The following is a 56,950-nucleotide window of genomic DNA, read 5'->3' on the forward strand; positions in this document are numbered from 1 at the left end:
CACGCAAGCGCTCGAAGCACTCAAGGGGCCGGCATGGTTGATGATGGATCGCAGCGACTATCAAGCCCTGCAAGGCACGTCGCTCGGGGCGTTGCAGCCGATATTGAGCGGGCGTTTCGATAAAAACGATTATGTGTTGCTGTGGCTGGCGCCTTAACCTGCGCGACGTGATTTCCACAGGGACCGCTGACTGATGACCTTTACCGTGCGACAGGCCCTTACAGCCGATGCCATTGCCCTCCCCACCATCGAGCGTTCGGCCGCCGCGCTGTTTCGACTCGACCCATCACTGGCCTGGCTGGCAGATGCCGATGTGCCGAAGGCCTCGGCGCATTTACCGGCCATTGAACGGGGCGAACTGTGGGTCGCGCAAAACAACGACGGGCAACTTGCAGGTTTTTTAAGGGCGGTGACTGTCGACCAACAGTTGCACATTGAGGAACTGTCCGTCAGCCAACACTTTCAGGGCCGGGGCGTCGGTCGCAAGTTGCTGTTGGCGGCGATTGAACAGGCGCGTCTGTGGCAACTTCGGGCGGTGACGCTGACGACGTTTCGCGATCTGCCGTGGAATGCGCCGTTCTATCAACGCATGGGTTTTGCGCTATTGAACGCCGACGACAGCGACGCACGTCTGAACCATGTATTGCGCGATGAAATCGCTCACGGATTGCCCGGCGAGCGACGTTGCGCCATGCGCCTGGATCTCACGCCGTCGCCTTGAGATCAACCCCCAGCGCCTGGGCGAACGCCTTGACCAACGGACTGCGCACGGTGTTGTGCCGCAGGATCAGATTGAACGGCGTGTCGAAGTGGATCAGCTCCGGGCACACCGCACGAAACTGCCCGGCGGCCACCAGCGTGGCAGCGTAATGCTGCGGCAGAAAGCCCACGAAACGCCCGGTCTTGATCAACAATGCCACCGCTTCGACCTGGGTCGCCGAGGCGGAAAAACTGTCGTAGCGGGCGAAGTTGAGCTTGTCGCGATGGATCGCGTAGCGGTGGTTGATGCACTCGTAATCCTGCAGAACGTTACCGCCCATCTGCTCCGCCGGCATCTCGAACAACGGGTGGCCGACCGCGCAGTAAGCCTGCGAGCGTTCTTCATAGAGCGGGTAATAATCGAACTCTTCACGCTTTTGATAAACCGGGACTATTCCGGCAACTAAGCGACCCTCGACCACGCCTCTTTCCACTTCATCCAGCTGAGTCGCCTGAAGTTGAAACCTTACTTTCGGTGAATGCTCATTTATCTTTTTAAGCGCGGCAACTAACGGTGAATTATCGTCGCTAATTGTATTGTCGATCACCCCCACTCCGAGGTCGCCGATAAGTTCGTTCTGTGCCGAACTAAGCCGGTCACGAAAGTTGTCGACCGAAGCAAACAGATCAATCGACGCCTGATACACCAGACGCCCTTCTTCGGTCAGGTGAAACCCTTCTCGGCCCCGGGTGCACAGGCGCATGCCGATGCGGATTTCCAGGTCGGAGATCTGCTTGCTAATCGCGGCCAGGCCCACGTTCAGCTCGTTTTGCGCCGCGCTGAAGCCGCCGGCCTCGACCACCGCCTTGAACACCTTGAGCAGTTTGAAATCCAGTCCGCTGAGGGCCAAAGGTGCCCGGTGAGCGGTTTTGACCGGTGGGTTTCCGGAATTGGAAAGTGGGGTTTCCATAATGCTGATTTACCTCTGGTGCAATGTTCAACAATCTGTGTCCAACAACAAAAACATCGCCGGCTAATAATAATGATCACAGAAAACCAGCCTTGGCAACCGCCAGAAAATCCCGAACATCAGTGCCAACTCACTGATCGCCAAACATTAAAAGCTGACACTTCGATCAGCTCTTGTCTCTTTGCAACTGCCCTCTTGAATACTGCTTTGGCCTGATTCTGTCCGCTGCTGCTGTTCGCTAAATAGCCAGCGCGATTTCAGGGCCCGGCACATCGATTTCAGTTCGCGTTACCGACGAGGAAAACAACCAATGTCTCAAACCACCGACCGTCTCTGGGGTGCCCGTTTCAAAAGCGGCCCGTCCGCAGCCCTGGCGGCCCTGTCCCGTTGCCCCGAGCGCTATTTCCGCCTGACGCCGTACGATCTGGCCGGCTCCAAGGCCCACGCCGGGGAACTGCAACGTGCCGGCCTGCTCGACGAGCAGGAAACCCGCACGATGATCGAAGCCCTGGACGGCATCGGTGCCGATTTTTCTGCCGGGCGCATCGCCCCGACCCTGGACGACGAAGACGTTCACACCTTCATCGAGCGCCTGCTGACCGAACGCCTCGGCGCACTGGGCGGCAAGCTGCGCGCCGGCCGTTCGCGCAACGACCAGACCGCCAACGACCTGCGCCTGTTCCTGCGTGATCACGTCCGCACCCTGGCCGTGGAAGTGCTGGCCCTGCAAACGGCGCTGGTGGATCAGGCCGAGCAGCACGTCGAAAGCATCTGCCCGGGCTTCACCCACTTGCAGCAGGCGCAACCGATCGTGTTCGCCCATCACCTGCTGGCCCACGCGCAATCGATGCTGCGCGACGTGCAACGCCTGGTGGACTGGGACGCCCGCACTTCGCTGTCGCCCCTCGGTGCCGCGGCCATGGCCGGTTCCGCGATTGCTCGCCAGCCGCAACAATCGGCCAGGGAAATGGGCTACGCCGGGGTCTGCGAAAACTCCATCGACGCCGTGGCCAGCCGCGATCACGTCGCCGAGTTCCTGTTCATCGCCAGCATGCTCGGGATCAACATCTCGCGTCTGGCCGAAGAGTTCTGCCTGTGGTCGTCGCGCCAGTTCCGCTGGGTCGATCTGGACGACGCCTACGCCACCGGCAGCTCGATCATGCCGCAAAAGAAAAACCCCGACATCGCCGAACTGGCCCGGGGCAAGGCTGGGCGTCTGATCGGCAACCTGACCGGTCTGCTGTCGACGCTCAAATCCCTGCCGCTGTCGTACAACCGCGACCTGAGCGAAGACAAGAACGGCGTACTCGACAGCGTCGACACCTTGCTGCTGGTGCTGCCGGCCATGGCCGGAATGGTCGCGACCATGACCGTCAACGTCGAGGAACTGCGGCGTCAGGCGCCGCTGGGTTTCACCCTCGCCACTGAAGTCGCCGACTGGCTGGCGGTGCGCGGCGTGCCGTTCAAGGAGGCCCACGAAATCACCGGCGCGCTGGTGCAGGCCTGCGAAAAACACGACCTCGAATTGTGGGAAGCCTCGCCGGCGCTGCTGGCCGAGATCGACCCGCGCCTCACGGCAGACGTGCGAGACAGCCTGACCCTGGAAGCCGCCATCGCAGCACGCAGCGGCTGGGGCGGCACCGCACCGCAACAGGTGCGCGAGCAGATCGGCCGCCTGAAAACCGCCCTCGCCGCGCAGCAACAGTGGACCGAAAACTACCAGGGCTTCCGCCTCTAAGCCGGGTCCCCCTCCCATCGGGAGGGGGTTGATCGACAAGTACAGTGTACGGAGAAACACCATGAGCCAGACTCAGGCAGAACGACTCCAGGCGGAGCGCAAACTGGCGGAAAACCAGTTCGACATTACCCAGTACCAGCATGTGCCACGGCGTTATTACGGGCGGATCTTCTTCGCCACCGTGATCGTCATCGCCATCATCGGCCTGGTGCGGGCCTTCGCCGAAGGCAAGATCGAATGGTCGTACATCGGCCAGTTCCTCACCTCCGAAGCGATCATGTGGGGCCTGTTCAACACGATCATCATGGCCGTGCTGGCCATGGCGCTGGGCATCGTGTTCGGGGTGATCACCGCGATCATGCGCATGTCGGCCAACCCGATCCTGCGCTACGTGGCCGTGACCTACACCTGGCTGTTTCGCGGTACGCCGCTGATTCTGCAACTGCTGTTGTGGTTCAACCTGGCGCTGATCTTCCCCACCATCGGCATTCCCGGCCTGTTCGAACTCGACACCGTGAGCCTGATGACCCCGTTCGTGGCCGCCCTGCTCGGCTTGAGCATCAACCAGGGCGCCTACACCGCCGAAGTGGTGCGCGCCGGCCTGCTGTCGGTGGACACCGGCCAGTACGAAGCCGCCAAGTCCATCGGCATGCCGCGCTTGCAGGCGCTGCGCCGGATCATCCTGCCGCAGGCCATGCGGATCATCATTCCGCCGGTCGGTAACGAATTCATCGGCATGGTGAAAATGACCTCGCTGGCGAGCGTCATCCAGTACTCGGAACTGCTCTACAACGCCCAGAACATCTACTACGCCAACGCCCGGGTCATGGAGCTGCTGATCGTCGCCGGTATCTGGTACCTGGCCACCGTCACCGTCCTGTCCTTTGGTCAAAGCCGTCTGGAGCGTCGTTTCGCTCGCGGCGCCGGCAAGCGTTCTTGAGGAGTCGAACATGAGAAACATCGTCAAGGCCGTGAGCCTGAACAAATATTACGACCAGTACCACGCGCTCAAGGACATCAACATCGAGGTCGAGCAAGGCGAAGTGCTGTGCATCATCGGCCCGTCGGGCTCGGGCAAGAGCACCCTGCTGCGCTGCGTCAACCAGTTGGAAAAAATCGACAAGGGCGGCCTCTGGGTCGACGGCGAACTGGTCGGCTACCGCGTCGTCGGGCACAAGCTGCACGAACTCAACGAGTCGCAGATCGCCCGTCAGCGCCTGGCCACCGGCATGGTGTTCCAGCGCTTCAACCTGTTCCCGCACATGACCGTGCTGCAAAACATCATCGAAGGCCCGTGCCAGGTGCTCAAGCGTTCGCCCAAGGAGGCGCACGAAGAAGCCCTGGAGCTGCTGGCCCGGGTCGGCCTGGCCGACAAACGCAACAGCTACCCGATTGAACTGTCGGGCGGTCAGCAGCAACGGGTGGCGATTGCCCGCGCGCTGGCCATGCGACCCAAGCTGATGCTGTTCGATGAACCCACTTCGGCACTCGACCCGGAACTGGTCGGTGAGGTGCTGTCGGTGATGCGCGATCTGGCGCAGACCGGCATGACCATGATCGTCGTCACCCATGAACTGGGCTTCGCCCGGGAGGTTTCCAACCGCATGGTGTTCATGGACGGCGGGCAGATCGTGGAGGCTGGAAGCCCCGAAGAAATACTAATAAGTCCGCAAAACCCGCGCACCCAAAGCTTCATTTCTGCCGTTCGAACCTGAGGCCCCTTTGGCCTTCACAACACTCATAAGAGAACGTCCATGAAGAACTTCGTCATTCCAGCAGTACTCACCTCCCTCATGTCTTGCGGTGTCGCCGTGGCCGCCGAGTTGCCGGCCAGCATCAAGGAAAAAGGCGAGATCGTCGTCGCGATCATGCCCAACTATCCGCCGATGGATTTCAAGGACCCGGCCACCAACAAGCTCACCGGCCTTGACTACGACCTGGGCAACGCCCTGGCCGAACGCCTCGGGGTGAAGATCAAGTGGCAGGAAACCGGCTTCGAGCAAATGATCAACGCCCTGACCACCGACCGCGTGGACATGGTCCTGTCGGGCATGACCGACACCGCCGAGCGTCAGGCCAGCGTGACCTTCGTCGACTACTTCACCAGCGGCCCGCAGTTCTACACCTTGCAGAAGAACGCCGCGACCAACGAGATCATCGACCTGTGCGGCAAGAAAGTCGGCACCAGCCGCCGCACCACGTTCCCGGCGGAAATCGCCGAGTGGAGCAAGGCCAACTGTGAAGCCGCCGGCAAACCGGCGATCAACGTGATCGGCACCGAAGGCTCGGCCGACGCCCGTGCGCAACTGCGCCAGAGCCGCATTGATGCGGCGATGCAGGGCAGCGAAACCCTGTCGTACCTCAAGACTCAGGAAAAGGACATGTACAAAACGGTCGGCCAGCCGATCTCCGTGCAGTTCACCGGGTTGGGTGTGAGCAAGAAGAAGCCTGAGCTGAGTGAGGCGGTGAAAGTGGCGTTGCAGAGCATGGTGGATGACGGCAGCTATAACGCGATTCTGAAGAAGTGGGATCTGGAACTGGGTGCGATCAAGGATGTGACCATTAACGCGGGCAAGTAAACCTTCGCCACGGATGCCCGGCTGCGATCAATCAAAAGATCGCAGCCTTCGGCAGTTCCTACAGATGAGTATCGGAGCGCTGTGATGTCTTCATCACCCCAACCCACCTGGCCCGACCAGCACAAAGCCTGCCTCGCCCTGGCCTTCGACCTCGATGGCCCCACCGGCGATGCCATGCTTAACGGCTCGATCTGGCACAAACCCGAATACTTCGGCTTCGGCGGCTACGGCCCCTACCGCGCCCTGCCGCGCCTGCTGGATCTGCTCGACACCTTCAAGATCCCGACCACCTTCTTCGTCCCCGCCTGGGTCGTGGAAAACTGGCCGAAACAATGCCAGGCCATCGTCGAGCGCGGTCATGAAGTCGCCTACCACGGCTACAAACACGAATCCTTCTACGCCCTGACGCTGGACCAGCAGCAGGCCGTGATGAATAAATCCCGCGATGTGTTCTGGCAATACCTGCACATCCGCGCCGAGGGGTTTCGCACCCCGTCGGGTGACTGGCGCGCCGAAACCCCGGCGATGCTGGCCGACAACGGCGTCATCTATTCCAGCAGCATGCGCGGCGACGATCGCCCGTATCTGGTCAACGTCCCCGGCCACGACACGCCGCTGGTGGAGATCCCCGGCCGCTGGGAAATGGACGACTACGCCTCCCTCGCTTACACCCGCGCCCCGAACTTCCCGTCCGGGCTCGATCGCACCGCCAGCTACGAGCTGACCCTCGACAACTGGCAACGCGAATACGACGGCGCAATGGACGAAGGCCTGTGCCTGACCACCCTGTTCCACCCGAAAATCACCGGCAAACCGGGGCGCATCCTGTTGCTGGAGAAACTCTTCGAACACATGCGCCAACGCGATGACGTGTGGTTCGCCACCTGCCGCGACGTCGCCCGCTGGTGGCTGAAGGAGCATCACCATGGCTGACTCCAGCAAACTCTGGCCCGCCGGCAAACGCTGCGCGGTGGTGCTGACCGTCGATTACAACGACATCCACGGCATTCTCACCCAGGCCCCGGAAGTCGTCGGGCGCGACAAGACGCTGTCGGTGTGGCGCTACGGCACGCAACGCGGCGTCGAGCGTTTGCTCGGCCTGTTCAGGGAACTCGGGGTGCGCAGCAGCTGGTTCGTGCCCGGCATCGTCGCCGAGGAAAACCCGCAGCACATCGCCGCGATTCTGGCTGACGGCCATGAAATCGCCTGCGCCGGTTACCGCCATCAGGATTACGACACGCTGGATCTGGCGGCGCAGAGTGCGGAAGTCGCCAAGGGTTGTGCAGCGCTGCAAGCATTGACCGGCGCGCGTCCGACCGGTTTCCGGATTCCCGCCGGCAACGGCGCGCCGGGCTTCATTGAAGCCTTGAAAGATCACGGCATTCTCTGGTCGTCATCTTGGCGTGGCGATGACCTGCCGTTCTTGCACCCGACCGCGCCCGAAGTGGTCGAGTTGCCGCTGCATTACGAACTGGAAGACGAACCCTACTTCGCCTTCAACCTGAGCCCGGCCGTACCGCCGGCGCAATCGCGGATCGCCTCTTACAGCCACACCCTGGGCAACCTGCAAATGGACTTCGCCGGCTTCCACCGCTTCGGCCTGTGCTACGTGCTGCGCCTGCACCCGGAAATCATCGCCACGCCAGGACGCATCGGCGTGCTGCGCGAATTGCTGCAAGGCATTCAGCAGCATGACGACGTGTGGATCGCCACCGGCGCCGAAGTCGCGCAGTGGTGGGCGCAAACGGCGGCGCCGGTCGCGCAGGATCATCCGGCGTCGGTGTATGAGCGCCATTATCGGGACTACCTCGTATGACCGAACGCATGCAGCGGCTGGCGCGGTTTTGCGTCGAGACCCGCTTTGAAGACCTGCCGCCAGCGTTGGTGGAACAGGCCAAGCGACACATTCTCGACACCTTTGGCGCAGCACTGGCCGGGGCCGACAGTGCGGTGGCGTTTCAGGCACGGCAGGTGTTCGGCGCCGAACCCGGCACTGCGTTGGTCTGGGGTTCATCGTTGCGGGTCGGCGCGGGGCATGCGGCATTGCTCAACGGCATCGCCGCCCATGCGCTGGAGCTGGACGACACCGGCGGGTGCGATCACTCGGGCGCGGTGGTGCTTCCGGCGGTGATGGCGGCACTGTCGCTGGTGGATCGGCCGGTGGACGGTCGCGAGTTCATCACCGCCGTGGTGATCGGCTACGAAATCGGCCGGCGGGTGCTGGAGGCCTGCGGCAGTTATTCGGCGCACAACGGCGCCGGCTGGCATTCGACCGCCACTTGCGGCGTGTTCGGCGCGGCGGCGGCCTGTGCGCGGATCTTTGCGCTGGATGTCGGGCAAACCGTGTCGGCGCTGGGCATCGCCGGCAGTTTCAGCGGCGGGTTGTGGGCGTTCATCCATGACGGTTCGCAAAGCAAGAAACTGCACAGCGGCCGGGCGGCCGAGGGCGGTTTGCTCGCGGCGCGTTTTGCCCGTGAAGGCGTCAGCGGGCCGTCGGTATTGTTCGAGGATGTCTGGGGTGGTTTTCTCAAGACCCTGGCGCCAAGCAGCGCGCAACCGGATGCGCTGGATGCCGAATTGGGGCGTGTGTGGAAACTCGCGCGCTGTTCGATCAAACCCTACGCCGCGTGCCGTGGCACCCATTCGGCCATCGATGCGCTTGGGTTGTTGCTGGAGCAATTGCAGGTCGGCGCCGATCAGGTGGAAGACGTCCAGGTGAACCTGTGCGGGTTTCTGCTCGACATGTGCGGCGGTCGCGACATCCAAAGTCTGGCCGCCGCGCAAATGAGCCTGCCCTACGCCCTCGCCGCGCGACTGGTGCACGGCCATTGCCGGCTCGAGGCTTACGATGAGCAGCCGCGCAACGATCCGCAAATCACCCACTGGCTGACGCGCATTCGCCTTGAAGTGGATGAGCGACTGTCGGAGGATGGCGAGCCGCTGGTCATTCTTCGAACCCGCGACGGGCGTCAGGCGAGTCTGTGTGTCGAGGTGCCGCTGGGCGCGCCGGGCAATCCGCTGAGCGAGGCGGCGCTGGAGGAGAAGTTTTTCAGTCTGGCGCTGCGAGTCATTTCACCGGTCAAGGCCGAGCCGTTACTGGCGCAGCTGCGGCAACTGCAAACGCTGGATTCCGTGCGCGATCTCGAGCACCTGTTAACCGAATAAGGACATTTGATTTTCCGTGGCCACTTACTCGCTCGTTATCCGCCGCCTGATGATCGTCTCGCTGACCATCGTCGTCAGCCGCGCCATCACCAGTCCGTTGCTCACGCTGTTTCTGAGCAACAAGCTCGGCCTCAACCAACAGGATGTCGGGTTGTTGCTGGGCATCGCGGTGTTCATCGCCACCCTGCTCGCGCTGTACGGTGGCTACATCATCGACCGGCTGGAAAAGCGCCGGTTGCTGATTCTGGCGATGCTTTCCAGCGCCATCGGCTTCGTGCTGCTGACCTTCGCCAAAGACCTGTATCTGACGACCCTGACGCTGGTCATCACCGAAACCGCTTCGGCGCTGTTCCTGATCGGCTCCAAGGCGATCCTCAGTGAAAACCTGCCCATGGGCCAACGGGCCAAGGCGTTTTCCCTGCGCTACACCCTGACCAACATCGGCTACGCCACTGGCCCGATGCTCGGCGTGGTGATCGCCGGGGTCTACCCGATTGCGCCGTTCCTGATTGCCGCCGGCATCGCTTTCGGCAGCATCTTCCTGATGATCGGGATTCCCAAGGATGCCAGCCCGGTCGCCGCCATCGGCCAGCCGCAAAGTTTCCTGAAAACCCTCATCACCCTGAAAAACGACCGCACGTTGATCATGTTCACCTGCGGCTGTCTGCTCAGCACCGTGGTCCACGGCCGCTTCACCCTGTACCTGTCGCAATACCTGCTGGTGGTCGAGGATTCGCAACGGGCGTTACAAACCATGGCTGCCCTGCTCGCCTGCAACGCCATCGCGGTGATTCTGCTGCAGTACCAGATCGGCCGCTTCCTCAACCGGGAAAAACTGCGCTACTGGATCGCCGCCGGCACCAGCCTGTTCATCGTTGGATTGATCGGCTTCAGCCTGGCCGACAGCCTGGTGTCGTGGTGCATCGCGATGTTCATCTTCACCCTCGGCGAGATGATCATTTACCCGTCGGAATTTCTGTTCGTCGACACCCTGGCGCCCGAAGAACTGCGCGGCAGCTATTACGGCGCGCAGAACCTGGCGGCCCTCGGCGGCGCGCTGAGCCCGGTGATTTGCGGTTTCCTGCTGATGCACACGCCGGCGCCGACCATGTTCTACGCCCTCAGCGCACTGACGGCGATGGGCGGGTTCCTGTGTTTCATGAGCGGGCGACGCGTGGCTTTACTTCACAAATAATGCACTGAAACTGCATTTATATGAATTTGTCAGCATCGAGATTGCTTGGCACACTGTGCGCGTTCCTCCCCCAATAGTTGGAACACTTCGAAGGACTTTCCGCGTTTACGGACAAGTCCTTTTTTTTGCCCTGAATTTCGCAAAGGATCGATTCTGCATGCTCGCTCGCTGGTTGCCCGCCGCCATCAACACCCGCCCCACTGAATGGAGCCGCGCCGCCATCGGCATGGCCCTGGGCACGTTGTTCAGTGTTTGGGCGTGCAGTCAGGTGTTCGGCATTGAAGTGGCCTACCACCTGATCGGCCCTCTGGGCGCTTCGGCGGTGCTGTTGTTCGCCGTATCGTCCGGCGCCCTCGCCCAGCCGTGGTCGATCATCGGCGGTTACCTGTGCGCGGGCGTCGTCGCGTTGCTGGTGGCCCACGTCCTCGGCCGAACCCTCGGCAGTGCCTGCCTCGCCGCAGGCATGGCGCTGATCCTGATGTGCTGGCTGCGCTGCCTGCACCCGCCGGCCGGCGCCGTCGCGTTGACCATGGTGCTGGCCGACCCGATGACCATCGCCATGGACTGGAAAGCCCTGGAACCGGTGATGCTCAGCGCCGCGTGCCTGCTGCTCGCCGCACTGGCCTACAACAACCTCACCCGCATCCGCTACCCGAAACGCCCCGCAGGACCGGCGCCGGCCGTGGCGCCGGTGGATATTCAGTCCATTACGGCCGAGGATCTGAAACGGGCACTGGCCGATATGGAGGCGTTCATCGACGTCACGCCGGAGGATCTGGAACAGTTGATTCATGCCAGTGAACTGCACGCCAAACGGCGCAGCATTGGTCAGGTGTTCCGCTGAGTCCGGAGCCTGTACCTGTCAGCGTTGTCGATTGAAAAGAAGCCGCGATCCCGTGCATTTGGCCTAAGGTAAAAATGCAGACAGCCCGTGCACATATCCCCGTTGTACACGGCAAATTTGCACTGTTACGATCCGCTAACGCTCGCGCGCGAGCTTCTCGAATAAAGACAATAAAAGCAGGGAGTTAGTGATGACTGCTCAGGCTTCATCCCCGCGGACTTCGTCCATGGATGCCACGCCGCACGAAGTGCTGGCCGAGGTTCGCAATCACATCGGTCATCTGACCCTCAACCGCCCCGCCGGCCTCAATGCCCTGACCCTCGACATGGTGCGCCAGCTCCAGCAACACCTGGACGCCTGGGCCGCCGATGCCGATATCCACGCGGTGGTGCTGCGCGGTGCCGGCGAGAAAGCCTTTTGTGCCGGTGGCGACATTCGCTCGCTCTACGACAGTTTCAAAAGCGGCGACACGCTGCACGAAGATTTCTTCGTCGAGGAATACGCCCTCGACCTGACGATCCACCACTACCGCAAACCGGTGCTGGCGCTGATGGACGGTTTCGTCCTCGGCGGCGGCATGGGCCTGGTGCAAGGCGCCGATCTGCGGGTGGTCACCGAGAAGAGCCGTCTGGCGATGCCGGAAGTGGCGATCGGCTATTTCCCGGATGTCGGCGGCAGTTATTTCCTGCCACGCATTCCCGGTGAACTGGGGATTTATCTGGGCGTCAGCGGCGTGCAGATCCGTGCGGCGGATGCGCTGTATTGCGGCCTCGCCGACTGGTATCTGGACAGCAGCAAACTCGGCATCCTCGACGAACAGCTCGATCACCTGGAGTGGCACGACACGCCGCTCAAAGACCTGCAAAACCTGCTGGCTCGCCACGCCGTGCAAACCCTGCCCGATGCGCCGCTCGAAGCCTTGCGTCCGGCCATCGACCACTTCTTCGCTTTGCCTGACGTGCCGAGCATCGTCGAGCAACTGCGCGCCGTGACGGTCGCCGACAGCCACGAATGGGCGACCACCACCGCCGACCTGCTGGAAACCCGCTCGCCGCTGGCCATGGGTGTGACCCTGGAAATGCTCCGTCGCGGCCGCCATCTGAGCCTGGAACACTGCTTCGCCCTCGAACTGCATCTGGATCGCCAGTGGTTCGAACGCGGCGACCTGATCGAAGGCGTGCGCGCCCTGCTGATCGACAAAGACAAATCACCACGCTGGAATCCGCCGACCCTGGCCGCGCTGCACGCCGAACAGGTCGCGAGTTTCTTCCACGGTTTCGCAGAGAGCGGGAGCTGAGCCATGCACGATCTCGAATTGACTGAAGACCAGGTCATGATCCGCGACATGGCCCGGGACTTTGCCCGTGGCGAAATCGCGCCCAACGCACAAGCCTGGGAAAAGGCCGGCTGGATCGATGACGCCCTGGTGGCGAAGATGGGCGAACTCGGCCTGTTGGGCATGGTGGTGCCGGAGGAATGGGGCGGCACCTACGTCGACTACGTGGCTTATGCGCTGGCGGTGGAAGAGATTTCCGCCGGTGACGGCGCCACCGGCGCGTTCATGAGCATCCACAACTCGGTGGGCTGCGGGCCGGTGCTCAACTATGGCAGCGAAGAACAGAAACAGACCTGGCTGGCGGATCTGGCCAGCGGCGCGGTGATCGGCTGCTTCTGCCTGACTGAGCCCCAGGCCGGCTCCGAAGCCCACAACCTGCGCACCCGCGCCGAACTGCGCGACGGGCAATGGGTAATCAATGGCGCCAAGCAATTTGTCAGCAACGGCAAGCGGGCGAAACTGGCGATCGTGTTTGCGGTGACAGATCCGGATCTGGGCAAGCGTGGCATCTCGGCGTTTCTGGTGCCGACCGATACGCCGGGATTCATGGTTGACCGGACCGAACACAAGATGGGCATTCGCGCTTCCGACACCTGCGCAGTGACGCTGAACAATTGCAGCATTCCCGAAGCCAATCTGCTGGGTGAACGCGGCAAAGGTCTGGCGATTGCCCTTTCCAACCTGGAAGGCGGACGCATCGGTATTGCCGCGCAAGCATTGGGCATCGCCCGTGCGGCGTTCGAGGCGGCGCTGGGTTATGCCCGTGATCGGGTGCAGTTCGGCAAGGCGATTGTCGAGCACCAGAGCATCGCCAACCTGCTGGCGGACATGCAGATGCAGATCAACGCGGCCCGCTTGATGATCCTGCACGCGGCGCGGCTGCGCACGGCGGGCAAACCGTGCCTGTCGGAGGCTTCGCAGGCCAAGCTGTTTGCGTCGGAAATGGCCGAGAAGGTGTGTTCGTCAGCGATTCAGATTCATGGCGGGTATGGGTATCTGGAGGATTACCCGGTGGAGAAGTATTACCGGGATGCGCGGATTACCCAGATTTATGAGGGGTCGAGCGAGATACAGCGGATGGTGATTGCTCGGGAGTTGAAGAACTATCAGCTCTGACTGATCGCCCCCACGCAATGCGTGGGGGCGAACGCTATTACTTGCCCTGGAACTCGGCAGGCCGCTTGGCCACAAACGCCGCCATCCCTTCCTTCTGATCCTGCGTCGCAAACGCCGCATGGAACACCCGACGCTCGAAGCGCACGCCTTCAGTCAGGTTCACTTCGAACGCACGATTCACGCTTTCCTTGACCATCATCGTAATCGGCAGCGATTTGCTGGCGATCACTGCAGCGACTTTCAGCGCCTCATCCAGCAACTCGGCACTCGGCACGATCCGCGCGACGATGCCGCAGCGCTCGGCTTCCACCGCGTCGATCATGCGACCGCTCAGGCACATTTCCATGGCCTTGGCCTTGCCCACCGCACGGGTCAGGCGCTGGGTGCCGCCCATGCCCGGCAGCACGCCGAGGTTGATTTCCGGCTGGCCGAATTTGGCGTTGTCGCCGGCCAGGATGAAGTCGCACATCAGCGCCAGTTCACAGCCACCGCCGAGGGCAAAACCGTTGACCGCCGCGATGATCGGCTTACGGCGGTTGGCCACGCGGTCGCTATCGCTGAACAGGTCGTCCATGTAGATCTGCGGGTAGGTCAGATCGGCCATTTCCTTGATGTCGGCGCCGGCGGCAAAGGCTTTGGTCGAGCCGGTGATGACGATGCAGCCAATGTTCGCGTCGGCTTCAAAACCATCGAGCGCGCGGTTCACTTCGCTGACCAGTTGCGCATTCAGGGCATTCAGCGCCTGCGGGCGATTGAGGGTGATCAGGCCGACGCGGCCATGGGTTTCCAGCAAAATCGTTTCGTAACTCATGTGCAGATTCCTTCTCAAAGATTGCGCGAAATGACCATGCGCTGAATGTCGCTGGTGCCTTCGTAGATCTGGCAGACCCGCACATCGCGGTAGATGCGCTCCAGCGGGAAGTCGTTGAGGTAACCGTAACCGCCGAGGGTTTGCAAGGCCATGGAGCAGACCTTCTCGGCCATTTCCGAGGCGAACAGTTTGGCCATCGACGCCTCGACCAACGCCGGCTGACCGCTGTCGCGAAGGGCGGCGGCGTAATGCACCATCTGCCGCGCCACGGCGATCTGGGTGGCCATGTCCGCCAGGCGGAAGGCCACGGCCTGATGCTCGATGATCGGCTTGCCGAAGGTGTCGCGTTCGCGGGCGTAATCACGGGCCGCCTCGAACGCGGCGCGGGCCATGCCCACCGATTGCGAAGCGATGCCGACGCGGCCACCTTCGAGGTTGGCCAGGGCGATCTTGTAGCCCTCGCCCTCCTCGCCCAACCGGTTGGCCACCGGCACTTTCACGTCTTCGAACAGAATCTGGCAGGTGTCCGAGGCGTGCTGGCCGAGCTTGTCTTCGATGCGGGCGACTTTATAGCCCGGCGAGTCGGTCGGCACGATGAAGGCGCTGATCCCGCGCTTGCCCGCGCTCGGATCGGTGACCGCAAACACGATCACGATCCCGGCGTTCTGTCCGGAGGTGATGAACTGTTTGCAGCCGTTGAGCACGTAGTGATCGCCTTCAAGGCGTGCACGGGTTTTCAGGCTGCTGGCGTCGGAGCCAGCTTGCGGTTCGGTCAACGCGAACGCACCGAGCATCTCGCCGCTGGCCAGCGGTTTGAGGAATCGCTCGCGCTGGTCGTCGTTGCCGAACTTGAGGATCGGCACGCAACCCACCGAGTTGTGCACGCTCATGATCGTCGAGCAGGCGCCGTCGCCGGCGGCGATTTCTTCCAGGGCCATGGCGTAAGCCAGGTAACCGGTGTCGCAACCGCCCCACTGCTCCGGCACCAGCATGCCGAAGAAGCCCAGCCCGGCCATTTCACCGATGGCTTCTTTCGGAAAGCGGTGCTCGCGATCCCACTCGGCGGCAAACGGTTTGAGCCGTTCCTCGGCAAACTGCCGGGCCATGTCGCGGATTTGTTGTTGGTCGTCATTGGGAATCATGGCAAATCCTTAACTCGGGTTCAGACGCACTCGACAGCCATCGCCGTGGCCTCACCGCCACCGATACAGATCGCCGCGACGCCGCGTTTCAGGCCTTTCTGGCGCAGGGCCGAGAGCAAGGTCACCAGAATCCGCGCGCCGGACGCACCGATCGGGTGGCCCAGAGCGCAGGCGCCGCCGTGGATGTTGAGCTTGTCGTGGGGGATTTCCAGGTGGGTCATCGCCGCCATGCCGACCACGGCGAACGCTTCGTTGACCTCGAACAGATCGACCTGATCCAGCGACCAGCCGGTTTTCTTCATCAGCTTCTTGATCGCCCCAATCGGCGCCACCGGGAACAGGCCCGGAGTATCGGCAAACGCGGCGTGACCGTGAATCACCGCCAGCGGTTTCAGACCTTGTTGCTGCGCTTGCGACTGACGCATCAGCACCAGTGCGGCGGCGCCGTCGGAGATCGAGCTGGAGTTGGCCGCAGTTACCGTACCGCCCTCGCGGAACGCCGGTTTCAGCGAAGCGATCTTGTCCAGTTTGGCTTTTGGCGGCTGCTCGTCGTTGCTGATGATCACTTGTTCTTTGCCGACGGTGACGGTCAGCGGAACGATCTCGGCCTTGAAGCTGCCGTCCTTGATTGCCTGCTGGGCGCGGGTGGTCGAGGCGATGGCGAAAGCATCCTGAGCCTCGCGGCTGAAGCCGTTGGTTTCGGCGCAATCCTCGGCGAAGGTGCCCATCAGGCGGCCCTTGTCGTAGGCGTCTTCGAGGCCGTCGAGGAACATCGAATCCAGCACCCGGCCGTGGCCCATGCGGTAACCGGCACGGGCGCGATCCAGCAGGTACGGCGCGTTGGACATGCTTTCCATGCCGCCGGCGATCACCACATCGGCACTGCCGGCCAGCAGCATGTCGTGGGCCAGGATGGTGGTTTCCATGCCCGAGCCGCACATCTTGTTGACGGTGGTGCAGCGGGTGGACTTGTCCAGTCCGGCGCCCAGCGCAGCCTGACGCGCAGGTGCCTGACCGAGACCGGCCGGCAACACGCAGCCGAACAGCACTTCATCGACCGCATCGGCGGCGACACCGGCGCGTTCAACCGCAGCCTTGATTGCAGCTGCGCCCAGTTGCGGCGCGGTCAAGCTTTTCAGTTCGCCCTGAAAACCGCCCATCGGGGTGCGGACGGCGCTGACGATGACAATCGGATCGTTGGAGATGGTCATGGGAAATCCTCCTTACTTGGCGGCCATGCGCAAGGCACCGTCGAGACGGATCACCTCGCCGTTGAGCATGCTGTTTTCAATGATATGCCGCACCAGCGCGGCGTATTCGGCAGGTTTGCCCAGACGCGGCGGGAACGGTACGCCGGCGGCCAGCGAGTCGCGCACTTCCGGGGTCATGCCGGCCATCATCGGGGTTTCGAAAATGCCCGGGGCGATGGTCATCACGCGAATGCCGAAGCGCGCCAGCTCACGGGCCGCAGGCAGGGTCAGGCTGGCGATGGCGCCTTTGGACGCCGAATACGCGGCCTGACCGATCTGGCCGTCGAACGCAGCGACCGAGGCGGTGTTGATGATCACACCGCGCTCGCCGTCAGCGTTGGCTTGGCTTTCAGCAATCGCGGCTGCCGCCAGACGCAACATGTTGAAGCTGCCGATCAGGTTGACGTTGATCACCTGCGCGAAACTGGACAATGCGTGCGGGCCGTTCTTGCCGAGGATTTTCTCGCCGCGAACGATGCCGGCGCAGTTCACCAGACCATTCAGGCTGCCGAAGGCTTTAACGGTCGCCTGCACGGCGGCTTCGGCGGCGGCTTCGTTGCTGATGTCGGCCACCACGCTCTGCGCCCCCAGGCGCTGGGCCTGAGCAGCGACGGTATCGGCGTTCATGTCCACCAGCATCACTTTGGCGCCGGCGCTCACCAGCAATTCAGCGGTGGCGGCACCCAGGCCGGATGCGCCGCCGGTGACGATAAAAACCTTGTTCTCGATCTGCATGACTGACTTCCTGATTCAAGCTGAAACGTTGTGCGCCGCGGCCTCTTGAGCCTTGGCGATTTCCTGGTTGCGCAAGATAAAGCGCTGCAATTTGCCGCTCGGGGTTTTCGGCAACTCGCTGACAAATTCGATTTCACGGGGGTACGAATGCGCGGCCAGACGCTTGCGCACGTGTTGGCGCAGTTCTTCGGCCAACGCCGGTTCGGCGCGGTATTGCGGGTTGAGCACGACGAAGGCTTTGACCAGTTCGGTGCGCTCCGGATCGGGCTTGCCGACCACTGCGGCTTCAACGACGGCCGGGTGTTCGATCAGTGCGCTTTCCACGTCGAATGGGCCGACCCGGTAGCCGGAAGTGGTGATGACGTCGTCGCTGCGGCCGACGAAGCTGATACTGCCGTCCGGGTTCCACTCGACGGTGTCGCCGCTCAGGTAGTAATTGCCGACGAAGGCTTTGGTCGGCGCGCCTTCGTAACCGGCGAACCAGCACATCGGCGACTGTGTGCGGTCGATGGCGAGGATGCCGGGCTGGCCGACGCCGAGTTCATTATTCTGCTCGTCGAGCACCACGATGCGATGGCCCGGCGAAGCAAAACCGGCAGCGCCGAGGTGGATCGGGTGTTCGAGGCCGTGGTGGTTGCACAGGACCATGCCCAGTTCGGTCTGGCCGTAGTGGTCGTGAATGACCACGCCGAGGTTGTCGGCGAACCAGCGAATCACTTCCGGGTTCAACGGCTCACCGGCGCTGCTGACGATGCGCAGCTTGCCCTTGATCGACCTGGCGAACTCATCGCCACCGGCAATCAACAGGCGATACGCAGTGGGCGAACCGGTGAGGTTGGTGATCCCGTACTTGTTGATCACCCGGCAGGTGCTTTCGAGGGTGAACGGGCCATCGTAGAAGGTGATCGGATGGCCCATCGACAACGGGCCGGTCACGCCAAAATAGATGCCGTAGGCCCAGCCTGGATCGGCGACGTTCCAGAACGCATCTTCCGGGCGCAGGTCCACGGCGTCACGGGTGTAACTCTGGAACGCGACGATGGCCTTGAGCGGCACCGACAGCGCTTTCGACGGGCCGGTGGTGCCCGAGGTGAACATCAGCAGGAACGGGTCTTCGCCGGTCAGCATCAGCGGTTCGCAGACATTGGAATGGTTGGGCAGCTCGGCCCAGAAACTGAAATCGCCACGGACGATGCCCTGGCCTTTCGGGCCGCCGACAGTGACCAGGGTCGGGCAGTCGGCGACTTCGCTGAGTTTTGGCCGGTTGGCGGCGTCAGTGACCACGACTTTGGCGCCGGAACTGTTCAGGCGATGTTCGAGGGCTTTGGGGCCGAACGCGGTGAACAGCGGTTGATACACCGCGCCGATGCGCCAGGTGGCGAACACGGTGATCAGCAATTCGATATTGCGTGGCAGCAGGCCGGCGACCTTGTCGCCCTTCTGCACGCCCTGGGCGAGAAGGAAATTGGCGAAACGCGCGGCTTTGTCCTGCAGGTCGCTGAAAGTGTACGTCGCACTGGCGCCGTCGCGGCCTTCCCAGAACAGCGCGATGCGCCCCGGCAAGGCGTGGCGGTCACAACATTCGACGCAGGCGTTGAGCGCCTCGAGCGTGCCGCTGAGCGCGGCATCCACGGTGTGCTGATAATCAAACTGTGCGGTGGCAGACAAGTAATCGCGCATTGCCAGAATCCCTCTGTTCTTATTAGGTTGGGGAACCGTAAACAACAGAGGAATACTCGCGCCGCACGCCGGCTGCGGCAATGGTCAAAGCCCTCAAAGTGGATGACTGGTTTGGCCAAGGTTTCGGTTGCAACTGATCGTTCCCACGCTCTGCGTGGGAATGCAGCCCGGGACGCTCCGCGTCCCCTCCAGAGCTGGAACGCGGAGCGTCCCTTGAGGCATTCCCACGCAGAGCGTGGGAACGAGAATCAACGGTGGGAGGTGTGGATCAGACCGCTTCGTTGAGGATCAAGCTGCGATAGTGCCCAGGATTGGTCCCCGACCACTTGCGAAACGCCTTGTAGAACGAGCTCGCATCGGCAAACCCCAGTCGCGTGGCAATCTCGGCAAAACTGATCGAAGGCTCAGCCAGCCAGGTGATCGCCAGCTCCTTGCGCACGCTGTCCTTCAACCCCTGATAAGTCTGCCCTTCTTCCGCCAGACGCCGGCGCAGGGTCGAGGCCGACATGCACAACTGTTGGGCCAGCGCGTCGGTTTCCGGCCAATGTTCGGCGGGCAACTGCCGCAGATCCTGCTTGATCCGGCTCGCAAGGCTTTCCGGGTCGCGGTACTTCACCAGAATGTTGGCCGGGGCATGGGCCAGGAAGCGTTTCAATTCCTCGGCGCTGCGCTTGATCGGCAGATCCAGCACATCAGCGGCGAAGATCATCCGCGTGCGTGGCCGGTCAAAGCGCAGGTTTTCCGAGAACATCACCCGATAGTCATCACAGAAATCCGGCGCCGGGCAGCGCAGCTCAATGGCCAGGATCGGAATTCGCCGTCCCGCCAGCCAGCACGCCACGCCGTGGACGATCATCCAGTAAGTAAAATAGGTGAAGGCGCGGCGCGGTTCCGGGTCGTCTTCCAGCAGAACGATCTCTGCCAGACTCTGCTGGTGCACCAGTTGCGCCGGCAGACGTTCAAGCATCAACGACAGAAAATTCAGACCGCTGCTCAGCCCTGCCGCCAGATTCGGCTGGGCCATCGCGCTGCGGCAGAGGAATTCGAGGCTGCCGGATTTCAGCTTGCGCGGGTCCATGCCGAAGAACTCGTCATCGCCGCGCCGCGCCAGCAGGCGCCATAACCGCGCGTACTGGCTGGCCGGCACGCGGGCGTCGTCGGTGGACAGCAGCGCCGGATCGATCCCGACCTTGCTCAAGACTTCTTCCGTGGCCACGCCCGGGGCACAACTTTGCAGCAGTGCTTCGCGCACCAGTTGAATGGCGATGGTGTCTTTTTCCGACATGGAACCCGCTGAGCCCTGTTGTTGTTCGAGTGGCGGGCATCTTAGCGCAGCTGACTCGGTGGCGTGGATGTTCAGACTCGTTCAGCTCCGGTTCAGCTAAATGTCAATGAATACCATGTGAGAATGACTTTCATTATGTTACAACTTGTAACCTCATTTCGTTACACAGTGACCGCCGAATGCTCGTTCCCTTTTTGATCATGTTGCGCGAAGGCATCGAAGCCGCGCTGATCGTTGGCATCATCGCCAGCTACCTGCAACAGACCGGCCGTGGACAGTGGATGCCGGCAGTGTGGATCGGGGTGTTTCTCGCCACCGCGCTGGCGTTGCTGGTTGGCGGTGGCCTGGAACTGGTCAGTGCCGAATTCCCGCAAAAGCAGCAGGAACTGTTCGAAGGCGTGGTCGGGCTGGTGGCCGTGGGCATTCTCAGTTCGATGGTGTTCTGGATGCGCAAGGTGGCGCGTTCGATCAAGCATTCACTGCAAGCCTCCCTCGACCATGCACTGACCGCTTCGAAGCATCAGGTCATCGCGCTGATCGCCATGGTGTTTTTCGCCGTGGCCCGGGAAGGTCTGGAAACCGTGTTCTTCCTGCTGGCCGTGTTCCAGCAGAGCGAAGGCCCGGCCGCACCGATCGGCGCCCTGCTCGGCCTGATTCTGGCGATCATCGTCGGCTTCCTGATCTACAGCGGCAGCATGCGCCTGAACCTGTCGGCGTTCTTCCGCTGGACCGGGCTGTTCATCCTCGTGGTCGCCGCCGGGATTCTCGCCAACTCGGTGCAGGCCCTGCATGAAGCCGGGGTGTGGAACCACCTGCAAACCGTGCTCTTCGACTTCAGCGCGACGCTGCCGATGGACGGCCCGCTGGGCTCGGTGCTGGCCGGCATGTTCGGTTATCAGGATGCACCAACCGTCAGCACCCTCGGCGCGTACCTGATTTATCTGCTGGTGGCGCTGGTCATGTTCTTCATGCCGGCGCCCAAGCCTGCTGCCCAATCGTCTTCCGTTTCCAGCCAATAAGGGCCTTCATGTCAAAGCCTAAAATTCCTCAGGCCTCGCCTCCCCGCGCCTTGCGCTGGGCGGTGGCCGGTTCGGTGGTCGTGATGATCGCCGCCGGTGGCCTGTTCTACTACGCCTCGAAACTGGCCGCCGCCAAACGTCAGCACAACCGTGACGAAGTGGTGGTCAACATCCATCCCCACAGTTGCGAGCCGAACGCCCTGACCGTGCCGGCCGGTCGCGCCAGTTTCCGCATCGTCAACCGCTCCGACCGGGCGGTGGAGTGGGAAATTCTCGACGGCGTGCTGGTGATCGAAGAGCGCGAGAACATCGCGCCGGGCCTGAGCCAGGTGATCAACGCCAACCTGCAACCCGGCGACTACGCCATCACCTGTGGCCTGCTGAGCAACCCGCGCGGCACCCTGCACGTGACGCCAACCGCCGCTTCCGATGCCGCCGCCAAGGCCAAGCCATCGATGGTTGCCTTCGTCGGGCCGCTGTCGGAGTTCCGCGTCTACCTGGCCAGCCAGGGCAGCGCGCTGATCAAAGCCGTGACGGCGCTGAATCAAGCCATCGACAGCGGCGATCTGGCCCAGGCCCAGGCGTTGTATTTGCCGGCCCGCGCCGCGTATCAGCGTCTGGCCCCCGCCGCGCAACGCCTGGCGGAGCTGGACAACAGCATCAACGCCCGCGCCGATTACTTCGAAAAGCGCGAGCAGGATCCGGCCTTCGTCGGTTTCCACCGCCTCGAATACGCGCTGTTCCAGCAACGCAAACTCGACGGGCTGACACCGATTGCCCAGGGCTTGCTCGACAACGTCACCACGCTGAAACAACAGCTGCTGGCCCAGTCGCTGCCGCCGGAGCAACTGGTGGAAATCGTCGTGCGCAACCTCAACACCCTCGCCGACGTGCGCGCCGCCAGCGGCGAAGAGGAACGCTACAGCCACAGCGATCTCAACGGCTTCGCGGCCAATCAGGAAACCGCGCACAAAGTCGTCGAACTGCTGCGCCCGCTGCTGAGCAAATCCGCCGCCGACCTGCTGCCGAAAATCGACAGCGCGCTGGCTGATTTCGATACCACGCTGAACGGCTTCAAGGTCAAGGACGGCTACGCCAGTTACGACACCGTCAACGGTGAGCAACGCAAGCAGATCGCCGACAAGGCCAAGGCTCTGGCCGACGCCCTCGACGCCATTGATCCCGCCCTCGGCCTCTCGGGCCTGTAAGCAGAAGACAAATACCGATGAACGATTCCGAACACTTCAACCTGCAACGTCGCCGCGTACTGATGGGCATGGGTGCCGCCGGTGTCGCACTGGCCGGCACAGCTTTGAGCTGCCCGGCGATGGCCGCCGCGCCTGCGCAAGTCACCGAAGCGCCGAGCAGCGACAAGACCCAGGATCACCACGATTTCCATGGCGTGCACCAGACTGGCATCGTCACCCCGCGTCCGGCGGCCGGCATGCTGGTGGCGTTCGATGTGCTGGCCAGCGACCGTGAAGACCTCGAACGGCTGTTCCGCACCCTTAACGAGCGCATCGCGTTTCTGATGAAGGGCGGCCCGGTGGCGCAGATCGATCCGAAGCTGCCGCCGCCGGATTCCGGAATCCTCGGCCCGGTGGTGACGCCGGACAACCTGACCATCACCGTGTCCGTCGGCGAATCGTTGTTCGATGAGCGCTTCGGCCTCGCGTCCGCCAAACCCAAGCGCCTGGTGCGCATGGTCGGTTTCCCCAACGATGCGCTGGAAGCCGATTGCTGCCACGGTGACCTGAGCCTGCAGTTCTGCTCCAACACCGCCGACACCAACATCCACGCCCTGCGCGACATCGTGAAAAACCTGCCGGACCTGCTGCTGGTGCGCTGGAAACAGGAAGGCAGCGTGCCGCCGCAAGCCCCTGCCAAACCCGGTGTGCCGGCGCAATCGGCGCGTAACTTCCTGGGTTTCCGTGACGGTTCGGCCAACCCGGATTCCAACGACGGCAAGGCCATGGACCGCATCGTCTGGGTGCAACCGGGCAGCGACGAACCGGCCTGGGCGGCCCACGGCAGTTATCAGGCGGTGCGAATCATCCGCAACTTCGTCGAACGCTGGGACCGCACGCCATTGCAGGAACAGGAAAGCATCATCGGCCGGGTGAAAACCACCGGCGCGCCGATGGGCGCCAGCCATGAAACCGAAGTCCCGGATTACAGCAAGGACCCGGAAGGCAAGCTGACCAAGCTCGACGCGCACATTCGCCTGGCCAACCCGCGCACTGCCGCGAGCCAGGCCAACCTGATCCTGCGCCGGCCGTTCAACTACTCCAACGGCGTGAACAAGAACGGTCAGCTCGACATGGGCCTGCTGTTCATCTGTTACCAGTCCGACCTGGAAAAAGGCTTCATCACCGTGCAGACCCGCCTCAACGGCGAACCGCTGGAGGAATACCTCAAGCCGGTCGGCGGCGGTTATTTCTTCACCCTGCCGGGTGTCACGGGCGACAAGGACTTCATTGGTCGCTCGCTGCTGGCTGCCACACAACCCAAAACAACTGCATAACAACAGTCATATCAGGAGCCGCCCCCATGAAAAAGACGCCACTCGCGTTATTGCTGACCCTTGGTTTGCTCAACACCCCGCTGTCGGCGTTCGCCGCGACCGCGCCTCTGGATCTGGTGGGGCCGGTGTCGGACTACAAGATCTATGTCACCGAACAATTGGATGAACTGGCCAGCCACACCCAGCAGTTCACTGACGCGGTGAAAAAAGGCGACCTGGCCACCGCGCAAAAGCTCTACGCGCCGACCCGCGTTTATTACGAGTCGATCGAGCCGATCGCCGAGCTGTTCAGTGACCTCGACGCCTCCATCGACTCCCGTGTCGACGACCACGAGCAAGGCGTGAAAGCCGAAGATTTCACCGGCTTTCACCGCATCGAGTACTCGCTGTTCTCGGAAAAGAGCACCAAGGATCTGGACGCCCTGGCCGATGGCCTGAACAAGGACGTGAAGGACCTGCAGACCCGCGTCGCCGGCCTGACGTTCCCGCCGGAAAAAGTCGTCGGCGGCGCCGCTGCGCTGCTTGAAGAAGTTGCCGCGACCAAGATTTCCGGTGAAGAAGACCGTTACAGCCACACCGACCTCTACGACTTTCAGGGCAACATCGACGGCGCGAAGAAAATCGTCGACCTGTTCCGTCCGCAGATCGAGAAACAGGACAAGGCCTTCGTCGCCAAAGTCGACAAGAACTTCGCCACCGTGGACAAGATCCTGGCCAAGTACAAGACCAGTGACGGTGGTTTCGAGACTTACGACAAGGTGAAAGACAACGACCGCAAGGCGCTGGTCGGCCCGGTCAATACCTTGGCTGAAGACCTGTCGACGTTGCGTGGCAAACTCGGTCTGAACTGAGTCCGCGCATAAAAAAATCCCCCGGACGCGTGCTGCGTTCGGGGGATTTTTTGTGGGCCGGTTTTAGAGAATGCGATACAGCAACCGCTCGACCCGCACCCGGCTCACGCGCTTGAGGAACTTGGCCACACCCGCCGGGTAGTCCGGCAAGGCTTCCAGGTCCTGGAATCGCTCGATCCGCGTGGTGTATTCGAAGATGTTTTCCAGCTCCACGCGGCGCGGCTCCAGCCACTCGCCTTTCGGGTCATCGATCAGCAAGGCGTTTTCCAGATCGAGCCGGAACGCCCGCGGGTTCAGGTTGTTGCCGGTCAGCAGCGTGTAGCGCTGGTCGATCCACATGCCCTTGAGGTGATAGCTGTTGTCGCCTTCACGCCACAGGTGCAGGTTCAACTGGCCGCTGTCGATGTTGCGCTGATGCCGCTTGGCGAAGCGGCGCAGGCTGATCTCGTAGAGATACGGCAGCGCGGCGATCACCTTGAACGGCTCGGTCGGCGGAATGTAGAAGTCGTTGGCCGTCTTGTCACCGACCACGATGTCGATCTTCACGCCACGGGCCAGCGCCCGGTTGATCTCGCGGATCACCCCCAGCGGCAGGTTGAAGTACGGCGTGCAGATGGTCAGTTGCTTCTGGGCGCTGGCGATCAGCTCCAGGATCACCCGGTTCAACGGGTTGTTCTTGCCCACGCCGAGCAACGGGCTGACCGACAGGCCGGCATGCGCCGTGCTGCCGGCGCTGGTGTCGTAGGCCGCATATTTGAGGCGGCTGCGCAGGTCGCCGATGTCGTTGCGCAGGCTGCGGGTGGTCGGCAGGTGCGGCAGGTCGAGGCGATGCACCGCTTTCGATTCGATCAGGCCGTGCTTGACCAGGTGGTGCATCGAGTCCGCCAATTCACGGCTCTGCAACACGTGATAACGGTCGAAGCGGTACCTGTCGAACTTGTGCAGGTAGACGTTGTTCAGGCTGGCGCCGCTGTAGACCACGCAATCGTCGATCACGAAGCCTTTCAGGTGCAGCACGCCGAACAGCTCGCGGGTCTGCACCGGCACGCCGTAGACCGGCACCACGCTCTGGTGGGTGCGGGTCATTTCCTGATACCACGCCGAGTTGCCCGGCTGCTTGCCGGCACCGATCAAGCCACGCTGGGCCCGCAGCCAGTCGACGACCACCGCGATTTCAAGCTCGGGACGCTTGAGTTTGGCGGCGTGCAAGGCATCGAGAATTTCCTGGCCGGCTTCATCGTTTTGCAGATAAAGCGCGACGAGGTAGATGCGCCGGGTCGCCTGGGCGATTTTCTCCAGCAGGCAACGACGGAAATCGGCGGCGCCGGGCAGGATTGTCACGGCCTCGGCGGTCAGCGGAAAGCTGCGCAGTTTGGGCAGCAGAGAGCGTTTGAAAAGCAACGGCATAGGGCTCGCAATGGGTCGAATCCGAAGAACCCGAGAGCTTACACCATCAACTCCTTCGGGTCTTGTGAGTGTCTGTAATGACTGACCGTTCCCGCGCGCTTGAATGATCGTTCCCACGCTCTGCGTGGGAACGCAGCCCGGGACGCTCCGCGTCCCTTCCAGAGCTGGAACGCGGAGCGTCCCTTGAGGCATTCCCACGCAGAGCGTGGGAACGATCAAGTAGAACGCGAGAGCGATCATAAAATAACTGCTTGACCAAGGAGAACGATCGTTCTACTGTTCACCACATGAACGAAATCACAAGCAACGACACAACCCGAGACATCATTCTGGATGTCACCGAAAAGTTGATCTACAAAAGTGGCATCGCGGCCACCGGCATGGATCTACTGGTGAAAACCGCCGGCGTTTCCAGAAAGAGTATCTACCGCTACTTCGCCAACAAGGAGGAGCTGACCGTCGCCGCCCTGCAACGCCGCGACGTGCGCTGGATGCACTGGTACAGAAGCGCCGTCGACCAGGCCGAGACCCCGGCCGACCGCCTGCTCAACCTGTTTACCGTGCTCAAGGGCTGGTTCGCCTCTGAAGGTTTCCGGGGCTGCGCCTTTATCAACACCAGCGGTGAGACCGGCGATCCGCAGGATCCGGTTCGCCAGGTCGCCAAAGACCACAAACAGAAACTGCTCGACTACCTGTGCGAGCTGTGTACCGAACATGGGGCCGAGGACCCGCAACTGCTGGCCAAACAGTTGCTGATCCTGATTGACGGCGCCATTACCGTAGCGCTTGTGATGGGTGATCACAGTGCCGCCGATAATGCGCAATGCATGGCGCGAAAGTTATTGGACCTGTAACGCCTTAATAAGCCTGACAAGTTGTTTAACTGTTAATAGATCGGGAGACAAACATGTCTACTGCAGCCGAAGTTCGTCCGCCATTGCCACCGTTCAACCGTGAATCGGCCATTGAAAAAGTTCGTCTGGCCGAGGATGGCTGGAACTCCCGCGACCCGGAACGCGTGTCGCTGGCTTACACCCTGGACACCAAATGGCGTAACCGCGCCGAATTCGCCAACAACCGCGAAGAAGCCAAGGGTTTCCTGACCCGCAAATGGGCCAAGGAACTGGATTACCGCCTGATCAAGGAACTCTGGGCTTACTCCGACACCCGCATCGCCGTGCGCTACGCCTACGAGTGGCACGACGACTCGGGCAACTGGTTTCGCTCCTACGGCAACGAGAACTGGGAATTCGACGACAACGGCCTGATGTTCCAGCGTTACGCCTGCATCAACGACATGCCGATCAAGGAAAGCGAACGCAAGTTCCACTGGCCGCTGGGCCGGCGCCCGGATGATCATCCGGGGTTGTCCGAACTCGGTCTGTAAACATGTATCTGCAGGAGCTGCACTTAGCAGCTCCTGCAGTTTTTTCGCTGATCATATTTGAGTCACAGAGATTTTAGTAACGGGGACCGCTTGAGGGGACATAGTTAGGATCATTCTCAAGCGTATAGGTCACCGTTGCCGAATGACTCTCTGGATTCAACTGCACATTGGATATTGAAACAATCTTGCCCGCCTTCTTAGCAAGGATTCGGCCTTGTTTTTAGCATCTTGTTCGGTCTCCGAAGTGCCGTTTAAATCGACGATAATTTCCATATGAAACCTCATTTTGTCCGTGCCCAATTCGAGTAACCGGGTGCACGAATTGTTTCATAAGGAAAGCAGTGCATAACCTGTCAGATCTGAGAGGCAGTTAGTTGAATTGGGAATGATGTTCCTCAATCTGATAACCATTGGATTGGTAAAGGCTTTGCTGGCAGAACCAAGACAGGTCGCCGCGACATGAGGAAATGAGTAACATGACTGCCCTCCCCGCAGCCCAGCTCTGCAACCTGCCGAATAAGCCGATTCCATGCCTTTCGAACTCAGCGTTGACCTCACTACCCTGGCCGTTCTGGCCCTTGTCGCTTTCATTGCCGGATTCATCGACGCCATCGCCGGCGGTGGCGGTCTGTTGACCACGCCTGCGTTGCTCACCGCCGGCCTGCCGCCGCACCTGGTGCTGGGCACCAACAAGTTGAGTTCGACCTTCGGCTCGGCCACCGCCAGTTTCACCTTCTACCGACGCAAGCTGTTTCACCCACGGCAGTGGATGCACGCTATCGTCGGCACGCTGGTCGGTGCGCTGACCGGCGCCATCGTCGCGCATTACCTGCCCGCCGAATGGCTGAACAAGATGCTGCCGGTGATCGTCTTCGCCTGCGGCCTGTACCTGTTGTTTGGCGGCACGCCGAAAGCGCCGCTGGACAGCGACGCACCGATCAAGAAAAAGTGGCAATCGACCCAAGGCTTCAGCCTCGGTTTCTACGACGGCGTAGCCGGTCCCGGCACTGGCGCGTTCTGGACCGTCAGCAGCCTGCTGCTGTACCCGATCGATCTGGTCAAGGCCAGCGGCGTGGCGCGCAGCATGAACTTCGTCAGCAATATTGCGGCGCTGTCGGTGTTCGTGTTTTCCGGGCAGGTGGACTGGATCATCGGCCTGAGCATGGGCCTGTCGGTGATGGTCGGCGCATTCTTCGGGGCGCGCACCGCGATCAGCGGCGGCGCCAAGTTCATTCGTCCGGTGTTCATCACCGTGGTGCTGGGGTTGACCGTGCGCCTAGCCTGGCAGCACTGGTTCAGCGTGGCCTAAGCGCCGCGCCACGTAGACGTCGATCAGGTAACGGGCAATCGATTTGGACGCCGGCAACGGCGGCAGAGCGTGCACGTTGAACCACTGGGCGTCTTCGATCTCGTCTTCCTGACAGACAATCTCGCCACCGGCATATTCGGCATGGAAGCCGAGCATCATCGAGTGCGGGAACGGCCAGCACTGGCTGCCCATGTACTGAATGTTCTTCACCTCGATCTGCACTTCCTCGCGCACTTCGCGGATCAGGCAATCCTCGGCCGACTCCCCAGGTTCGGCAAACCCGGCCAGCGTGCTGTAGACCCCGGTGACAAAACGCGGTGAACGCGCCAGCAAGATCTCATCGCCACGGGTCACCAGCACGATCATGCTCGGGGAAATCCGCGGATAACTACGCAAATCACACGGCTGGCAATACATCGCCCGCTCCCGCGGCACCTGGGTCATGGCCTGACCACAGTTGCCGCAGAAACGGTGTTCGCGCGCCCAAGTGCCAATCTGTGCGGCATAACCCAGCACTTTGTAGATCGTGTGATCGCCGTCGAGCATGAACGCCCGCAAGCCTTTCCAGTTGCACCCCGGCACCTCGCTGGTGCTGTGCAGTTCCAGCAGATACACCGGTTCGCCATCGAGATGGCCGATACCGTGTTCGGCCAGGATCGACAAGTCCTGGCGCTTGAGCCATTCCCGGGGGAACAGCGCGCCGTTGTCATCGAACAGGAAACCCTCGGGGCTGCGCGCCACGGCCCAGCCGCCGGGTTGATCGGTGTCCAGTACTGCAGTGGTCCAGCGAGATGTCATGGTTTCTCAATCCAGAAATTCGGGTTTCTGTTTGCTCATATGGGCGGCCATGGCCACACGCAAATCGTTGGATTGCAGCATGGCGGCGTTCCAGGTGGCAACGTACTCGAGACCGTCGTCGATGCGATGGTCGCGCATGTAGCTGATCATTTCCTTGGTGCCGGTGACCGCGATTGGCGACTTGCCGGCGATATCCCGGGCAATGTCCATCACACCTTCGATCAGGCCGTCCTTGTCGCTGTAGACGCGATTGACCAGGCCGATGCTGCGCGCCTCTTCAGCGCCAAAGGTGCGACCGGTGTAAGCCAGCTCACGCAGCATGCCGTCACCGATGATCCGTGGCAACCGTTGCAGGGTGCCGACGTCCGCCGCCATGCCGATGTCGATTTCCTTGATCGAGAATTGCGCGTCTTCGGCGGCGTAGCGCATGTCGCAGGCGGCGATCAGGTCGATGGCGCCGCCCAGGCAATAACCCTGGATCGCCGCGAGTACCGGTTTGCGGCAATTGTCGACCGCATTGAAGGATGCTTGCAGGGTCAGGATTTTTTTACGCAGCAGACGTGCATTGCGACCGACATCCTTGCCCAGCTCATTGGCCACGCCGGCCAGCATCATCAGGTCGATGCCCGAGGAAAAGTGTTTGCCGGCGCCGCTGAGCACCACCACCCGCACTTCGTCGGTGTCGTCGATCCACTGGAACACCTCGACGATTTCACTCCAGAACGCGGCGTTCATCGAGTTGATCTTTTCCGGACGATTGATCTGCACATGGGCGATGTTGTCGGCCAGTTCGACGCTGAAGGCGGTGTATTGAGTCATGGCAGAAATCCTTTACCGGGCTGAAAATGAGGCCCGAACTATAACAAGGCATCAGCACGGCGGTTCGGCCAAATGCGGGACTCTAGCCGTTCTTCACCGCGACGAAGGCGGCGGTCTCGTAAGGCACCGTCACTATCTCCCTGCCCCGCAGCTGCGGCTCGCCGGCAATCAGTTGAGCAATCTGCTCGTCGATCTTCGCGCGCTGCTGATCGCTCAGCGCGGCAATGAAACTGGTGGAGCGCACCCGGTTGAAGATCACATCTTCCGGCGCGCCGGTATGCCCGTGCTGGAAATGCTGCGCCTGCAACGGCCCGAACGCCGGATGGGGAAAGGCCTTGCGCCATTCGCCGGTGTAGAAACGCGGCGTGTCGCCTTCCAGCGCATTGACGATGGCGTCCAGTTTGGGCACCCAGTCGATCCGGGTGTCGCGCAGGTTCCAGATCAGGCCCAGTTTGCCGCCCGGTTTGAGGACTCGAGCAATTTCATCCAGCGCCTCGGTGCTGGCAAACCAGTGAAAGGCCTGTGCGCAGACCACCGCATCCACCGAGGCGTCGGGCAGCGGCAAATCCGTTGCAGTGCCGCTGACGGCCAGCACCTGCGGCCAGGCCAGCGACAGTTTTTCCAGCATCTGCGCCACCGGTTCCACGGCAATCACCTGAGCGCCGGTCGCCACCAGCCGTCCGGTGAACTTGCCGGTGCCGGCGCCGAGGTCGATAACGGTCTTGTGGGCATCGAGGCCCAGTGTGCCCGTCAGCCATTCACTGACGGCCGGCGGGTAGTCGGGCCGGCCTTTGACGTAGGTGTCGGCGGCGGTTTTGTAGCCGCTGGCGGCCGAGTGGTGAACCTGATCTTTCATGGCCAAACTCCCATGGTAGAACTGCAGATCGACGACGAACGCTGACCAGCATAGCGCCGGAAAAAGGGCTTTCCTTTAACAAAGCCTGACAAAGCGATGAATAAATGTTCACCCTGCGGTGTTCAAAGTGAAACATGACCCCTTGTGGAGCCTTGCCCATGACTATCCGTTCCGTTATGTTCGCCGCCCCGTTGCTGGTGGCCGCCGTTTTCGCGAGCCCCCTCGCCTTCGCCAATGGCGATGAAGAGGCGCCGGTACAGAAGCCCAACTGCCCCAAAGGCCAGGTGTTCGACACCAAGACGCAGAAGTGCGTGATGCAGACCAGCCATCTGGTGCCCGACGCCGACCGGACCGATTACGCCTACCGTCTGGCCAAGGCCGGCCGTTACGACGAAGCCCTGGCCCTGCTCGATACGCTGGAACAACCGAACACCGCCAAGGCTCTCAACTATCGCGGTTACGCGACGCGCAAACTGGGGCGCACCGACGAAGGCATCGGTTATTACCTGCAATCGGTGAAGCTTGATCCGCAGTACGCGCAGGTCCGCGAATACCTGGGCGAGGCTTACGTCATCAAGGGCCGCGTCGATCTGGCGCAGGAGCAGTTGCAGCACATCCAGAAGATCTGCGGCACGACCTGCGAGGAATACCGGGACCTGGCCGAAGCCATCAACGATTCATCGAAAACCTGACACGACACGCGGAGGCGAACATTTTCAGCGATCAGGCCTTCAGAGCCGAACTCGGGCAACACCTGGCGCGCCTGTGGCGTTACGGCTTGCTGCTGTCGCGCAATCGGCACGTGGCCGAGGATCTGGTGCAAGCCACCTGCGTGCGGGCGCTGGAGCGTTCGGGCCAGTACGTGGCCGGCACGCGCATGGATCGCTGGCTGCTGAGCATCCTGCATTCGATCTGGCTCAACGAAGTGCGCGCCCGCCGGGTGCGCCAGGGCCAAGGCGTGACGGAAGCCGACAGGCAGCTGACCTTCGATGGCGAATACGCCGCGCAGACTCATGTGATGGCCGCGCAGGTGATCCGCCGCGTCGATGCGCTGCCGGAAACTCAGCGTGAAACGGTGTATCTCGCTTACGTTGAAGGCCTGTCCTACCGCGAAGTCGCCGAGATCCTGCAAGTGCCGATCGGCACAGTCATGAGCCGCCTGGCCACCGCGCGCCTGAAACTGGCCGAATACCCGCCGCTGCAAGCGGTACCGAACACCCCCGCAGGAGACCGGCAATGAATACGCCTTCCGACGAGCAACTGGTGGCGTATCTGGACGATGAGCTGGACCGCGAACAGCGCAGTCAACTCGACAGCCTCATTGCCGACGATCCGCTGCTGAGTTTGCGGGTGCAATGGCTGAGCCGCAGCAACCTGCCGTTCAAGGCCGCCTATGACGAACTGGCGCAACAGGCCCCGCTCGACCGTTTGCAGGCCCGGCTCGATGCGGCACCGTCACCGCAGAAACCCGGTTTCAGCCGACGCTGGTTCATCGGCGCGGCGGCAGCGGGCGTGGCACTCGCGGGTGTCGCGGCGGACCGCTTGTTCCTGGCCTGGCAAACGCAGCAATCGCACAACTGGCGCGAGCTGGTGGGCGATTACATGGCGCTGTATGTGCCGCAGACCCTCGAACATCTGCCCACCGATGAAGCCTCGCAACAGGCGCAGTTGCGAGCCGTCGATGCGCGGCTGGGTGTAAGCCTGTCGCCGGCGAAACTCAAACTGCCCGGCGGGCAGTTCAAACGTGCGCAATTGCTTGAGTATGACGGTGTGCCGATTGCGCAGATGACCTGGCTCGATGCCAAACATGGCCCGCTGGCGCTGTGCGTCACGCGCACCAACAGCGGCAGCCAGCCGCTGGCCCATGAACGCCGTCACGGGATGAACGTGGTGTACTGGACCGAACGCGAACACGCCTGGATGCTGATCGGCCATCATCCGGCTTCCGAGCTGGAAGACATGGCGAAAATGTTTAAGACCAGGCTGAACGTTTAAAGAATTTTGTCACTATGCTGCTCGGGTGATTTTCCAAGAAGGATGGATTTATGCCGATTTCGCCACGCACAGCCCTGCTGGTCATCGACGTACAGAACGACTTCATACCCGGCGGCCAACTGGCCGTGCCTGAAGGCGACCTGATCGTCCCGCTGATCAACCGTCTCGCCGAACACTTCAAGCAAGTGGTCATTGCCCAGGACTGGCACCCGGCCGGCCACACTTCGTTTGCCTCCAGCCATCCCGGCCGTCAGCCCTATGATGTGATTCAACTGCCGTATGGCGAGCAGACTCTTTGGCCGGATCACTGCATTCAGGGTTCACACGGTGCCGAGTTTCATTCAGGACTTGATCTGCCCCACGCACAATTGATCATCCGCAAGGGTTGCAACCCGGACATCGACAGTTATTCGGCGTTTCTGGAAGCGGATCGCGTCACGACTACGGGTCTGGCCGGTTATCTGAAGGAACGCGGGATCGACACGGTGTATATGGTCGGTCTCGCGCTGGATTTCTGTGTGATGTTCTCCGCGCTGGATGCGCGGGCGGCTGGGTTCAATGCGTTTGTGGTGCTGGATGCGTGCCGGGCGATTGATTTGAATGGCTCGCTGGCGACGGCGATCGAGCGGATGCAGGTGGCCGGGGTTGGATTGATCCAGTCCACTGAACTGCTTTGACCGACGTGCTGATCGTTCCCACGCTCCGCGTGGGAATGCATACGGTGACGCTCTGCGTCACAAAGGACGCGGAGCGTCCTGGGCGGCATTCCCACGCAGAGCGTGGGAACGATCAGCGCTCTGGGTGGGAACTCAGCGATCATCAGGTCGGGGTTGGCAGCCAGAGCCTGAACCGCGCCCCACCCAACGGCGAACTTTCCACCGTCAACGTCCCGCCCTGCGCTTCCAGCGCCCGCCGGCTGATCGCCAGTCCCAGGCCAAACCCGCCAGTGGCCCGATCACGGCTGCGGTCCAGTCGATAGAACGGCTCGAAAATCCGCTCCCGCTCATCTTCCGGAATGCCGATCCCATCGTCATCCACCCAGATCTCACAGCCCTTCGGGCAGACCTGCACGCCGATCTGAATGCGTTTTTCGCAGTAGCGCATGGCGTTGCGCAGCAAGTTCTGAATCGCCCGGGCTGTCAGGCGTGGATCGAGGGTGAAGCGCTCCAGCTGATTGTGCAGCAGCACATCGATGACGATTTCCGGGGATTCCAGCTCTTCGTCGACGCTGCCCAGAATGCTGTCGATGAACTCGTCCAGCGACACTTCGACCTGCTCCGGCAACTTCGCCGGATTCTGCAAACGGCTGTAGGACAGCAACTCCAGCACCAGCTCATCGAGTTCGCGGATGTGCGCGACCAGCCCTTGCAGGCGTTCGCGGCTGGCCTGCGGCAAGTCATCGGACAGCGCCAGCGCCAGGCCGAAGTCAAGGCGGGTCAGTGGCGTGCGCAGTTCGTGGGACACGGCGTTGAGCAGGTCCCGCTGCTGGTTGAGCAGGTTTTCGATGTCGCCGGCCATGGTGTCGAACACGTTGGCCAGACTGCCGATGTTGGAGCTCGGGCCGATTTGCGTGCGCTCGCTCAAATGGCCCTTGCCGAACCGTTCGGCCGTGCCCTTGAGGCGTTCCAGATCGCGCCAGTGCGGACGAAACCAGAGCAACAGGCACGCCAGCAGACTCGCGCCGATCAGCACGTTGATGCTCCAGTACAACAGGTTCACGTCCATCGGATCCGGCGGCACCACCATCTGCACCGCCATTTCGTCGTTCAGCGGCGTGACCGCCAGCGTGCGCCAACCCCAGTCGCCCACCCGCACCATGTTCTCACCACGCCGCAGCCGCTCTTGCTCGATGGCGGTGAAGCCAGGGTCATCAATACGGGCGAGCACGATGTGCAGCGGCTGGAAATCCTTGTCCATCGACGCCGCGAGTGCCGGCCACTGGTCCTGCGGCACCGCGCGAAACTGCTTGGTGATCAGCGATTGCAGGCCACGGGAGTAGTCGAGGTTGTAGGTGACGAAACGCTGCTTGAACGCCATCACCACCAGATCCGGCACCAGATAAATCGCCGCACTGTAGGAGACGATCGTCACCAGATAGAGGCGAAACAGGATTCTGAACATCGAATCAGCATTCCCACTCGGAACGGCTGAACAGATAACCCTTGCCCCACACGGTCTTGATCTTGCGCGCCTCGCCGGCGTGGTCGTCGAACTTGCGCCGCAACTTGGAAATCGCCACGTCCACCGAACGGTCGGTGCCGTTGAACTCGATGCCGCGCAGGCGTTGCAGGATCTGGTCGCGACTCAGCACTTCACCGGCATGACGGGCCAACACCACCAGCAGGTTGTATTCGCCGCTGGACAGTTCCACCGGTTGCTCGCGCCAGGTCACCGTGCGTTCCGACAGGTCGATGCACAGGTTGCCCATCAGGATCCGGTCGTTGGCGGTCATCGGTTCGCCGAGGCTGCTGCGGCGCAGCAAGGTGCGCACCCGCGCCAGCAGGACGCGCGGCTCACAGGGTTTGGTAACGTAATCGTCGGCACCCATTTCCAGGCCCAGCACCTGATCGTGGCTGTCGTCGCGGGCGGTGAGCATCAGGATCGGCAGCGTTGCCGAGTCGGCGCGCAGCAGGCGACAGACCTGCAAGCCGTCGAGGCCCGGCAGCATCAGATCGAGGATTACCAGGTCCGGCGGACTCAGCCGCGCCCGTTCGCGCACATGGTCGCCACGGCCGATCACGCTGACGGAGTAACCGTTGCGCTCCAGATAGCTGGAAATCAGTTCGGCGAGGGCGGTGTCGTCTTCGACCAGAAGAATGTTGGGCATTGAGGTGTCCAGAACAGGCGGTGGCGACTGCTATGTCGCAAAAAATTTCAAGGCCTGAAGGATATACGCCCTCGCCCGTCCCTGAGCAAAACCCTTACACAATTTCACACAGCACCTACAAAGCTTCACCGCTACCCTCGGCGACTGTCCGTAGGATGCGCAGATCAATATTGGGGGTTGTACATGTCGAAAAATCTGCTGGCCGGGCTCGGCCTGATCGCATTGGCGCTGATGCTGAGCGCCTGTGATAAATCCTCGAACGCCGAGGAACAGGCGCCGCCGGCCACCGTGCGGATCGAAACCCTTGAGGCGCGCCCCCTGTCGATCAGCAGCGAACTCAGCGGGCGGATTGCCGCGCCGCGCATTGCCGAAGTCCGCGCCCGGGTCGCCGGCGTGGTGCTGCAACGCACCTATCGCGAAGGCAGCGACGTGAAAAAGGGCGACGTGCTGTTCCGCATCGATCCGGCGCCGTTCAAGGCTGACCTGGACAGCGCCGAAGCCGCGCTGCGCAAGGCCGAGGCCAACGCGTTCCAGGCAAAACTGCAGGAGCAGCGCTACGCCCAGTTGATCGACGACAAGGCCATCAGCGCTCAGGACTACGACAACGCCCGCGCCAATGCCCGGCAGACGGCCGCCGACGTTGCCGCCAACAAGGCTGCTGTCGAGCGGGCGAAGCTGAATCTGGGCTACGCCACCGTCACCGCGCCGATTTCCGGGCGTGTCGGCCGAGCCCTGGTGACCGAAGGCGCGCTGGTCGGCCAGAACGAAACCACGCCCATGGCGCTGATCCAGCAACTGAACCCGATCCACGCCGACCTGACCCAGTCGACCCGCGAATTGAATGAACTGCGCCGGGCCTTCCGTTCCGGCCAGTTGCAGCAGGTTGGCCAGGATCAGGTCAAGGCCACGCTGATCCAGGACGACGGTAGCCTCTATCCGTTGCCGGGCAAACTGCTGTTCAGCGACATCACCGTCGATCCGGGCACCGGTCAGATCATCCTGCGCAGCGAGTTTCCCAACCCGGATCTCGATCTGCTGCCCGGCAGCTACGTTCGCGTGCGCCTGGAACAAGGCGTGATCCAGCACGGTCTCACCGTGCCGCAACGCGCGGTACAGCGTGACAGCGCCGGTGTGGCGCAAGTCCTGACCGTCGACGATCAGATGCGCGTCGCCCAACAGCCGGTGCAACTGGGCGCGGTGCAGAACGACCGCTGGATCGTTACCGGTGGCCTGAAAGCCGGCGACCGCATTGTCATCGAAGGCCTGCAGCACGCCCGTCCGGGCGAAGTGGTGCAGATCGACGACACCCCTCTTCCACTTGCCCAGACCTCTGGTCAGTAAGCAGGACGCTCTTCTATGCCGCAGTTCTTTATCGACCGCCCGGTGTTCGCCTGGGTCGTCGCGTTGTTCATCCTGTTGGCCGGTGCGCTGGCCATCCCGCAATTGCCGGTGGCGCAATACCCCGACGTCGCGCCGCCGCAGATCGAAATCTACGCCGTGTACCCGGGCGCCTCGGCGCAGACCGTCGACGAAAGCGTGGTCAGCCTGATCGAGGAAGAGCTCAACGGCGCTGATCACCTGCTGTATTTCGAATCGCAAAGCAGCCTGGGCAGCGCCACGATCAAGGCCACGTTCCAGCCGGGCACCAACCCGGAGCTGGCGCAGGTTGATGTGCAGAATCGCCTGAAGGTAGTCGAGTCACGCCTGCCGCAAGCGGTCAATCAGCAAGGTTTGCAGGTGGAGAAAGTCTCCGCCGGCTTCCTGTTGCTGATCACTTTGACCTCCAGCGACGGCAAGCTCGACGACGTGGCGCTCAGCGATTACCTGGCGCGCAACGTGATGAACGAGATCAAGCGCATCGACGGTGTCGGCAAGGCCCAGTTGTACGGCGCCGAGCGGGCGATGCGGATCTGGGTCGATCCGCAGAAGCTGATCGGTTTCAACCTGACACCCGCTGACGTCAACGCCGCCATCGTCGCGCAGAACGCCCAGGTGTCGGCCGGCAGCATCGGCGATCTGCCGAACCCGAGCACTCAGGAAATCACCGCGACGATTCTGGTCAAGGGTCAGCTGTCGACGCCGGAAGAGTTTGCCGACATCGTGCTCAAGGCCAATCCGGACGGCTCCACCGTGCGCATCAAGGATGTGGCGCGGGTCGAAATCGGCAGCCAGGAATACCAGTTCGGCACCCGTCTGAACGGTAAACCTTCCACCGCCGTCGGCGTGCAACTGTCGCCGGGCGCCAACGCCCTCAGCACCGCGACCTTGATCCGGGCGAAGATGGATGAACTGTCGCGCTACTTCCCGGCGGGCGTGGAATACAAGATTCCTTACGACACGTCGCCATTCGTGAAGGTCTCGATCACCAAAGTGGTCTACACCCTCGGCGAGGCCATGCTGCTGGTATTTGCGGTGATGTTCCTGTTCCTGCAGAACATCCGCTACACCCTGATCCCGACGCTGGTGGTGCCCGTGGCGCTGATGGGCACCTTCGCGACCATGCTTGCGCTGGGTTTCTCGATCAACGTGCTGACCATGTTCGGCATGGTGCTGGCCATCGGTATTCTGGTGGACGACGCCATCGTGGTGGTGGAGAACGTCGAACGGATCATGGCCACCGAAGGCCTGTCGCCGAAAGAAGCAACGCGCAAGGCGATGACCCAGATCACCGGCGCGATCATCGGCATCACGCTGGTGCTGGTGGCGGTGTTCATTCCGATGGCGTTCATGCAAGGTTCGGTGGGCGTCATCTATCGCCAGTTCTCGTTGTCGATGGCCACCTCGATCCTGTTCTCGGCATTCCTCGCCCTGACCTTGACCCCGGCACTGTGCGCCACCTTGCTCAAGCCGATTGCCAAGGGCGAACACCACGAAAAAACCGGGTTCTTCGGCTGGTTCAACCGCCGTTTCGAGCAACTGACCGATCGCTATCAGGCCTGGGTTGGCTATGCGCTGAAACGCACCGGTCGTTATCTGCTGATCTATGGTGTGCTGCTGGTGGGTCTGGGCCTGTGCTTCGCGCGCCTGCCCTCCTCGTTCCTGCCGGTCGAGGATCAGGGTTACACCATCACCGACATTCAACTGCCACCCGGTGCGAGCAAGAACCGCACGGTGCAGGTGGTTGAGCAGATCGAAGCGCACAACGCCGGCGAACCGGGCGTGGGCGACAGCACTGTGATTCTCGGTTTCAGCTTCTCCGGCAGCGGGCAGAACGCCGCGCTGGCGTTCACCACGCTCAAGGACTGGTCGCAACGCGGCAGCGACGACTCGGCCAGTTCGATTGCCGACCGTGCCAACATCGCCCTCAGCCAGATCAAGGACGCCGTGGCCTTCGCCGTGCTGCCGCCGCCGGTGGATGGTCTCGGCACTTCCAGCGGTTTCGAGTTCCGCCTGCAGGATCGCGGTGGCCTGGGTTATGCGACTTTGATGGAGGCGCGCACCCAGTTGCTGGAAGCCGCCGAGAAAAGCCCGATCCTGATGAACGTGCGTGAAAGCGCACTGGCCGAAGCGCCACAAGTGCAACTGGAAGTGGACCGTAAACAGGCCAACGCGCTGGGCATTTCCTTCGCCGATGTCGGCAACGCGCTGTCCACTGCCATCGGTTCCTCGTACGTCAACGACTTCCCCAATCAGGGGCGGATGCAGCGCGTTGTCGTGCAGGCCGAAGGCGACCGTCGCAGTCAGGTCGATGACTTGCTGAAAATGCACGTGCGCAACGACGCCGGGAAAATGGTGCCGCTGTCGGCGTTCGTCCGAGCCACATGGACCCAGGGCCCGGCACAACTGACCCGCTACAACGGCTACCCGGCAATCTCGATTTCCGGTGAGCCGAAACCTGGTCACAGCACCGGCGAAGCCATGGCGGAAATCGAACGTCTGGTGGCCCAGGGGCCGAAAGGTCTGGGTCAGGAATGGACTGGTCTGTCGTTGCAGGAGCGTTTGTCCGGCAGTCAGGCACCGATTCTGCTCGGGCTGTCGCTGCTGATCGTGTTCCTGTGTCTGGCGGCGTTGTACGAGAGCTGGTCGATTCCGACTTCCGTGCTACTCGTCGTACCGCTCGGTGTTCTCGGCGCGGTCCTGGCGGTGACCTTGCGCGGAATGCCCAACGACGTCTTCTTCAAGGTCGGCCTGATCACCATCATCGGCCTGTCGGCGAAGAACGCGATCCTGATCATCGAGTTTGCCAAGAGCCTGTATGACGAAGGTCATGACCTGATTGACGCCACGCTGCAAGCCGCGCGTCTGCGCTTGCGGCCGATTGTCATGACCTCGCTGGCGTTCATTCTGGGCGTGGTACCGCTGGCGATTGCCACGGGCGCAAGTTCGGCAAGTCAGCAGGCGATTGGCACCGGGGTGATTGGCGGGATGATTACCGCAACATTGGCGGTGATTTTCGTGCCGGTGTTTTTCGTGGTCGTGATCAAGCTTGTGCGCCGGTTCACCAAGCCTGATTGATAGAGCGCTCCCGGCGCGGTGGCCAGAGGTCGCCGCGCTGGGCTAAGGTGTCTGAACCGCCCTGGCCCATCGAGTCCCCATGCGCTTCCTCGCCCGCACCCACCCTCGCCTTTCCGCCGCTGCGCTATTCGGTCTTGCCGTCGGCCTGCTGATCCCTGCCGACTCGGTCATCAGCAAAATCCTTATCGGCTGGAACGCCGGCGTCTGGACCTATCTGCTCCTGATGTTCTGGCTGACAGCTCGCGCGAAAGCACCGGACGTCAGACGCATCGCCGAAGTCGAGGATGAAAATGCCGGGCTGGTGTTGTTCGTTGTGTGCATCGCGGCTCTGGCCAGCCTCGCCACCATCACCTTCGAACTGGCCGGCAGCAAGGACCTGGAAACCACTCGCAAACTCCTGCACTACGGATTCACCGCGCTGACGGTGATCGGTTCATGGTTGCTGATCGGGGTTATCTTCAGCGTCCACTACGCCCGGCTGTTTTACACCTGGGACGGCAAGGAGCCGGCGCTGCGCTTTGCCGAAGGCCTGACCACGCCCAACTATTGGGACTTTCTGTACTTCTCGTTCACCATCAGCGTTGCCGTGCAGACGGCGGATGTTGGCGTGGCCACGCGAGAGATACGCAAGATCGTGTTGGCGCAGTCGTTGATCGGGTTTGTATTCAATACGGCGATTCTGGGGTTTTCGATCAATATTGCGGCGGGGTTGTTTGGTTGACAAATGTTCCACGCTCAATCCACATGTGTATCTGGTGCAACTGCGCCTGGCCACGGCAAGGCGGACTCGACATGGGCCGGGGCACTGACCAGCGAACGCTCTTGTATAAAATCGGGGCACTTACCTTTTCTCTAAACCATTCAAAGAACGGAAAACAAGCACACTTTAACTTATCTGTAAACTGTCAACTCTGACAGTTTACAGCGGCGATATGATGAGTTCTGATAACTTATCCATAAACAGGACCCCGATCAGGTCTTTGGATACCTCACCCAGGCATAGAGGATTTTATTATGAGAACAAGTACTCAACTAAAACCCGTCGCACCGTATTTTATCGGCAACATTGACAAGACACCCTTTGAAGCAAACCAAAGGGAGGTAAAGGACGCTAACCTTCCACCTCCATTTGATAATCACCTTATTTTTTCGGCCACTCAGCGCGAAGCCGATTTAAGCTATAGAGAAATCCGGATAATTTTACCGAAAACGCTTGAATACAAGACTTATTCGTTGACTGACTCTGAAACCCCGATTCGCTTTGAATATATCAATGATACTAACGCCGACATCAATGTTTACATAGGGATTGAAGGCACTATCACGCTTTTCGAATCCAGTGAGACCAATGCCGTGGCTGCTCAATTCGAGGTCAAAGTCGAGGATGACAACCACGATACACAATTAGAGACTGATGGTGAATTTGACATGTTGCTTCCATGACTTTTTACATGAAAAAAAACATCCCGACATTAGTCGGGATTTTTTTCGTCAACCAAAAGCGGTGATTAAAAGTTGTAGCTTACGCCTACACTGTAGTTCCAGTTCTGTTCAATGGTATTACCTTTACTTCCTCCCGCCTCGCCATAGACCTGCCAGTTTTTCTGGGCGGGCACCCAGTTCACCCCCACTGTATATTCAAGGCTGGTACTGGAAGGGTCACTGTTAAAGTCATCATTATTGACCTTTACATCGTTACTTTTTACAAATTCGTGCCCCATCGCCAAGCGTACCCTTGGTTGCAGCTTGCTGGCGTTGTCCAGAGTGATCTCACGGCCGATGGTCATCCCCACTTTACCCAACAGCGAGTGCGCCGCACCGGCATCAACTTCCAGACCATTGTCCAACCGGTATTGCTTTGCCTGGACCGCGCCAAGGCCTACCTGAGCAAAGGGTTCAATAAAGTCACCGTTATCAAACCGAATGAGCTTGCCCACTTCCACTGTTGCACTTAAACCCAGATTTTTATAGTTGCCTTTGCTGCGAGTGCCGTCACTCATTGTGACGTTGGCCTGGTTATCAAACTGGTTGACCTTGCCCACCACGTCCACATACATGCCGCTCGCTACATCAAGCAACGTGCCATAGACACCCGCATTGAGGCTGTCGACTGTCGCCGTGGAACCATTTTTGAGGTCTATATCAGTGCGCCCCGACCCTACAAACGCCCCGACAAGCCATTGCTGACCGCCCAGTTGCGCTTGAGTATCGGCACCCAGCGAGAAGCCACGCTGGTTCTGGGTGAAACCTCCACCATAAGCGTTGGAAACGTTGTACTGGCTGCCATAAGTGCGCATCCACACACTATTGCTCAACTTTTTCATCGAGGTATCGCTTCTTGCCAAAGGCGATGTATCTCCACTACTACTGCTCAGACGACGATCGCCCAGACGGCTATTGAGCGAGGTCATCTCTCCATACAGGATGCTTCGTGTACTGCCGGCAATCGCCAATACCGTATTCGTCGAGGTACTGACAGTCTGATTGGGTTTAAGGAACAGCCCTTCACCCTCCCTCAACAATCCATAAGTGCGTGAGCCTGCATCGACCAGCCCATTACCATTCAACGCGAAGCTCGCATCGCCACCTGCAACGTTGCCGATTTTCACCAAATCGGGAGTCGTCGGATTGGTGCCACTCGCTGTCACCTGAAGTTTATGCTCACCGCTGGCACCTTTTGTAACATTCAGGAAATCGGTACGCTCGGTATTCAGGTCGGCGTGCATGACGAAGGTGCCCTTGCCCGACACATTCTCCACATCCAGTTGGTGGAAAGAGCCTGTATCCCCCAGGCGAACAATACCGTCTTCCAGCTCCAGACTTTGCACCGAGCTGTTGCCCGTGGTAACCCATTGGCCGGCATTTCTGATTTGGATATTCGCTGAATTTTCAATTTGGCCAGTCAGCGTTGCGCCATTATCCAGCGCGACCGTGCCAGCGGTATCGGTGACAACATCGCCTGTCATGCTGCCACCATGATTCAGTGACAGACTGATGACGTTGTTCACGTTCCCATTGAGTGCAGCACCATTATCGATCGTGACCGCAGCGCCACTACCGGCTTGGGCAAGTACATCTCCGGTCATGGTGCTTCGAGTATCGAGCGTGACCTGAGCGACATTTTGCAGATTACCGGCCAGTGATGCGCCATTTTGAAAACGGGTCCGAGCGGCGCTGCCGGAGTCGACCACTACATCCCCCACGAGCGCACTGTTATCAACGGTGAGCCCGACGGTTGCCCCGTTTTTTACTTCAAGCACATTGCCGTTGCCCGCCACCAATGTGGAATCATTGAGCACATGAATATCGGCCTTTGCACCTTGCAAATTCAACAAGTCGGTAGAGATCGCGGGGCCCGTTCGACCTTCAATCCGCGAATCATCAAGCACTACCGTTGACGTTTCCCCGCGACTGGGTTCGCTCCCAATGTGCAGACCGACGTCGCCACCGCTGATGAAGCTATTTTTCGCCGAGAGTGAGCCATTCAGGAGTCTGACGCCGTCCGACGTCGTGCCAGTTGCGCTGATGGTGCTTTCAATCAACTCGAGTACGCCAAGACCGTTGACCTGCGCCCCCACACTCGAAGCCGTCACGGTGCTGTCAACCAACTTTACGCTGGAGCCGGATTGATCCTGAATATTGCGTGTCAACATCAACCCCACAGCGTTACTCGTTATAGTGCTGTTCGTGATCTCCGCGCTGCTGCTGGCAAGGTTGATCGCTGCGCCAGTACCCGATGTGTTTGCAACCGTCCCCCCAATCATGTTCATGACCGACAATCGCTCAAGAGCAATCTGTTTGTTACTTCCCCCATTGACTTCCAGCTTCGCTCCAACCGCCCCAATATTATCTGTATCCGCACCGTTGGAAATCAGCTCGGAGCCTGGGTTCAGTGTCCAGGATTCAATCGGGTCGGTGCTATCAATCGTCTCACTTTGTCCAGGATTTAATACACCGGCGTGAGAAACCGAGACAGATAGCATCAGCAGCGCAAAGGAAGGAATTGCCCGGCTATTGCCAAAAATATCGAATTTGAAAGGTGGCGTGGTACGCATGCGAGTAGCCCTTAGTAATATCCTGTGCCAAAGCAGAAGTAGTTCGAATCCGGCGCCGGATAACAAATATGGAAAGCGCGCCGAAGACTACAGATGTAACCGCTACGTCTCTGTAGGACTAATCCTAAAGTGTCGACAGATAAGTCTTCAGAACACTCATCTCTGGTGGTTTTCGTCGCAAGAGCTCGTATGTAAAATCACACCCAATCAACATGAACCTCGTTCGCCATGTTGATTGGGTGTCCAGCCACTAATTAACCGTCACTGCCCGCCCCCAAGTCTTCACAGTATTCGAGACTACTATTACGTACTCTGACCGGATGCATTTCCTTGGGTGACTCAAACGTTGTTTCACCCAGTTTTATCTCGTACCAAATTTGCGCGTAATAAAAGGTGACCGGATTCGTTGCTGGCGTCTCCAGTTGAATCGTCTTGAACAGCTCGTAGTCCATATCGAAGACGAGATCGCCCCCTCCTGCCGGCATATTTTTTGTTTCCTTGAACGTTGCGCCGGTGATCGGCGTTACCGGAACTTTCTCTTTCCAACCCTCCATCCTCATAGTGACAGGCCTGTTTGGTGGTAGATCGCGATGACCGCCCGGCGCCGACACTTTAAGTGGAGGTACGATAGTATTTCCTTCGTCTACAGTTCGAGGCACCATCGTTTTGCAGGTAATATACCGCTCACCACCCAGCTCAATGAATGGACCTTTATGCGGATCCAAGTCGATTTCAAATGTTTCGACCAGCACGTCAGTTCTGGGCAACTGCCGCATAATATTGGGATTGCCAGGGTATTCAATGGTGTAGTGAGCCTTGATGTTTCCTGGCTCGACAGGTGAAATCTCCGAGTAATCAACATCTATAAAGACAGCGGTATCAGTATTTTTCATTTGTATCGATCCTACTGGCTTGTCGTCCCAGTAGAACGTGATTAACGCATCCCTCAGTAGATCCGGCAGACCTGTCCACCTGGTAGCGGTGAAGCGTACAGGATGATTAATATCCTCCGTGGTCAGATGGTTCTTGTTGCCAGCACCCTCGCGCCCATTAACTACGACCGGAAGCAGATTATCGTTGTCCAGTTCGGGTAACGTATCAGGAGGTATTCCCGGGAACACAAAGTAGACGAATATCGACGTTGGCGGCTCATCTATTGGAGTGTTCGCTCCACGTTTCAACGAGTAAGAAATTTCTACAGTCTTCTCATCTGTAGCGCCTTTCGTCACTTCGTCCAGAATATCGTAGGTAAGTTCCATTTTGAACGGACCGGGGCTCGCGCCTAACTCTTCGCTCCCCAGCACTACCTCTTTGTCGCCCTTGACTTTTACGGTGATAAGGTCTTTCGGATCGCCGTTTTCCGGATAATCGATCTCGGCAAAGATTTTTGTGCCGACAGGCAAAAAAGTACCGAGACTGATCGCTTCCGTATGGCTAGGGCCCGCCGCTGGTACCCTGAGTTGCTTGAGCAGTGGGGGCGGCAAAAATGCGATCGGCAGCAAGGGGATGCCTGAGATAACAGAGTCCAGCGATTTGTTCCTCGGTGCGTCATGCCACATATAGCGATGGTATAAGCTTCCGTTTGGAAGTTTCCTCAGCTCATCGAGACTGATCGTGAACTCTCCTAGCAAAGGATTCGACGAGGGTGTGACCACATCTCGGTAAATGACGGGCATGGTTGTGGTCGTGCCCGATCTGTTAGCGACACAAAAGGTAACTTCGTCATTGTCCACACGGTTGGCGTAGTCTATTGCAACGTTAACCACCAGTCCCCTAGGATTTTTGTCGGCCCACTCTTCGTCAATCCTCTCCCCTCCAGCCACATCCAGATTGGCAAATGTCGCGAAAGGCGGTGCGCTTCTGCTGAAGGGTTTTTTTACATAATAGGGAGCATTCTTGTCGACAAAGAACTCAACCGGGGTCGAGCTATCTTCAATGCCAAGCCCATCGATGATATGGAAGCGGGCGTAATACTGCGTTGGCCCAGGAATGTCCGGGTCATCCGGAATCAGGCTATTGGGTACCGGGATATCCACCGGAAAGAAGCCTGCAAAGTCCTCTGGTATATCTATCTTTCCAAGTTCTTTTTCAGGTTGCCCAACTCTATTCCCTTTTACCATTGCTATACCGCCACCAAACAGTCCATCTTTGAGTTCCATTAACCTCATTCGGATAGCGGGTTTATTCAACTCTTCCAACAGGATTCTGCCATCGCCTTCAATCTGACCGACGATTGTCGGCGGGTCAGCAAATGGCCCAGTTCGCGTTGATTTACGAGGCCCGCCATTCTCCGCATTTTCTTTAGCAGTCATTTTAATATTCTCCTCTGTGCATTAAGCCAAATGGCCTGATCTGCTCCATCAGTCTGACAGCTACACAACAACTTCCTGATGAAAAGCAACGTTAAAAGCAGATTGAATCAACAATCATAAACTCGCCCCTTAAGTTATTACCCTTTGTTATTCGAAACACACACCTGCGCCAAAACCTTGCGCCTGCGCGGCCACCCTGAAAATCACTTGGCGAGAGCCGTCATGAATAACAGTACGTACTACCAGAAAGAATTCTATCTATCTTTGCCACGGCAAGACGAGATTTTCCAATCACCCTGCCGGCCCTGGTAATGGTATAGATCGCAACAAGCGAGTCTTCATCAATTAATGGCTTTATGCAGGGAGCAAAAGAAACAGATTGAGAAAATCCGTTTTCAATCTCTTGATCATTCAAAAACCTAGTCAGCGTTTCTGCCGACTCCGGAACGATGTGTTCTCCATTTTCCCCGGGGGATCCGTTAAGTGTTCGATAACCCTGTAATTTGAGGGAAAATTGATCACCGGGACGAGCCCATGGCTGCTTCGGAATATCTATAACGATGCCTGATGTCAATGCAGGATCGGTTTCACAATTGTAGTACCCGTACTTCGTCAGATTGGTAAAAATGGCTTCCGCAAGTATCTTTTCAGGCTCTTGAGTATGATCGATGATCAGTGGTTTGCGGGGTGATGGATCCGGCATACCGAAGGCAGTTATGATGTAATAAAGCAGTGCAGTACCGTTAACTGCCATCCGTGATGGAGGGATTGTTACTTCGATCTCCGGCGGAACGATCCCCGTCGGGAATCGCCGCTCAAACAGGAGTTCCTCATTTCCGTCCTGAAGCCAAAACACTTCAAGATGATCATCAAATGACGTTTCTTCCCAGCGTTGAATTCGGGCTGTGGTGCCGCTAATCAGAAGCGGCAAGGGAATAAATCCATCAGGTTCTGTAACACCATCCACGGTGATCTCAGCCGCCAATGGTGCTTCCGTTTGGGACGCAAGTTTTTCTTCACTCGATTGAGTACTCAAAGACATCTGGAATTCCTCCACACGTTTGAAGTTCTTCGTCCCTCGTTAACGATTAGGCAACGGCGGTCTCTCATTGGCTACTGTCAGATCTAACAGGTTTAGATACCGTTCGTCGGATTATGGTGGCTGTTCAGGCAATTATCGGTTTCCGCCGACTTGACGTAGCGCTTACATTTGACGCTTCATGAAACCGGTTTCAGCACTACATTGCTAACGCTTTAATTCCAATAACAAGGTCGCCATGACGTGAACGATTTCTCCGCCGCCCAGCGCAGCCGCGTCACCATGCTCGATGTCGCCGAATACGCAGGCGTGTCCAAGGCCAGCGTCTCGCGCTTCATTGGTGACGACCGCGCCCTGCTCTCGGATGCCATCGCCCAGCGCATCGAGCAGGCAATTGCCGAACTCGGCTATCGCCCCAATCAAATGGCCCGCGGCCTGAAACGCGGCCGCACGCGCCTGATCGGCATGCTGGTGGCCGATATCCGCAACCCTTATTCGATTGCCGTGATGCACGGCGTGGAAACCGCCTGCCGGCGGCACGGTTACAGCCTGGTGGTGTGCAACACCGACCGCGATGACGAGCAGGAACGTCAGCACCTGGCGCTGCTCCGCTCGTACAACATCGAAGGGCTGATCGTGAACACCCTGGGCCATCATCGGGATGAGCTGGATGAGTTGAAACGGGAAATGCCGCTGGTGCTGGTAGATCGCAAGGTCGACGGGCTCGACAGCGACATGGTTGGGTTGAACAACCCGCAAGCCGTCGAAATGGCGCTCGAACATCTGCAGCAGCGCGGCTATCGCGATGTGCTGCTGGTGACCGAAGCCTATGACGGTACCAGTTCGCGGATCGAGCGGGTCAGCAGTTTTCAGCAGCAGATTGGCCAGCGCAAAGACATGCGAGGCGCGGTACTGGAAACTGACTCGAGCCTTGTGAACGATCTTCAAACCTTTTTGAACGCACCTGATAACGGCCCGAAAGCCCTGTTCTGCGCCAATGGCGTGGCGGCGCTGGCTTGCACCCTGGCGCTGCGCGAGATTGGCTGCCGGTTGTTCGAGGATGTCGGGCTGATCGCCCTGGATGATCTGGACTGGTATCCGTTGGTGGGCAGTGGGATTACTGCTCTTGCTCAACCGACGGAGGAGATTGGTGCGCGGGCGTTTGAGTGTTTGCTCAAGCGTTTGCGTGGGGATGATGAAGCGGCGCGTACGCTGGATTTTGCACCGATGCTGATCGAGCGCGGCTCAACGCTCAGCAAGGCGGAATAAGGCCCTGTGGGGCCACCAAAAAATTTTTGAACAAAAATGAAACCGGTTTCAGAGGTAGATAACAATGAATAAACCTGCCGTTTCCATCAGCCTGTCCAGCTACGGCGCCGACCTCGTTCGCCGTCGTGGCCAGGCTTCGTTCCTCGAAGTGCTGGCCGCTGCCGGCGCCAATCGCATCGAATGGCGTGAAGAGCTGCTGACCAACGAAGTCCCGGAACAACTCTCCACCGCCACGCAAGCTCAAGGCCTGCAAAGCATCTATTCCTCGCCGACCGAACTGTGGCTGGCCGGTCAGTCGCGGCCTAATCCCGAACTCATCACCGCGCTGAAGAACGCCGAAGCGTTTGGCTCGAAGTGGCTGAAGGTGTCGCTGGGTTTTTTCACCGACAACAACGATTTGCAGACGCTCGCGCAAATCCTTGCGCAAAGCCCTGTTCAACTGCTGGTAGAGAATGACCAGACCCTGCACGGTGGCCGCATCGAACCGTTCCAGCGCTTCTTCGCCGCCGTCGAGCAACACAACTTGCCAATCAAGATGACCTTCGACATCGGCAACTGGCAGTGGCAGGACCAGTCCGCCACCAGTGCCGCTCGACTGCTGGGCCGCCACGTCGGTTACGTGCATTGCAAAGCCGTGGCCCGCCGCGCCGACGGCAAACTGGTAGCGGTTCCACCTGCCGCCAGCGACCTGCATCTGTGGGAACAACTGCTGCGGCACATGGCCCAAGGGGTGATGCGCGCCGCCGAATACCCGTTGCAGGGCGATGATCTGGTGCAACTCACCACCGAACACGTCGCCGCCCTCGCCCACCTCGGCCAATCCCGTCTGGAGCCTGCTCATGTCTGAGATCGATATTCTGTCGTTCGGCGAAACCATGGCGATGTTTGTCGCCGAACAGAGCGGCGATCTGGCCTCGGTCGAGCAGTTTCACAAACGGATTGCCGGGGCCGACAGCAATGTCGCCATCGGTTTGTCACGGCTGGGTTTCAATGTGGCTTGGCTGAGCCGGGTCGGTGCCGATTCGCTGGGACGATTTGTCGTCGAAACCCTGGCTCGCGAAGGGCTGGATTGCAGCCATGTCGAAGTCGACAACGCGCACCCGACCGGTTTCCAGCTCAAGTCACGCAACGATGACGGCAGCGATCCGACGGTCGAGTATTTCCGTCGCGGCTCGGCAGCCAGTCATCTGTCATCGCAGTCGATCAACCCGACGTTATTAAGCGCCCGACACCTGCACGCCACTGGCATTCCGCCGGCGCTGTCCGCATCGGCCCGGGAAATGTCCCGTGAACTGATGACCCGCATGCGCAACGCCGGGCGCAGCGTGTCGTTCGACCCGAACCTGCGCCCGAGCCTGTGGGCCAGCGAACGGGAGATGATCACCGAGATCAACCGCCTCGCTGCCCTCGCCCACTGGGTGTTGCCGGGGTTGAGTGAAGGTCGCTTGCTGACCGGTTTTGAAGATCCGGCGGATATCGCGGCGTTTTATCTCGATCAGGGTGCCGAAGCCGTGGCGATCAAGCTCGGGCCGCAGGGTGCGTATTACCGCACGCATCTGGATCAGGGGTTTGTCGCCGGGGTGCCGGTCCAGACCGTGGTCGATACGGTCGGCGCCGGGGATGGTTTTGCGGTCGGGATGATCAGTGCCCTGCTGGAGCACCAGAGTTTTCCCGAGGCCGTCAGACGCGCCAACTGGATTGGCAGTCGCGCGGTGCAGAGCCGTGGCGATATGGAGGGTTTGCCGACCCGATCCGAACTTCTAGCTCATCGTTCCCACGCTCCTGCGTGGGAATGCAGCCCGTGACGCTCTGCGTCACATGGGACGCGGAGCGTCCCCGGAGGCATTCCCACGCAGAGCGTGGGAACGAGCAACATCCAATCAATTGAACCTGCTGCGACAAAAACAACAAGCTCAGGAGCAAGACCATGAAAACCGTAACCCTCGCCACCCGCCGCTGGTGGTACATCATGCCGATCGTGTTCATCACCTACAGCCTGGCGTACCTGGACCGCGCCAATTACGGATTCGCTGCTGCGTCCGGAATGGCTGAGGACCTGATGATCACCCCAGGCCTGTCTTCGCTGCTCGGCGCGCTGTTCTTCCTCGGGTACTTTTTCTTCCAGGTGCCCGGCGCGATCTACGCGCAAAAGCACAGCGTGAAGAAGCTGATCTTCGTCAGCCTGATCCTCTGGGGCGGGCTCGCCACGCTGACCGGCGTGGTCTCCAACGCCTATTGGCTGATCGTCATTCGTTTCATGCTTGGCGTGGTCGAAGCGGCGGTGATGCCGGCGATGCTGGTCTATCTCTGCCACTGGTTCACCCGCGCCGAACGCTCGCGGGCCAACACCTTCCTGATCCTCGGCAACCCGGTGACGATGCTGTGGATGTCGGTGGTGTCGGGCTATCTGGTGCAGCATTTCAGCTGGCGCTGGATGTTCATCATCGAAGGTCTGCCGGCAGTCCTTTGGGCCTTTATCTGGTGGAAGCTGGCCGATGATCGTCCGGCCCAGGCCAAGTGGCTCAACGACCAGGAAAAGCACGATCTGGAAAGCGCGCTGGCGGCCGAACAGGTAGGGATCAAAGCGGTGAAGAACTACGCCGAAGCCTTCCGTTCGCCAAAGGTGATCATTCTGGCGCTGCAATTTTTCTGCTGGAGCATTGGCGTCTACGGCTTCGTGCTGTGGCTACCGTCGATCCTCAAGGCCGGCGCGCAGATGGACATGATCGAGGCCGGCTGGCTCTCGGCCCTGCCTTATCTGGCGGCAGTGATCGGCATGCTGCTGGTGTCCTGGGGCTCGGACAAGCTGCAAAAGCGCAAACGCTTCGTCTGGCCGCCGCTGCTGATTGCTTCGGTGGCGTTCTACGGCTCCTACGCCTTGGGCGCTGAGCATTTCTGGTGGTCGTACACGTTGCTGGTGATCGCCGGCGCCTGCATGTACGCGCCTTACGGGCCGTTCTTCGCCATCGTCCCCGAGATTCTGCCGGCCAACGTCGCCGGCGGCGCCATGGCGCTGATCAACAGCATGGGCGCCCTCGGTTCGTTCGGCGGCTCGTATCTGGTTGGTTACCTGAACAGCTCCACCGGTTCGCCCGGCGCTTCGTACCTGTTGATGAGCGGCGCGCTGATGCTCTCGGTGGTGCTGACGATTTTTCTCAAGCCCGGCGCCAGCGACCGGGTGACGGCCAAGCGCGTACCGCGTCCGCTGCCGGCCCATTCCTGAATTGATAGAGAGATGACTGCGATGAAAAAGCAGGTTGTGTTGTACAAAAAACTGTCGCCGGCGCTGATGGCGCGCCTTGAGGAACAGGTCGATGTGACACTGATCGACAGCCTCGATGCCGACGGCCTGATGAAACTGCGCGACGCCCTGCCCGGTGCCCACGGCTTGCTCGGCGCGAGCCTGAAGCTGGACGCGGCCCTGCTCGATCTGGCACCGCAGCTGGAAGCGATTTCTAGCGTCTCGGTGGGCGTCGACAACTACGACATCGACTACCTGACCCGGCGCAAAATCCTGCTGACCAACACCCCGGACGTGCTCACCGAAACCACCGCCGACACCGGTTTCGCCCTGATCCTGGCCACCGCCCGGCGCGTGGTCGAACTGGCGAACATGGTGCGCGGCGGCCACTGGCACCGCAGCATCGGCCCGGCGCATTTCGGCACCGATGTGCATGGCAAGACCCTGGGCATCATCGGCATGGGGCGGATTGGCGAGGCGTTGGCGCAGCGGGGACATTTCGGGTTCGGGATGCCGGTGATCTATCACAGCCAGTCGCGCAAACCGGCGGTTGAAGAACGTTTCGATGCGCAGTACTGCAGTCTGGAGGATCTGTTGCGGCAGGCGGATTTCATCTGCCTGACCCTGCCGCTGACGGCGCAGACTGAAGGTTTGATTGGCGCCGAACAGTTTGCGTTGATGCGCCCGGACAGCATCTTCATCAACATTTCACGAGGCAAGGTGGTGGATGAGGCCGCGATGATCGACACCTTGCGCCATAACCGGATTCGCGCGGCGGGGCTGGATGTGTTCGAGCGTGAGCCGCTGAATCATGACTCGCCGTTGTTGCAGCTGAACAACGTGGTGGCGACGCCGCACATGGGCTCGGCAACCCACGAAACGCGCGAGGCGATGGCGCGGTGTGCAGTGGAGAATCTGTTGGCGGCGTTGGCTGGGGAAAAACCCGCCAACCTGGTGAATCCTCTCCACTGATGATCGTTCCCACGCTCTGCGTGGGAATGCCTCAAGGGACGCTCCGCGTTCCAGCTCTGGAAGGGACGCGGAGCGTCCCGGGCTGCATTCCCACGCGGAGCGTGGGAACGATCAGGAGGAAACCCTCAGGCACTGCGCACTTGCAGAAGCTGCGCAGCACAAAGTGCAATCCGCGAACACGCATCCGCCAGTTTCACTCTATCTACCACCAGCCCGATGCGAATATGCCCCGCCGCACTGGGCCCGAACGCTTCCCCTGCCAGCACCGAAACCCCATACCCCTCCAGCAGCCGCTCGGCAAAGTCCTGCGCGCCGAGCCCGGTCTGGCGCACGTCGACCATCACAAACATCCCGCCATCCGGCTTGATCGGATACAACCCCGGACAGCCGCGCAACCGCTCGCACACCAGATCCCGACGCAAGCGGTATTCCTCGCGCATCTGCGTCACTTCCGGCAGATCTTTCTCCAGCGCGATCTGCGCCGCTTTCTGCACAAAGTCCGGCAGACCGAACAACATGCTCAGCGACAGATTCACCAGATGCTCGGCCAACGTCTTCGGCCCGATCATCCAGCCAATGCGCCACCCCGTCATGGCATGGGATTTCGACAGGCTGTTGATGGTCGCGGTGCGCTCGGCCATGCCCGGCAGGCTCGCCGGGCTGATGTGCTCGCCTTCGTATAACAATTCGCTGTAGACCTCGTCGCTGATCAACCACAAGTCATGGCGGATGCACAGCGCTGCCAGCTCTTGCCAGATCAGCAGCGACAGGCTCGCACCGGAAGGATTGTTGGGACTGTTGAGCAAAATGGCTCGTGTCCTGGGAGTGATCCGCGCCGCGACATCCGCCGGGTCGACGCGAAAACCATTCTCCGGACGAACCGGCACCGGCACCACGGTTGCGCCGCAGGCACCGAACACGCCTTCGTAGGTCACGTACATCGGTTCGGCGACGATCACTTCATCGCCCGGATCCAGCAGACATTGCGCCACCGAATACACCGCGCATTGCGCGCCGGGCAGCACGATCACATGTTCGGCATCCACATCCTGGCCGCTGTTGCGTCGATGGCGCTCGGCGATCTGCTTGCGCAGCTCCAGCCGGCCGCGCACGTCGGAATAATGGGTATCACCCGCCAGCAGGCTGTCGATGGCGCCGTGGATGATCGGCAGCGGCGTATCGAAATCCGGATCACCCACGGACAGCAGCAAGACATCAATGCCCTCGGCGCGCAGCTCCAGCGCTCGGTCGTGAATCCGCCAGGCCGCTGCTCCCTCCCCGGCGATTCGTTGGGTCAAGGCTGAATAGCGCATGTACGTCTCCTGATTGCGCGGTCTCCAGCCTTCACCCTAGGTCAAATCACGAAGCGCGCCACCATCGCATTCAAATCCACCGCCAGGCGCGACAGTTCGTGGGTCGCGGCGCTGGTTTGATTCGCGCCGGCGGCCGATTGAGTGGCCAGGTCGCGGATGTTGACCAGGTTGCGGTCGACCTCACGGGACACCTGCGCCTGCTCTTCCGAGGCGCTGGCGATCACCAGGTTGCGCTCGTTGATCTGGTGAATCGACTGGGTGATCTGCTCCAGGGCAACGCCGGCGGCGCGGGCCATTTCCAGGGTGGTCTGGGTGCGCTGGTTGCTTTGCTGCATCGACTCGACCGCTTCACCGGTTCCGTTCTGGATGCCGGCGACCATTTTTTCGATTTCCTGGGTCGATTGCGCAGTGCGATGGGCCAAGGCGCGAACTTCGTCCGCTACCACCGCGAATCCGCGCCCGGCTTCACCGGCACGGGCCGCTTCGATGGCGGCGTTGAGCGCCAGCAGGTTGGTCTGTTCGGCGATGGCGCGGATCACGTCCAGCACCTTGCCGATATCGCGGCCCTGTTCGGCCAGGCCTTCGATCATCTGTGCGGTGTTCTGCACGTCGTGGGTCATGGTCTGGATCGCGTCGACGGTTTTCACCACCTGATCGCGACCTTCACGGGCGGCCTGGGTCGACTGGTTCGAGGCTTCGGAGGTCGACACCGCGTTGCGCGCAACTTCTTCCACCGCTGCGGTCATTTCGTTGACCGCAGTGGCGGCCTGTTCGATTTCGTCGTTCTGCTGTTGCAAGCCACGGGACGCTTCTTCGGTCACGGCGCTGAGTTCTTCGGCAGCAGCGCCCAGTTGCGTGGCGGAGCCGGCGATCTGCTCGATGGTCTTGCGCAGGTTGGCCTGCATGGCAGACAGGGCTTCAAGCAGGCGCGCCGGCTCGTCCTTGCCGTCGATTTCGATGGCTTTGGTCAGGTTGCCGCCAGCGATAGTTTGCGCGGCAGCGACGGCGCGGTTCAGCGGGGTGACGATGCTGCGGGTCAGCAGCCAGGCCAGCAATACGGTCAACAACGCGGCAATTACAGACACGGCGATGATGCCGGTAATGGCACTGTTGTAATACTCACCCGCCTGAGTGGAAGCGGTCTTCGCGTCGGCGGCGTTGATCGCGATCAGCTTGTTGAGTTGTTCGCCCATCTTGTCGGTGCCGTCCTTGATCCTCGTGTTGATCAAGGCGCGCATCTCGTCGAGCTTGTCCTGACGCGACAGCTCCATCATCTGATTCTGCGCTTGCACATAGTTGTCGAGAGTCGTCGAAAACTCCTGATATAACGCGCGTTCCTCCGGGCCGGCCGGCAGTACTGCGTAACTGGCCTGGGCAGCGCGCACCTTGTCCACCAGCACACCGATGCGGGTCTGGGCTTCCTGCAAACCGGCCGGTTCGCGGTTGACCAGAATGCGGAACGAGAGAATCCGCAGGCGCAGCACGTTCTCCGTCACCACCGCGAGTTGGGTGACGCTTGGCAACTGCGTCGAGTCCATCTCCAGGGAAGCCTGACGGATGATCGACATGCGGTTGACGGCGAACACGCCAAGCACGATCACCAGCAAGGCAATAAAAGCAAAACCGAGGAAGGCACGGGGCGCGATATTCAGATTACGCAGGGACATAGGAGGACTCTCGGATAGTTGAAACTACGAGCGTCCATGCCGTTATCACGTGCCCGTGGGCGGGCTTCGTTCCGGCGTCACTGTTCTGGAAAATCTTGTGTGCGCCTGATTTCTGTATCGGCCAGGCTTGAGGAAGTTTGCGGGGAAAGATGAAATATTTTTCACGGCGCTGCGGGTGTTTCAGCGCTGAAACACCCGTTGTTTCAAATGATGACTGACAGGTCAGGCCGGAGTTGCAATACGCCATACGCGAGCAATATCTGTTGCACGTTCACGCAACAGGCGCGGG

General features: G+C 60.4%; 52 protein-coding genes (2 of these 52 running past the window's edge). 33 read left to right on the top strand and 19 right to left on the bottom strand.

The features are described from left to right. Both ACM6JM_RS10095 and ACM6JM_RS10100 read left to right on the top strand, forming a co-directional pair. Positions 1-157: the 3' portion of an ArnT family glycosyltransferase gene (locus ACM6JM_RS10095; RefSeq protein ID WP_414881783.1), read on the top strand. It extends 1,463 nt beyond the left edge of the window; the window shows 157 of its 1,620 coding nt (coding positions 1,464-1,620); its start codon lies off the left edge, out of view; it ends in the stop codon at positions 155-157. A 36-nt stretch (positions 158-193) separates the two neighbouring features. Next, complete coding sequence (locus ACM6JM_RS10100; RefSeq protein WP_414881784.1) at positions 194-721, top strand: GNAT family N-acetyltransferase; 528 nt, start codon at positions 194-196, stop codon at positions 719-721. On the opposite strand, the gene ACM6JM_RS10105 is transcribed toward ACM6JM_RS10100, so the two are convergent. Then, a complete protein-coding gene (locus ACM6JM_RS10105) occupies positions 705-1,670 on the bottom strand; it encodes a LysR family transcriptional regulator (RefSeq protein ID WP_414881785.1) in 966 nt (321 codons plus the stop codon). The two genes, ACM6JM_RS10100 and ACM6JM_RS10105, sit on opposite strands and share 17 nt — an antisense overlap. A gap of 310 nt (positions 1,671-1,980) precedes the next feature. On the opposite strand from ACM6JM_RS10105, the gene argH reads away from it, so the two are divergent. From argH to ACM6JM_RS10160, 11 genes are all read left to right on the top strand, one after another. Then, the gene (argH, locus tag ACM6JM_RS10110; RefSeq protein WP_039768624.1) at positions 1,981-3,408 is read left to right on the top strand and encodes an argininosuccinate lyase; all 1,428 of its coding nucleotides are present in this window, start codon (positions 1,981-1,983) and stop codon (positions 3,406-3,408) included. Between the two features lie 61 nt (positions 3,409-3,469). Next, positions 3,470-4,348: an amino acid ABC transporter permease gene (locus tag ACM6JM_RS10115; RefSeq protein WP_011334265.1), complete on the top strand. Its 879-nt coding sequence runs from the start codon at positions 3,470-3,472 to the stop codon at positions 4,346-4,348. Positions 4,349-4,358: 10 nt separating this feature from the next. After that, on the top strand, positions 4,359-5,123 hold the full coding sequence (locus ACM6JM_RS10120; RefSeq protein WP_039768627.1) for an amino acid ABC transporter ATP-binding protein: 765 nt from the start codon (positions 4,359-4,361) through the stop codon (positions 5,121-5,123). 39 nt (positions 5,124-5,162) lie between these two features. After that, positions 5,163-5,987, top strand: a complete 825-nt coding sequence (locus ACM6JM_RS10125) for an ABC transporter substrate-binding protein (RefSeq protein ID WP_074690517.1) — start codon at positions 5,163-5,165, stop codon at positions 5,985-5,987. Between the two features lie 84 nt (positions 5,988-6,071). Then, entirely contained in the window at positions 6,072-6,920 is an 849-nt protein-coding gene (locus tag ACM6JM_RS10130) for a polysaccharide deacetylase family protein (protein WP_414881786.1), read from the top strand. Continuing rightward, positions 6,913-7,803, top strand: coding sequence for a polysaccharide deacetylase family protein (locus tag ACM6JM_RS10135; RefSeq protein ID WP_414881787.1), 891 nt, complete (start codon positions 6,913-6,915; stop codon positions 7,801-7,803). The genes ACM6JM_RS10130 and ACM6JM_RS10135 overlap by 8 nt, the downstream gene beginning before the upstream one ends. Continuing rightward, entirely contained in the window at positions 7,800-9,152 is a 1,353-nt protein-coding gene (locus ACM6JM_RS10140) for an MmgE/PrpD family protein (RefSeq protein ID WP_414881788.1), read from the top strand. Before ACM6JM_RS10135 ends, ACM6JM_RS10140 begins: the two co-directional genes overlap by 4 nt. 16 nt (positions 9,153-9,168) lie before the next feature. Then, entirely contained in the window at positions 9,169-10,347 is a 1,179-nt protein-coding gene (locus ACM6JM_RS10145; protein WP_039768637.1) for an MFS transporter, read from the top strand. 157 nt (positions 10,348-10,504) lie between these two features. After that, positions 10,505-11,191 (top strand): HPP family protein, encoded by a 687-nt coding sequence (locus ACM6JM_RS10150; protein WP_074690512.1) that lies wholly within the window; start codon positions 10,505-10,507, stop codon positions 11,189-11,191. A gap of 190 nt (positions 11,192-11,381) precedes the next feature. Next, positions 11,382-12,488, top strand: coding sequence for an enoyl-CoA hydratase/isomerase family protein (locus ACM6JM_RS10155; protein WP_103385212.1), 1,107 nt, complete (start codon positions 11,382-11,384; stop codon positions 12,486-12,488). Between the two features lie 3 nt (positions 12,489-12,491). Further along, positions 12,492-13,643 (top strand): acyl-CoA dehydrogenase family protein, encoded by a 1,152-nt coding sequence (locus tag ACM6JM_RS10160; protein ID WP_414881789.1) that lies wholly within the window; start codon positions 12,492-12,494, stop codon positions 13,641-13,643. A gap of 37 nt (positions 13,644-13,680) precedes the next feature. On the opposite strand, the gene ACM6JM_RS10165 is transcribed toward ACM6JM_RS10160, so the two are convergent. The 6 genes from ACM6JM_RS10165 to ACM6JM_RS10190 form a co-directional block, all read right to left on the bottom strand. Beyond that, positions 13,681-14,454, bottom strand: a complete 774-nt coding sequence (locus ACM6JM_RS10165) for an enoyl-CoA hydratase (protein ID WP_064381493.1) — start codon at positions 14,452-14,454, stop codon at positions 13,681-13,683. A 14-nt stretch (positions 14,455-14,468) separates the two neighbouring features. Next, positions 14,469-15,596, bottom strand: coding sequence for an acyl-CoA dehydrogenase (locus ACM6JM_RS10170; RefSeq protein ID WP_007951274.1), 1,128 nt, complete (start codon positions 15,594-15,596; stop codon positions 14,469-14,471). A gap of 20 nt (positions 15,597-15,616) precedes the next feature. Next, positions 15,617-16,807, bottom strand: coding sequence for an acetyl-CoA C-acyltransferase (locus tag ACM6JM_RS10175; protein WP_414881790.1), 1,191 nt, complete (start codon positions 16,805-16,807; stop codon positions 15,617-15,619). 12 nt (positions 16,808-16,819) lie between these two features. After that, positions 16,820-17,581, bottom strand: a complete 762-nt coding sequence (locus ACM6JM_RS10180) for an SDR family NAD(P)-dependent oxidoreductase (protein WP_134333541.1) — start codon at positions 17,579-17,581, stop codon at positions 16,820-16,822. Between the two features lie 15 nt (positions 17,582-17,596). After that, a complete protein-coding gene (locus ACM6JM_RS10185; protein WP_103385210.1) occupies positions 17,597-19,261 on the bottom strand; it encodes an AMP-binding protein in 1,665 nt (554 codons plus the stop codon). A gap of 268 nt (positions 19,262-19,529) precedes the next feature. Further along, the gene (locus tag ACM6JM_RS10190; RefSeq protein WP_039768653.1) at positions 19,530-20,546 is read right to left on the bottom strand and encodes an AraC family transcriptional regulator; all 1,017 of its coding nucleotides are present in this window, start codon (positions 20,544-20,546) and stop codon (positions 19,530-19,532) included. Positions 20,547-20,725: 179 nt separating this feature from the next. On the opposite strand from ACM6JM_RS10190, the gene efeU reads away from it, so the two are divergent. The 4 genes from efeU to efeO (ACM6JM_RS10210) are packed head-to-tail and all read left to right on the top strand — an operon-like array spanning position 20,726 to position 24,940. Beyond that, positions 20,726-21,565, top strand: coding sequence for an iron uptake transporter permease EfeU (efeU, locus tag ACM6JM_RS10195; RefSeq protein ID WP_039768655.1), 840 nt, complete (start codon positions 20,726-20,728; stop codon positions 21,563-21,565). A gap of 8 nt (positions 21,566-21,573) precedes the next feature. Continuing rightward, a complete protein-coding gene (efeO, locus tag ACM6JM_RS10200; RefSeq protein WP_103385209.1) occupies positions 21,574-22,773 on the top strand; it encodes an iron uptake system protein EfeO in 1,200 nt (399 codons plus the stop codon). Positions 22,774-22,790: 17 nt separating this feature from the next. Continuing rightward, entirely contained in the window at positions 22,791-24,089 is a 1,299-nt protein-coding gene (gene efeB, locus ACM6JM_RS10205) for an iron uptake transporter deferrochelatase/peroxidase subunit (protein WP_414881791.1), read from the top strand. 26 nt (positions 24,090-24,115) lie between these two features. Further along, a complete protein-coding gene (gene efeO / locus ACM6JM_RS10210; RefSeq protein ID WP_210710638.1) occupies positions 24,116-24,940 on the top strand; it encodes an iron uptake system protein EfeO in 825 nt (274 codons plus the stop codon). Positions 24,941-25,003: 63 nt separating this feature from the next. Here the strand turns inward: efeO (ACM6JM_RS10210) and pssA are convergent, their stop codons facing one another. Beyond that, a complete protein-coding gene (gene pssA, locus ACM6JM_RS10215) occupies positions 25,004-26,347 on the bottom strand; it encodes a CDP-diacylglycerol--serine O-phosphatidyltransferase (protein WP_414881792.1) in 1,344 nt (447 codons plus the stop codon). A gap of 287 nt (positions 26,348-26,634) precedes the next feature. On the opposite strand from pssA, the gene ACM6JM_RS10220 reads away from it, so the two are divergent. The 3 genes from ACM6JM_RS10220 to ACM6JM_RS10230 all read left to right on the top strand — a co-directional run bounded on the left by ACM6JM_RS10220 (position 26,635) and on the right by ACM6JM_RS10230 (position 29,043). Next, positions 26,635-27,201: a TetR/AcrR family transcriptional regulator gene (locus ACM6JM_RS10220; protein WP_414881793.1), complete on the top strand. Its 567-nt coding sequence runs from the start codon at positions 26,635-26,637 to the stop codon at positions 27,199-27,201. Between the two features lie 53 nt (positions 27,202-27,254). Beyond that, positions 27,255-27,734 carry a DUF1348 family protein gene (locus ACM6JM_RS10225; RefSeq protein ID WP_039768666.1) on the top strand — a complete coding sequence of 160 codons (480 nt, stop codon included), beginning with the start codon at positions 27,255-27,257 and terminating at the stop codon, positions 27,732-27,734. Between the two features lie 529 nt (positions 27,735-28,263). Then, positions 28,264-29,043, top strand: a complete 780-nt coding sequence (locus ACM6JM_RS10230) for a TSUP family transporter (RefSeq protein ID WP_027611974.1) — start codon at positions 28,264-28,266, stop codon at positions 29,041-29,043. Here the strand turns inward: ACM6JM_RS10230 and nudC are convergent. The 3 genes from nudC to ACM6JM_RS10245 form a co-directional block, all read right to left on the bottom strand. Next, positions 29,011-29,841, bottom strand: a complete 831-nt coding sequence (nudC, locus tag ACM6JM_RS10235) for an NAD(+) diphosphatase (RefSeq protein WP_064596865.1) — start codon at positions 29,839-29,841, stop codon at positions 29,011-29,013. The genes ACM6JM_RS10230 and nudC overlap by 33 nt on opposite strands. Positions 29,842-29,847: 6 nt before the next feature. After that, complete coding sequence (locus ACM6JM_RS10240) at positions 29,848-30,660, bottom strand: crotonase/enoyl-CoA hydratase family protein (RefSeq protein ID WP_011334292.1); 813 nt, start codon at positions 30,658-30,660, stop codon at positions 29,848-29,850. Between the two features lie 82 nt (positions 30,661-30,742). Further along, entirely contained in the window at positions 30,743-31,516 is a 774-nt protein-coding gene (locus ACM6JM_RS10245) for a class I SAM-dependent methyltransferase (protein WP_039768672.1), read from the bottom strand. A 158-nt stretch (positions 31,517-31,674) separates the two neighbouring features. Here ACM6JM_RS10245 and ACM6JM_RS10250 point away from each other — a divergent pair, with 158 nt between their 5' ends. The 4 genes from ACM6JM_RS10250 to pncA all read left to right on the top strand — a co-directional run bounded on the left by ACM6JM_RS10250 (position 31,675) and on the right by pncA (position 34,188). After that, positions 31,675-32,208 carry a tetratricopeptide repeat protein gene (locus tag ACM6JM_RS10250; protein ID WP_039768673.1) on the top strand — a complete coding sequence of 178 codons (534 nt, stop codon included), beginning with the start codon at positions 31,675-31,677 and terminating at the stop codon, positions 32,206-32,208. A 62-nt stretch (positions 32,209-32,270) separates the two neighbouring features. Beyond that, positions 32,271-32,756, top strand: coding sequence for an RNA polymerase sigma factor (locus ACM6JM_RS10255; protein ID WP_103385203.1), 486 nt, complete (start codon positions 32,271-32,273; stop codon positions 32,754-32,756). Continuing rightward, entirely contained in the window at positions 32,753-33,511 is a 759-nt protein-coding gene (locus ACM6JM_RS10260; protein WP_039768675.1) for an anti-sigma factor family protein, read from the top strand. The genes ACM6JM_RS10255 and ACM6JM_RS10260 overlap by 4 nt, the downstream gene beginning before the upstream one ends. A 50-nt stretch (positions 33,512-33,561) precedes the next feature. Next, the gene (gene pncA / locus ACM6JM_RS10265; RefSeq protein ID WP_039768677.1) at positions 33,562-34,188 is read left to right on the top strand and encodes a bifunctional nicotinamidase/pyrazinamidase; all 627 of its coding nucleotides are present in this window, start codon (positions 33,562-33,564) and stop codon (positions 34,186-34,188) included. Between the two features lie 142 nt (positions 34,189-34,330). On the opposite strand, the gene ACM6JM_RS10270 is transcribed toward pncA, so the two are convergent. Next, positions 34,331-35,632 carry an ATP-binding protein gene (locus ACM6JM_RS10270; RefSeq protein ID WP_039768679.1) on the bottom strand — a complete coding sequence of 434 codons (1,302 nt, stop codon included), beginning with the start codon at positions 35,630-35,632 and terminating at the stop codon, positions 34,331-34,333. Positions 35,633-35,636: 4 nt separating this feature from the next. Continuing rightward, a complete protein-coding gene (locus tag ACM6JM_RS10275; protein ID WP_039768681.1) occupies positions 35,637-36,338 on the bottom strand; it encodes a response regulator transcription factor in 702 nt (233 codons plus the stop codon). A gap of 183 nt (positions 36,339-36,521) precedes the next feature. Here ACM6JM_RS10275 and ACM6JM_RS10280 point away from each other — a divergent pair, with 183 nt between their 5' ends. From ACM6JM_RS10280 to ACM6JM_RS10295, 4 genes are all read left to right on the top strand, one after another. Next, a complete protein-coding gene (locus ACM6JM_RS10280) occupies positions 36,522-37,679 on the top strand; it encodes an efflux RND transporter periplasmic adaptor subunit (protein WP_039768683.1) in 1,158 nt (385 codons plus the stop codon). A gap of 15 nt (positions 37,680-37,694) precedes the next feature. Beyond that, positions 37,695-40,793, top strand: a complete 3,099-nt coding sequence (locus ACM6JM_RS10285; protein WP_414881794.1) for a multidrug efflux RND transporter permease subunit — start codon at positions 37,695-37,697, stop codon at positions 40,791-40,793. Positions 40,794-40,872: 79 nt separating this feature from the next. Continuing rightward, the gene (locus ACM6JM_RS10290; protein WP_039768687.1) at positions 40,873-41,514 is read left to right on the top strand and encodes a DUF1345 domain-containing protein; all 642 of its coding nucleotides are present in this window, start codon (positions 40,873-40,875) and stop codon (positions 41,512-41,514) included. A 293-nt stretch (positions 41,515-41,807) separates the two neighbouring features. Beyond that, the gene (locus ACM6JM_RS10295) at positions 41,808-42,236 is read left to right on the top strand and encodes a hypothetical protein (RefSeq protein WP_074690491.1); all 429 of its coding nucleotides are present in this window, start codon (positions 41,808-41,810) and stop codon (positions 42,234-42,236) included. Positions 42,237-42,301: 65 nt separating this feature from the next. On the opposite strand, the gene ACM6JM_RS10300 is transcribed toward ACM6JM_RS10295, so the two are convergent. The 3 genes from ACM6JM_RS10300 to ACM6JM_RS10310 all read right to left on the bottom strand — a co-directional run bounded on the left by ACM6JM_RS10300 (position 42,302) and on the right by ACM6JM_RS10310 (position 48,202). Continuing rightward, entirely contained in the window at positions 42,302-44,848 is a 2,547-nt protein-coding gene (locus ACM6JM_RS10300; protein ID WP_074690490.1) for an autotransporter outer membrane beta-barrel domain-containing protein, read from the bottom strand. A gap of 254 nt (positions 44,849-45,102) precedes the next feature. Continuing rightward, entirely contained in the window at positions 45,103-47,160 is a 2,058-nt protein-coding gene (locus ACM6JM_RS10305) for a hypothetical protein (RefSeq protein ID WP_414881795.1), read from the bottom strand. Between the two features lie 220 nt (positions 47,161-47,380). After that, positions 47,381-48,202 carry a hypothetical protein gene (locus ACM6JM_RS10310; protein WP_074690488.1) on the bottom strand — a complete coding sequence of 274 codons (822 nt, stop codon included), beginning with the start codon at positions 48,200-48,202 and terminating at the stop codon, positions 47,381-47,383. Positions 48,203-48,442: 240 nt separating this feature from the next. Between ACM6JM_RS10310 and ACM6JM_RS10315 the strand changes: the two genes are divergently transcribed. The 5 genes from ACM6JM_RS10315 to ACM6JM_RS10335 all read left to right on the top strand — a co-directional run bounded on the left by ACM6JM_RS10315 (position 48,443) and on the right by ACM6JM_RS10335 (position 53,681). Beyond that, on the top strand, positions 48,443-49,468 hold the full coding sequence (locus tag ACM6JM_RS10315; RefSeq protein WP_414881796.1) for a LacI family DNA-binding transcriptional regulator: 1,026 nt from the start codon (positions 48,443-48,445) through the stop codon (positions 49,466-49,468). A gap of 64 nt (positions 49,469-49,532) precedes the next feature. Then, entirely contained in the window at positions 49,533-50,315 is a 783-nt protein-coding gene (locus tag ACM6JM_RS10320) for a sugar phosphate isomerase/epimerase family protein (protein WP_414881797.1), read from the top strand. Continuing rightward, on the top strand, positions 50,308-51,273 hold the full coding sequence (locus tag ACM6JM_RS10325; RefSeq protein WP_103385197.1) for a sugar kinase: 966 nt from the start codon (positions 50,308-50,310) through the stop codon (positions 51,271-51,273). Before ACM6JM_RS10320 ends, ACM6JM_RS10325 begins: the two co-directional genes overlap by 8 nt. A 122-nt stretch (positions 51,274-51,395) precedes the next feature. Next, on the top strand, positions 51,396-52,691 hold the full coding sequence (locus ACM6JM_RS10330; protein ID WP_414881798.1) for an MFS transporter: 1,296 nt from the start codon (positions 51,396-51,398) through the stop codon (positions 52,689-52,691). 21 nt (positions 52,692-52,712) lie between these two features. Next, on the top strand, positions 52,713-53,681 hold the full coding sequence (locus ACM6JM_RS10335; protein WP_414881799.1) for a 2-hydroxyacid dehydrogenase: 969 nt from the start codon (positions 52,713-52,715) through the stop codon (positions 53,679-53,681). Between the two features lie 125 nt (positions 53,682-53,806). Here ACM6JM_RS10335 and ACM6JM_RS10340 read toward each other — a convergent pair whose 3' ends face one another. From ACM6JM_RS10340 to ACM6JM_RS10350, 3 genes are all read right to left on the bottom strand, one after another. After that, the gene (locus tag ACM6JM_RS10340; RefSeq protein ID WP_414881800.1) at positions 53,807-54,994 is read right to left on the bottom strand and encodes a pyridoxal phosphate-dependent aminotransferase; all 1,188 of its coding nucleotides are present in this window, start codon (positions 54,992-54,994) and stop codon (positions 53,807-53,809) included. Positions 54,995-55,035: 41 nt separating this feature from the next. Next, positions 55,036-56,661 (bottom strand): methyl-accepting chemotaxis protein, encoded by a 1,626-nt coding sequence (locus ACM6JM_RS10345; RefSeq protein ID WP_414881801.1) that lies wholly within the window; start codon positions 56,659-56,661, stop codon positions 55,036-55,038. Positions 56,662-56,883: 222 nt separating this feature from the next. Continuing rightward, positions 56,884-56,950, bottom strand: the final stretch of a protein-coding gene (locus ACM6JM_RS10350) for a glycerate kinase (RefSeq protein WP_414881802.1). 1,073 nt of this gene lie beyond the right edge of the window; the window shows 67 of its 1,140 coding nt (coding positions 1,074-1,140); its start codon lies off the right edge, out of view; the stop codon is at positions 56,884-56,886.

Source organism: Pseudomonas sp. IT-P2, assembly GCF_949767575.1.
In the GTDB taxonomy this organism is placed as follows: Bacteria; Pseudomonadota; Gammaproteobacteria; order Pseudomonadales; family Pseudomonadaceae; genus Aquipseudomonas; species Aquipseudomonas pharyngis.

Bases quoted from the DNA above. Each gene is read 5' to 3' on its own strand.
- ACM6JM_RS10100 (WP_414881784.1), top strand. From the start codon at position 194: ATGACCTTTACCGTGCGACAGGCCCTTACAGCCGATGCCATTGCCCTC.
- ACM6JM_RS10105 (WP_414881785.1), bottom strand. From the start codon at position 1,670: ATGGAAACCCCACTTTCCAATTCCGGAAACCCACCGGTCAAAACCGCT.
- argH (WP_039768624.1), top strand. From the start codon at position 1,981: ATGTCTCAAACCACCGACCGTCTCTGGGGTGCCCGTTTCAAAAGCGGC.
- ACM6JM_RS10115 (WP_011334265.1), top strand. From the start codon at position 3,470: ATGAGCCAGACTCAGGCAGAACGACTCCAGGCGGAGCGCAAACTGGCG.
- ACM6JM_RS10120 (WP_039768627.1), top strand. From the start codon at position 4,359: ATGAGAAACATCGTCAAGGCCGTGAGCCTGAACAAATATTACGACCAG.
- ACM6JM_RS10125 (WP_074690517.1), top strand. From the start codon at position 5,163: ATGAAGAACTTCGTCATTCCAGCAGTACTCACCTCCCTCATGTCTTGC.
- ACM6JM_RS10130 (WP_414881786.1), top strand. From the start codon at position 6,072: ATGTCTTCATCACCCCAACCCACCTGGCCCGACCAGCACAAAGCCTGC.
- ACM6JM_RS10135 (WP_414881787.1), top strand. From the start codon at position 6,913: ATGGCTGACTCCAGCAAACTCTGGCCCGCCGGCAAACGCTGCGCGGTG.
- ACM6JM_RS10140 (WP_414881788.1), top strand. From the start codon at position 7,800: ATGACCGAACGCATGCAGCGGCTGGCGCGGTTTTGCGTCGAGACCCGC.
- ACM6JM_RS10150 (WP_074690512.1), top strand. From the start codon at position 10,505: ATGCTCGCTCGCTGGTTGCCCGCCGCCATCAACACCCGCCCCACTGAA.
- ACM6JM_RS10155 (WP_103385212.1), top strand. From the start codon at position 11,382: ATGACTGCTCAGGCTTCATCCCCGCGGACTTCGTCCATGGATGCCACG.
- ACM6JM_RS10160 (WP_414881789.1), top strand. From the start codon at position 12,492: ATGCACGATCTCGAATTGACTGAAGACCAGGTCATGATCCGCGACATG.
- ACM6JM_RS10165 (WP_064381493.1), bottom strand. From the start codon at position 14,454: ATGAGTTACGAAACGATTTTGCTGGAAACCCATGGCCGCGTCGGCCTG.
- ACM6JM_RS10170 (WP_007951274.1), bottom strand. From the start codon at position 15,596: ATGATTCCCAATGACGACCAACAACAAATCCGCGACATGGCCCGGCAG.
- ACM6JM_RS10175 (WP_414881790.1), bottom strand. From the start codon at position 16,807: ATGACCATCTCCAACGATCCGATTGTCATCGTCAGCGCCGTCCGCACC.
- ACM6JM_RS10180 (WP_134333541.1), bottom strand. From the start codon at position 17,581: ATGCAGATCGAGAACAAGGTTTTTATCGTCACCGGCGGCGCATCCGGC.
- ACM6JM_RS10185 (WP_103385210.1), bottom strand. From the start codon at position 19,261: ATGCGCGATTACTTGTCTGCCACCGCACAGTTTGATTATCAGCACACC.
- ACM6JM_RS10190 (WP_039768653.1), bottom strand. From the start codon at position 20,546: ATGTCGGAAAAAGACACCATCGCCATTCAACTGGTGCGCGAAGCACTG.
- efeU (WP_039768655.1), top strand. From the start codon at position 20,726: ATGCTCGTTCCCTTTTTGATCATGTTGCGCGAAGGCATCGAAGCCGCG.
- efeO (WP_103385209.1), top strand. From the start codon at position 21,574: ATGTCAAAGCCTAAAATTCCTCAGGCCTCGCCTCCCCGCGCCTTGCGC.
- efeB (WP_414881791.1), top strand. From the start codon at position 22,791: ATGAACGATTCCGAACACTTCAACCTGCAACGTCGCCGCGTACTGATG.
- efeO (WP_210710638.1), top strand. From the start codon at position 24,116: ATGAAAAAGACGCCACTCGCGTTATTGCTGACCCTTGGTTTGCTCAAC.
- pssA (WP_414881792.1), bottom strand. From the start codon at position 26,347: ATGCCGTTGCTTTTCAAACGCTCTCTGCTGCCCAAACTGCGCAGCTTT.
- ACM6JM_RS10220 (WP_414881793.1), top strand. From the start codon at position 26,635: ATGAACGAAATCACAAGCAACGACACAACCCGAGACATCATTCTGGAT.
- ACM6JM_RS10225 (WP_039768666.1), top strand. From the start codon at position 27,255: ATGTCTACTGCAGCCGAAGTTCGTCCGCCATTGCCACCGTTCAACCGT.
- ACM6JM_RS10230 (WP_027611974.1), top strand. From the start codon at position 28,264: ATGCCTTTCGAACTCAGCGTTGACCTCACTACCCTGGCCGTTCTGGCC.
- nudC (WP_064596865.1), bottom strand. From the start codon at position 29,841: ATGACATCTCGCTGGACCACTGCAGTACTGGACACCGATCAACCCGGC.
- ACM6JM_RS10240 (WP_011334292.1), bottom strand. From the start codon at position 30,660: ATGACTCAATACACCGCCTTCAGCGTCGAACTGGCCGACAACATCGCC.
- ACM6JM_RS10245 (WP_039768672.1), bottom strand. From the start codon at position 31,516: ATGAAAGATCAGGTTCACCACTCGGCCGCCAGCGGCTACAAAACCGCC.
- ACM6JM_RS10250 (WP_039768673.1), top strand. From the start codon at position 31,675: ATGACTATCCGTTCCGTTATGTTCGCCGCCCCGTTGCTGGTGGCCGCC.
- ACM6JM_RS10260 (WP_039768675.1), top strand. From the start codon at position 32,753: ATGAATACGCCTTCCGACGAGCAACTGGTGGCGTATCTGGACGATGAG.
- pncA (WP_039768677.1), top strand. From the start codon at position 33,562: ATGCCGATTTCGCCACGCACAGCCCTGCTGGTCATCGACGTACAGAAC.
- ACM6JM_RS10270 (WP_039768679.1), bottom strand. From the start codon at position 35,632: ATGTTCAGAATCCTGTTTCGCCTCTATCTGGTGACGATCGTCTCCTAC.
- ACM6JM_RS10275 (WP_039768681.1), bottom strand. From the start codon at position 36,338: ATGCCCAACATTCTTCTGGTCGAAGACGACACCGCCCTCGCCGAACTG.
- ACM6JM_RS10280 (WP_039768683.1), top strand. From the start codon at position 36,522: ATGTCGAAAAATCTGCTGGCCGGGCTCGGCCTGATCGCATTGGCGCTG.
- ACM6JM_RS10285 (WP_414881794.1), top strand. From the start codon at position 37,695: ATGCCGCAGTTCTTTATCGACCGCCCGGTGTTCGCCTGGGTCGTCGCG.
- ACM6JM_RS10290 (WP_039768687.1), top strand. From the start codon at position 40,873: ATGCGCTTCCTCGCCCGCACCCACCCTCGCCTTTCCGCCGCTGCGCTA.
- ACM6JM_RS10295 (WP_074690491.1), top strand. From the start codon at position 41,808: ATGAGAACAAGTACTCAACTAAAACCCGTCGCACCGTATTTTATCGGC.
- ACM6JM_RS10300 (WP_074690490.1), bottom strand. From the start codon at position 44,848: ATGCGTACCACGCCACCTTTCAAATTCGATATTTTTGGCAATAGCCGG.
- ACM6JM_RS10305 (WP_414881795.1), bottom strand. From the start codon at position 47,160: ATGACTGCTAAAGAAAATGCGGAGAATGGCGGGCCTCGTAAATCAACG.
- ACM6JM_RS10310 (WP_074690488.1), bottom strand. From the start codon at position 48,202: ATGTCTTTGAGTACTCAATCGAGTGAAGAAAAACTTGCGTCCCAAACG.
- ACM6JM_RS10320 (WP_414881797.1), top strand. From the start codon at position 49,533: ATGAATAAACCTGCCGTTTCCATCAGCCTGTCCAGCTACGGCGCCGAC.
- ACM6JM_RS10325 (WP_103385197.1), top strand. From the start codon at position 50,308: ATGTCTGAGATCGATATTCTGTCGTTCGGCGAAACCATGGCGATGTTT.
- ACM6JM_RS10330 (WP_414881798.1), top strand. From the start codon at position 51,396: ATGAAAACCGTAACCCTCGCCACCCGCCGCTGGTGGTACATCATGCCG.
- ACM6JM_RS10335 (WP_414881799.1), top strand. From the start codon at position 52,713: ATGAAAAAGCAGGTTGTGTTGTACAAAAAACTGTCGCCGGCGCTGATG.
- ACM6JM_RS10340 (WP_414881800.1), bottom strand. From the start codon at position 54,994: ATGCGCTATTCAGCCTTGACCCAACGAATCGCCGGGGAGGGAGCAGCG.
- ACM6JM_RS10345 (WP_414881801.1), bottom strand. From the start codon at position 56,661: ATGTCCCTGCGTAATCTGAATATCGCGCCCCGTGCCTTCCTCGGTTTT.